Origin of the sequence: Streptomyces sp. NBC_01077, assembly GCF_045162855.1 — a bacterium.
Classification (GTDB): Bacteria; Actinomycetota; Actinomycetes; order Streptomycetales; family Streptomycetaceae; genus Streptomyces.
Genome location: NZ_CP108669.1, coordinates 7,003,904 through 7,061,574 on the forward strand (window position 1 = coordinate 7,003,904; position 57,671 = coordinate 7,061,574).

Consider the following 57,671-nt stretch of genomic DNA (forward strand, 5'->3'; position numbering starts at 1 on the left):
CCGGCGCCCTCGCCACCGACGACCGGGTCCTGGACGCGGCCCTGCGCGGCCTCGGCATCGTCCGTGTCGACGACATCGACGAACTCCTCGACGTGGCCCGGGTCTTCGAGTCCGAGCGGCGCCCCACCGGGAACCGCGTCGCGGTGGTCACCACTTCCGGCGGGTCCGGCATCCTCGCCGCCGACGCCGTCGAGGCCCACGGCCTGGAGCTCAGCGCCCTGGAACCGCGCAGCAAGGAGGCGCTCGCCGAGATCGTCCCCGCCTTCGGTGCCATCGACAACCCCGTCGACATCACCGCCACGGTCCTCAGCGACCCCTCGCTGTTCGACCGCTCCCTCGACGTCCTGATCGCCGACGACACCGTCGACATCATCGTCGCCGCCTTCTGCGTGATGGCCGGGCCCGACGTCGAGAAGGCCGTCAACGCCCTCTCCCGGGCCGCCGAGAAGGGCGGCAAGCCCATCCTCGTCGCCCGCACCGGGGCCGACTTCCTCGCTCCCGACGCGCCGCGCGACCTGCGCGAGGCCGGGCTCCCGGAGTACCCCACGCCGGCCCGCGCCCTGCGCGCCGCCGCAGCCCTGTGGGAGGTCAGCCGCCCCCGGACGCTGCCGGACCCCCCGCGCCCCGGGACCGTGCCCGGACCCGGCGCCGAGGCCACGGAACCGGAGCTGAAGAGGCTCCTCGCCGAGGCCGGGATCGCGGTCCCGAAGGGCCGGATCGCCGAGAACGCCGAGGACGCGGTGCGGGCCGTGAGCGAGGCCGGCGGTACGGCGGTGCTCAAGGCCGTGGTGCCGGGCCTGCTCCACAAGACGGAGGCCGGGGGAGTGGAGATAGGCGTCACCGCCGACACCGCGCACGAGGCGTACGCCCGGCTCGCCGCGCTCGGCGGGCAGGTGCTCGTCGAGGAACTGGTCGGCGAGGGCGTCGAGTTGATCGTGGGCGTCCACACCACCGACCTGGGTCCCGTGCTCACCGCCGGTCTCGGCGGGATCTTCACCGAGGTCCTGGACGACGTCGGCCACCGGCTCCTGCCACTCGCGCCGGGCGAGGGCGCCGAACTCCTCGCCGGGCTGCGCGGCGCGAAGATACTCGCCGGCGCCCGGGGGCGGGCCGCGGTGGACGTCGAGGCCGCCGCCGAACTCCTCCACAAGGTGGGCGAGCTGGTACAGGACTGGCCGGCCGGCTTCGCCCTGGACCTCAACCCGGTCCGTGTCCTGGAGCGAGGCGCCGTGGTCCTGGACGCGGCGCTCGGCTTCGATTCCGCTCTCGGCGCTTCCGGGGAGGCAGGCCGATGAGCGGCGCAGGGACCACGAGCAAGGCGCTCTTCGAGCGGGCCCGCCGGGTCACCCCCGGCGGCGTCAACTCCCCGGTGCGGGCCTTCGGGGCCGTCGGCGGCACCCCGCCCTTCATGGCCTCGGCCCAGGGCCCGTACCTCACCGACACCGACGGCAACGAGTACGTCGACCTGATCTGCTCCTGGGGCCCGATGATCCTCGGCCACCGCCACCCGGCCGTCGTCGAGGCGGTCACCCGGGTCCTGGACCACGGCACCTCCTTCGGAGCGCCGTCAACCGGAGAGGTCGAGCTCGCCGAGGAGATCGTCGGCCGGGTCGCCCCGGTCGAGCAGGTGCGCCTGGTCTCCTCCGGCACCGAGGCGACGATGTCCGCGATCCGCCTCGCCCGGGGCTTCACCGGGCGGAGCAAGATCGTGAAGTTCGCGGGCTGCTACCACGGCCACGTGGACGCCCTCCTCGCCTCGGCCGGCTCCGGCCTCGCCACCTTCGCCCTGCCCGACACACCGGGCGTCACCGGCGCCCAGGCGAGCGACACGATCGTCCTCCCGTACAACGACCTGGCCTCGGTCGAGAAGATCTTCGCGGAGATCGGCGACGAGATCGCCGCCGTCATCACGGAGGCCGCTCCCGGCAACATGGGCGCCGTGCCGCCGCTGCCCGGCTTCAACGCGGGCCTGAAGGAGATCACTTCGCGTCACGGGGCGCTCTTCATCTCCGACGAGGTGATGACCGGCTTCCGGGCCAGCCGCTCCGGCTGGTACGGCCGGGACGGCGTCGCCCCCGACCTGCTGACCTTCGGCAAGGTCATGGGCGGCGGCTTCCCGGCGGCGGCCTTCGGCGGTCGCGCCGACGTCATGGCCCACCTGGCCCCGGCCGGTCCCGTCTACCAGGCGGGCACGCTCTCGGGGAACCCGGTCGCCACCGCCGCCGGCCTCGCCACCCTCCGGCACACCACCCCCGAGGTGTACGAGCGGCTGGACGAGGTCTCGGCCACGCTCGGCCGCGAGGTCTCGGCCGCCCTGACCAAGGAGGGCGTGGCGCACCGGCTCCAGTACTCCGGCACCATGTTCTCGGTCTTCTTCACGGAGGACGAGGTCGTCGACTTCGACGGGGTGCGCGCCACGGAGTCGTACCGCTACACCCCCTTCTTCCACGAGCTGCTTCGCCGCGGTGTCTATCTGCCGCCCTCGCCCTTCGAGGCCTGGTTCATCTCGGCCTCGCACGACGACCGGGCGGTCGGACGAGTGGTCGAGGCGCTGCCGGCAGCGGCGGCGGCAGCGGCCGCCGCGACACCCTGACGTCAGGGCCGTACGCAAGGGTGCGGCCCTGACACCAGGGCCGTGCCCAAGGGAACGGCTCTGACGCCGGAGCAGCACACAAGGGGACGCAGGGGAAAGCCCCCGTGGCAGGACCACGGGGGCTTTCCCCTCTCATTTCCCTACGGGTGAGATTTCCGCACGGATCACGCAGCGAGATCCACCCGCACCTCGACATTCCCCCGGATCGCCTTCGAGTACGGGCAGCGCCCGTGCGCCGCGTCGGCGAGCCGACGGGCCTCGTCGGCGTCGAGACCGGGCAGTTCGACGGTGAGGACGACCGACAGATGGAATCCGCTCTCCTCCTTGTGCAGGGCCACTTCGGCGACGACCGTGTCGTCCGTCAGCGCGACCTTGGACTCGCGTGCGGAGACCCGGAGCGCGCTGTGGAAGCAGGCGGCGTAGCCGGCGGCGAAAAGCTGCTCGGGGTTGGTGGCGGTGCCGGAGCCCCCCACGGCCTTGGGGCTGGAGAGCGGAAGGTCGAGGAGCCCGTCGGAGGAGCGCACGGCGCCGTTGCGCCCGTCTCCGGTGGAGGTGACCTCGGCGGTGTAGACGACGGCCATTCGTCATGCCTTTCGGATTCGGGGAAGGGGGAATTCCCCCAGTCTCGGGCGCCGTCGAATTCCGGGCGCTACGGATCTCCGCAGTCCTTTCCGTCGCCCCCCGGAATAGCGTGGAATCCGTCACAGACCGAGAGATCCAAGGGAGTTGGCCATGGCCGGACCGCTGACCGGAGTGCGTGTACTGGAATTCGCGGGCTCGGCGCCCACCGCGTTCGTCGGGACCGTCCTGTCCGGTCTCGGTGCCGATGTCGTACGGGTCGACCGGGCGCCCGGTACGCCCCCCGGCCCCGAGGACCCGCGCCCGGCCGAGAACCCGCTCTCCCGCGGGCGCCGTTCGGTCGCCCTGGACCTCAAGAGCCCGGAGGGCGTCGAACAGGCCCTGTCGCTCGTGGAGCACGCCGACATCCTGGTCGAGGGCTTCCGCCCCGGCGTCGCCGACCGGCTCGGCATCGGCCCGGAGGCGGCCCACGCCCGTAACCCGCGCCTGGTGTACGGACGGGTCAGCGGCTGGGGCCAGCAGGGCGAGTGGGCCGCCCGCGCCGCCCACGACCTGGCGGTCCTGGCCCTGACCGGCGCCCTGGACACCGACCCGGCCACCGGGGACCCGGTGCTGCCGCCGACCGCGTACCTCTCCAGCTTCGCCGGCGGCGCCAACGCCCATGTGCAGGGGCTGCTCGCCGCGCTCCACGAGCGGGAGCGCTCGGGCCGGGGCCAGGTCGTGGACACCGCACTCGCGGACGGCGCCGCGCTGATCTCGACCCTGATCCACCAGTGGCGGGAGGTCCCCGGCAACCACACCGTCACCGACGCCCCGCATTACTCGCTCTACCGCGCCGCCGACGGCCGCCACCTCGCCGTCGCCGCCATCGAACCCCGGCTCTACCAGAACCTCCTGGAGCAACTGGGCCTCACCGACAGCAGTGCCCTCGTCGACGGCGCCCCTCTCCCCGACCGCGCCGACCCCGCCGCCTGGCCCGCGCTGCGCGACCTGATCGCCGCCCGCTTCGCGACCCGCGACCGGGAGCACTGGGTGAAGATCTTCGACGCGGTGGACGCCGGGGTGGCTCCGGTGCTCACGGCCGCCGAGGCGGCCGGTCACCACCAACTCGCCGCCCGCCGGGCCTTCGTGGCGGTCGGCGACAGCGACACCCGACAGCCCGCCCCGCCCTCCCGCTTCGACCGCACCCCCGCCGAGGCCCCGGGCCGCGCCCCCCTCCCCGGCGAGCACACCGAGGAGGTCCTCTCCGAGTGGCGCGGGTGAGCGTCCGGCCCGGGGGGGTGTCTTGTCGATCAGGCCGGGCTCGCGGCGTACACGAGCTAGGGCTCGTGTGGGCAGGCATGCGCGACGAGAGGAACGCTATTCACGGGAGAATGACGGGAGTACGAGGTAAACCGGTGCGGTTTCCCGTAATGCCACAAAGGGAAATCCCGGTGCCGCGAGTCCGGATCCGCTACGGCTCGGGATCCGCCACGATTCCGGCTTCGCTACGACTCCAGATAGCGGAGCACCGCCAGGATCCGCCGGCTGTAGCCGGTCGTGTGGGACAGCTCCAGTTTGTCGAAGACGGCGTTGAGGTTCTTCTCCACCGAACTCAGCGAGAGGTGCAGCTTCTCCGCGATGGCCGCGTTCGTGTGCCCCTGCGCGAGAGCCTCCAGGACGGTCCGCTCCCGGGGCGTCAGCCGCGCGAGCGGGTCCCCGTGGGTGGTCCGGATGACCAACTGCCGTACGACCTCCGGGTCGATCGCCGCTCCGCCGGCGTGAATCCGCTCAAGCGCGTCGAGGAATTCCTCGACCTGCGCCACCCGGTCTTTCAGGAGGTAGCCGATCCGCTCGGCGTTGGAGGCGAGGAGCTTGGCCGCGTAATGGCGCTCGATGTGCTGCGAGAGGACGAGCACGCTCACCTCGGGCCAGCGCTCCCGGATCTCGACGGCCGCCCGCAGCCCCTCGTCCGTATGGGTCGGGGGCATCCGGATGTCGACGACGACGATGTCCGGCCGTTGCTCCTCGACCTCCTTGAGCAGCGTCACCGCGTCACCCAGTGCCACCAGGACCTCGTGGCCCTCCTCGGCGAGCAGCCTGACCAGGCCCTCTCGCAGCAGGGTCGAGTCCTCGGCCAGGATTACGCGCATGGCAGCTCCGCGGTGATGGTGGTCGGTCCCCCGAGGGGGCTGTGGACGTGCAGCACGCCGTCGAGCGCGGCCACCCGGCTGCGCAGTCCCGTCAGCCCGCTGCCGGTCTCGTTCGCGCCGCCCGTGCCGTCGTCCTCGACGCGTACGGTGAGCCGCGCCCCGTCGAGCGTCACCGCCACCGAGATCGCCGAGGCCGAGGCGTGCTTGGTCGCGTTCGTGACGGACTCGGACACCACGAAGTAGGCCGCCGTCTCGACCGGCCGGGGCAGCGACGCGTCCACCTCGAAACGGGTCCGCAGCGGAATGCCGCACCGCTCGGCGACCCCGCCGATCGCCTCTTCGAGCCCGAGGCTGTCGAGCGCCGACGGGTACACCCGCCAGGCCACCTCGCGCAGTTCGGTCAGCACGCCCCGGGACTCCTCGTGCGCCTGGCGCAGCAGTGCGTCCGCCTGCTCGGGGTCTCGGCCCCGGCGCGCCCGGCCGATCAGCATGGCGAGCGCCACCAGACGCTGCTGGACCCCGTCGTGCAGATCGCGTTCGATGCGCCGCCGCTCGGCGTCCACGGCCTCGACGACCGCGGCCCGGCTGGCGGCGAGTTCGTCGATACGGCGCTGCATCAGCTCCCGCTCGGAAGGCCCGAAGCACTCCCGGGCCGTACGGGCGTCGAGCGCGGCCAGCGAGTACAGGCCCTGGACGTCGAGGAAGAGCAGCACGCTGCCGAGCAGGACCTGGGTGAGCAGCTCGGCCCAGCCGAGCGTGCCCCGGACCACGCCGTACGCCAGGAGTCCGGCCAGGACGCCGCCGAAGACGAGCAGCCCGATCACGACTCCGAAGAGCAGCCCCGTGTAGCTGCGGATCGCGAGGTAGCGCAGGATCCTCCGGTCGGAGGCCTTGTAGTGCTCGGGGAAGAGATCGCCGAAGAAGACGGAGCGGCGGACCCGTTCGACGGTGACGAGGCGCCGGGCGCCGGCCATCAGGATCTCCAGGGCACCGGACCGGGTGCGCGGCCAGAGCAGGAACGGGCCGAGGGTCGTGCCGACGACGAGGAAGAACAGGGCGCCGAGCAGCGCGGTCGCGCAGCCGAGGAGGGTCCCCGGGCCGCGCCGTAGCCAGGACGGGGCGGTCGTACGGGTGAGGCTCCCGCCCTCACCGGCGCGGTCCCCGCTTTCACCGGCGCGGTCCCCGCCGTCCCCGCCTTCCGCACCGGGTTGAGCCGGGGGCCGGTCGGACGCGGTGCCTGAGGCTGAGGCTGACGTTCGGTCGGACGCGGTGCCTGCTGAATCCCCGTGCACGGGGCCCGAGACTAGTGCGCCCGCACAGCCCGGGCAAGATCGTCCGGGCTGTGCGGGGAGCGGTGCCGTACCGGTGCGGCGGGGGCCGGCGGTCACGAGGCGCGCCGGTGCTGGGCCCGGCCGCGACCGCGCAGCCGGACCGCCACATAGGCCACGACGGCGACGACGACGAGCACCAGAACAGCCTTCGACAGGACACCGACATAGGTCTCCACGACATCCCACCGGTCGCCCAGCCAGTAGCCGGCCATCACGAGGATGCTGTTCCAGATGAGGCTGCCGATCGTGGTGAGCATGATGAACAGGGGCATCGGCATCCGCTCGACACCGGCGGGCACCGAGATCAGGCTCCGGAAGATCGGCACCATCCTGCCGAGGAGGACGGCCTTGGTGCCGTGCTTGGCGAACCACTTCTCGGTGCGGACCAGGTCCGAGGCCTTGACCAGGGGCAGCCTCCCCCAGATCGCGTGCATCCGGTCCCGGCCGAAGAGCACCCCGATCCAGTAGAGCGCCACCGCGCCGACCACCGAGCCGAGCGTCGTCCAGAACAGCGCCGAGGCCAGGCTCAGCACTCCCTGACCGGCGGCGAAGCCGGTCAGCGGCAGGATGACCTCGCTGGGCAGCGGCGGGAAGAGGTTCTCCAGGGCGATGGCGAGACCGGCTCCCGGACCGCCCATCGTGTCGACGAGGCCGGCCGCCCAGCCGGCGATGCCGTCCGCGGGCTGCTGGGCGATCGCCATGGTCGTGAGGTTCATGAGGGGACTCCAAGCCGGCCGGGAGGGTGGGGGCGGGCGCCCCGTCCTTCTCCCTCAAAGCTAGAAATCGCTGCTCAGCGCCGGTATGAGGGTTGCCGTCCACTCCGCTGATGTTCCCCGCAGGTCCGACCCTGCGGAAAACCGCAGGGTCGTGGGCACGGGGACCGGCTCCCCGGCGGGCGCCCGGCTCCCCCGCCCGGCCGGAGGCTCTCCACGGACCGCCTACCCTTGGACGCATGACGAGCAGCAGCGACCGGAGCACCGCAGTGAGCGTTGACGGCACCAAGACCTATGAGATCCGCACCTATGGGTGCCAGATGAACGTCCACGACTCCGAGCGGCTCTCCGGTCTGCTGGAAGAGGCGGGTTACGTCAAGGCCCCCAAGGGCTCCGACGGAGACGCCGACGTCGTCGTCTTCAACACCTGCGCGGTCCGCGAGAACGCCGACAACAAGCTGTACGGCAACCTCGGTCGGCTCGCCCCCATGAAGACCACGCGCCCCGGCATGCAGATCGCCGTCGGCGGCTGTCTCGCCCAGAAGGACCGCGACACCATCGTCACCAGGGCCCCCTGGGTCGACGTGGTCTTCGGCACGCACAACATCGGCAAGCTGCCCGTCCTCCTGGAGCGCGCCCGCGTGCAGGAGGAGGCGCAGATCGAGATCGCCGAATCCCTTGAGGCCTTCCCCTCGACGCTGCCGACCCGCCGCGAGTCCGCGTACGCCGCCTGGGTGTCGATCTCCGTCGGCTGCAACAACACCTGCACCTTCTGCATCGTCCCCGCCCTGCGCGGCAAGGAGGAGGACCGCCGCCCCGGCGACATCCTCGCCGAGATCGAGGCGCTGGTCGCCGAGGGCGTCTCCGAGATCACCCTGCTCGGCCAGAACGTGAACGCGTACGGCTCCGACCTCGGCGACCGCGAGGCCTTCTCCAAGCTGCTGCGCGCCTGCGGACAGATCGAGGGCCTGGAGCGGGTCCGCTTCACCTCCCCGCACCCCCGTGACTTCACCGACGACGTGATCGCGGCGATGGCCGAGACGCCGAACGTCATGCCGCAGCTGCACATGCCGCTCCAGTCCGGCTCGGACACGATCCTCCGGGCGATGCGCCGCTCGTACCGGCAGGAGCGTTTCCTCGGCATCATCGAGAAGGTCCGCGCGGCCATCCCGCACGCCGCCATCTCCACCGACATCATCGTGGGCTTCCCCGGCGAGACCGAGGAGGACTTCGAGCAGACCATGCACACCGTCCGCGAGGCCCGCTTCGCGAACGCCTTCACCTTCCAGTACTCCAAGCGCCCCGGGACCCCGGCGGCCGACATGGAGGACCAGATCCCCAAGGAGGTGGTGCAGGAGCGCTACATGCGGCTCGTCGCCCTCCAGGAGGAGATCTCCTGGGAGGAGAACAAGAAGCAGGTCGGCCGCACCATCGACGTCATGGTCGCCGAGGGCGAGGGCCGCAAGGACGGCGCCACGGACCGCCTTTCGGGCCGCGCCCCCGACAACCGGCTCGTCCACTTCAGCAAGCCGGACGAGGACGTCCGTCCCGGCGACGTCGTGACCGTCGAGATCACGTACGCCGCCCCCCACCACCTCCTCGCCGAGGGGCCCGTCGCGTCGGTGCGCCGCACGCGCGCCGGTGACGCCTGGGAGAAGCGCACCACCGCGGCCGCCGCGAAGCCGGCGGGCGTGCTGCTCGGGCTGCCGAAGATCGGGGTCCCGGAGCCGCTCCCGGCAGCCGAGGCCCCGGCCTGCGGAGCCCACTGACACCGTCCGTACCTGTGAGGGCCGAGGGCGCCCGAGCAGAGGCCACCCGGTCACGGCGGGGAGACCCAGGGGGTGTCCGCGGCGGATCATGGCCGGGGGCCGCCCCTGATCCGCCGGACAGGCACTGAACAGAAATTGCCCCGTCACGCCCGGGCGGCCTGGCAGCCGTCGCCCGGTCACGCCCGGGCGACCGGCGTGTCAGGGAACCCGGCTCCGTGGGGCGGGCGCAGTAGGCTGCCGATCATGCTTGTCGCCGCAGCCGTCTGCCCCTGCCCGCCGCTCCTCGTGCCCGAGGTCGCGACCGGCGCCGCCCCCGAGCTGGACGCCGCGCGGGCGGCCTGTACGGATGCCGTCGGGCTGCTCGCCGCGGCGCGCCCCGACCGGCTGTACGTCGTGGGGCCGGCCGACGAGGGCGCCCACGGTGTCTTCCCGGCGGGTGCGACGGGCTCCTTCGCGGGCTTCGGCGTCGACCTCTCCGTACGGCTGGGAGGCTCCGTACCGCGTGGCGATTCCGCTCGTCCCGGCGACTTCGTACCGCCGGGCGAGGGATCGGCCGACGCCCACGGTGGGCCCGCCGACGACCGCCCCCTGCCCACCGCCCTCGCCGTCGGCGCCTGGCTCCTCGACCGGGCCGACTGGGCCGACGCGCCCATCGAGGGCCTGGGCGTCGACCCGGCGGCCACACCGGACGTCTGCGCCGGGATCGGCCGCGGGCTCGCCGACTCCGCCGCACGGGTCGCCCTCCTGGTGATGGGCGACGGCAGCGCCTGCCGGACCGTGAAGGCCCCCGGCTACCTCGACGAGCGGGCCGCCGGCTTCGACGCCGAGGCCGCCCGCGCGCTCGGCGCGGCCGACGCGGCCGCGCTGCTCGCCCTGGAACCGGAGCTCGCGTACGAGCTGAAGGCGGCCGGACGCGCCCCCTGGCAGGTACTCGCGGGCGCCGCCGAGGGCGCGGACCTCGACGGCCGGCTGCTCTTCGAGGACGCCCCGTACGGCGTGGGGTACTTCGTGGCCGCCTGGTCCTGAGCCCCGCGGAAAACGGCGGACGGCCGCGGAGCGAGTTGCTCCGCGGCCGTCCGCCGTGCGGAGGGACTGTCGGGTGACGCCGGACGCGCCGGACGCCGGATGGCGGACGCCGGTACGTCAGGCGGTCGGCGGCGGTGTCGTACCGCCGCTCCCGGGCGTGCCGTCGTCCTTGTGACCGATCCGGTCCAGTGCGCCCTTGGCCTTGTCCGTACCGGAATGGATCTTGTCGCTGTACTTGCCCTTGGTCTTCTCGTCGACCAGCTTCGCGGCCTTGTCGATGCCGTGATCGATCTTGCCCCCGTGCTGCTGCGCGAGGTCGGCGACCTTGTCCTTGGCCGGGGCGAGCTTTGCCTTCAGCGAATCCAGGAGACCCATGGGGCACCTTCCCTCCGCGGACCCCCGAGGAGTCCGTGTTCCGTGTGCTGCCTACTTACGGGCGCTTTCGCCGGCCTCGTTGTCCGCGGCGGCCTCGGCCGACTGCTGCTTCGGGATCTCCACGACCTCCGCGGCGACCGCTCCGGTCGCCACCTCGTCCGCGTCGCCACCGTCCGCGTCCTCCGCGCCGTCCACGCCCGCGACCTCGACCGCGCTGTCGGCCTTCGCCCCTTCGACAACGGATTCGGCCACGGCCTCCGGGGTGTCCGTCCCGGACTCCGTGCCGCCGTCCGCCGCCGGATCGACGGCCCCGGTCTCCTCCGGCGAGGCCGAGGCCGCATCCTTCTTCTTACGGCGAAACACTGCAAAAACGCCCATATTCACTCCATAGCGTACTCGGATGGGAGGGATTCCGTGGCGATCGACGGCCGGAACCTCGCAACAGGCAACGAAGCCGGATGAGGCCCGTCACGTAGCTCATTCGGGGACGGGCCGGGAGGTTTGCGAGACTGGGGCGGTGAGAAGCGCAGCTCCCGCCCCGCGGGTCATCGCCGTTGTCGGCCCCACAGCGGCCGGAAAGTCCGATCTGGGTGTATTCCTGGCCCAGCAGCTCGGGGGCGAGGTCGTCAACGCAGACTCGATGCAGCTCTACCGGGGGATGGACATCGGGACCGCCAAACTGACGCAGGAGGAACGCGGCGGCGTTCCGCACCATCTCCTCGACATCTGGGACGTGACCGAGGCCGCCAGCGTCGCCGAGTACCAACGCCTCGCCCGCGCCGAGATCGACCGGCTGCTCGCCGCCGGCCGCACCCCCGTCCTCGTCGGCGGTTCCGGTCTGTACGTCCGAGGGGCCGTCGACGCCCTCGAGTTCCCCGGCACCGACCCCGCCGTCCGGGCCCGCCTGGAGGCCGAACTCGACGAGCGCGGCTCCGGTGTCCTGCACGCCAGGCTCACCGAAGCGGACCCCGAGGCGGCCCGCGCGATCCTGCCCAGCAACGGGCGCCGGATCGTCCGCGCCCTCGAGGTGATCGAGATCACCGGCAAGCCCTTCACCGCCAACCTGCCGGGTCCCGACTCCGTCTACGACACGGTCCAGATCGGCGTCGACGTGGCCCGCCCCGAGCTGGACGAGCGGATCACCACGCGCGTGGACCGGATGTGGGAGGCCGGCCTCGTCGACGAGGTGCGCACCCTGGAGGCCCGGGGCCTGCGCGAGGGGCGCACCGCGGCCCGCGCCCTCGGCTACCAGCAGGTCCTCGCCGCACTCGCGGGGGAGTGCACCGAGGACGAGGCGCGTGCCGAGACCGTGCGTGCCACCAAGCGCTTCGCCCGCCGCCAGGACTCGTGGTTCCGCCGCGACCCGCGCGTCCACTGGCTCAGTGGGGCCGCCGATGACCGGGGGGAACTCCCGGGGCAGGCGCTGTCGTTGGTCGAACGAGCGGTTACAGCCTGATCACGTGATGGCATCGGGACGCTCTGCCCGTCATTTCGGCGGTCAGGAGCGTGCCATCATCGAGCATCGATCGACCAAGTGGAGTCCGAGTGGGGAGGGCGCGTGGCGATGGAGGCCGGCCCTCGCGACAGAGAACAGCACGAATCGGCGCTCGGTGACCCGACGGGTGACACGCCGGGCCACCCGACCGACGACCTGCCGGTCGGCGCCCCGGGGCTGACCCCGGACGGCCCCGACGACGCGGTGGGCACCGCCGTCGAGGTGGACGCCGACGAGGTCGAGGTCGAGCTGCGTCCCCAGCGCCGGCTGCGGATCTGGCAGCTCGCCCCGATCGTGGGTCTGGCCGCCGTCGGCTCGCTGATGTTCGCGTTCCCGCTCGCCTTCGGTTCGGGGGACGGCGGCGCCGTCCTCGCCATGCTCGGGCTGCTGATCAGCTTCTGCGCGGCGGGCTGGGGCATGATGGCCGCCCGCAAGGTCGGCTACACCTGGCCGGGCCTCCCGCAGCGCGGTTCGGGCGAGCGCCCGAACTGGCGGTACCTCGCCCTCTACGTGACAACGATCGCGGCCCTGGTCGCCCTCGCGGTCTGGCGCGTCGCCCGCCTGCGCTGAGCCGCCCGAGCCGGGCCCTCCGTGCCGGGCCACCTGCGCCGGGCTGTCCGTGCCGGGCCACCTGCGCTGGGCTGTCCGTGCTGGCCCGCCCGCGCCGGGCCCGCCCTTCCTGAGTCACCTGCGCTGGGCCCGTCGTATGTCTCCCGTGCCTTCCGGACCCCACGACCGGCCTGTGGACGACCGGGCGGCCTGTCGGGGCCACCCCGTACAGTTGATCTCGTGACCAGCGCGCAGACCTCACCGCTCCCGCCCCTCCGGTTCCTCAAGGGCCACGGCACCGAGAACGACTTCGTGATCGTCCCCGACGCGGAGAACGCCGTCGACCTGCCCCCGGCCGCCGTCGCGCGCCTCTGCGACCGACGGGCCGGCATCGGTGGCGACGGGCTGCTGCACGTCGTGCGCAGCGCCACCCACCCCGAGGCACGGCACATGGCCGACGAGGCCGAGTGGTTCATGGACTACCGGAACGCCGACGGCTCGGTCGCCGAGATGTGCGGGAACGGGGTCCGGGTCTTCGCCCGCTACCTGGAGCACGCCGGGCACGTCACCGCGGGCGAGGTCGCCGTCGCCACCCGCGGCGGGATCAAGCGCGTCCACCTCGACAAGGACGGCTCCGTCACCGTCTCCATGGGCCGCGCGATCCTTCCCGGGGCCGGCGTCACCGTCACCGTCGAGGGCCGCAGCTGGCCCGCGCGGAACGTGAACATGGGCAATCCGCACGCGGTCGCCTTCGTCGAGGACCTCGACCACGCGGGCAACCTGTTCACCGAGCCGCCGTACGCGCCGGCAGCGGTCTACCCGGACGGTGTGAACATCGAGTTCGTCGCCGACCGAGGCCCCCGCCACGTCGCCATGCGGGTCCACGAGCGCGGTGCCGCCGAGACCCGCTCCTGCGGCACGGGCGCGTGCGCCGTCGCCGTCGCCGCCGCCCGCCGGGACGGCGCCGACCCCGCCGAGAGCGGCACCCCCGTCACGTACACCGTCGACGTGCTCGGCGGGACGCTGGTCATCACCGAGCACCCCGACGGGCAGATCGACATGACGGGACCCGCCGTGATCGTCGCCGAGGGCACCGTCGACCCCGCCTGGCTCGGCTGAGACCCCGGCAACCGCAGGGCGCGGGAATCGAAGGAAGCGACGAAATCGAAACAGTCAACGACTGATTTGTCGCTCGAATGGGTGATCCGATTCACGCTGAGCGAGAGCGTGACTGCGCCACGTGGTGGGGTCGGTAGCATCAAGCACCGGCCCCCCGGGCACGCCTGGCCCGCCCACCGCCGGTCGACGTTGCCGGAGGTGCCCCATGAGCGCAGAGGCCACCGACCCTGTGAGCGCGGCGGAAGCCGCCGTCACCGATGCGACCGCCCGCAGACGCGGACGCGCCCGAATCGACCTGCGCCGGATCGGCCGCGCCGCCCTGCTCGGCGCCACCGCCGGACCGGCGCCCCGTGACCGGCTCCCCGACGCGATCAGCCATGTGGCGGAGGCGCACCGCGCCCACCACCCCGAGGCCGACCTCACGGTGCTGCGCCGGGCGTACGTACTTGCCGAGTCCTCGCACCGCGGCCAGTTCCGCAAGAGCGGCGAAGCGTACATCACCCACCCGCTCGCGGTGACCCTGATCCTCGCCGAACTCGGCGCGGAGACCACCACTCTGACCGCGTCCCTCCTCCACGACACCGTCGAGGACACCGAGGTGACGCTCGACCAGGTGCGCCGGGAGTTCGGTGACGAGGTCGCCTATCTCGTCGACGGCGTCACCAAGGTGGAGAAGATCGACTACGGCGCCGCCGCCGAGCCGGAGACCTTCCGCAAGATGCTCGTCGCCACCGGCAACGACGTCCGGGTGATGTCGATCAAGCTCGCCGACCGGCTCCACAACATGCGCACGCTCGGAGTGATGCGGCCCGAGAAACAGGCAAGGATCGCCAAGGTCACCCGGGACGTCCTCATCCCGCTGGCCGAACGGCTCGGGGTCCAGGCCCTCAAGACCGAGCTGGAGGACCTCGTCTTCGCCATCCTCCACCCCGAGGAGTACGAGACCACCCGCGCTCTCATCGCCGGCCACCCGCACGCGGGCGCCGCGCTCGGCGCCGTCGCCGAACAGGTGTCGACGGTCCTGCGCGAGGCGGACATCGGCGCCGAAGTCCTCGTCCGCCCCCGGCACTTCGTCTCCGTCCACCGCGTCCGCCTCAAGCGCGGCGAACTGCGCGGCTGCGACTTCGGACGGCTCCTCGTCCTGGTCGCCGAGGACGCCGACTGCTACGCGGTCCTCGGCGAGCTCCACACCTGTTTCACCCCGGTGATCTCCGAGTTCAAGGACTTCATCGCGGCCCCCAAGTTCAACCTGTACCAGTCCCTGCACACCGCCATCGCCGCCCCCGACGGCGCCGTGGCCGAGGTCCTCATCCGCACCCACCGGATGCACAAGGTCGCGGAGGCGGGAGTCGTCGCCCTCGGCAACCCGCACGTGGGGCAGGAGACGACAGGGCAGCCGGGCGGCACCGGCCAGCCGGGAGGCCCCGGTCAGTCCGGAGGTGCTGCCCAGCCGGGAGGCAGCGCTGCGGCGGGTGCCACGGACCACCCGGCCGGTGCCCCGGACAGCACCCTGGGCAGCGCCCCGGGCGGAGACACCGGCGCCGACGCCGCTCCCTCGGCGAACACCGACCGGCCGGGAACCACCGCTCCGCAGGATGCCGCCGACGACGGCGAGCGCGTCGACCCCACCCGTCCCGGCTGGCTCTCCCGGCTCCTCGACTGGCAGCAGGCCGCCCCCGACCCGGACACCTTCTGGACCTCGCTCCGCGCCGACCTCGCCGAGGACGACGAGATCACCGTCTTCCGTGCCGACGGCAGCGCCCCCGGCACGATCAGCCTGCCCGCCGGAGCCAGCTGCGTCGACGCCGCCTACGCACAGCACGGCGAGGCCGCCCACGGCTGTCTCGGCGCGCGGGTCAACGGGCGCCTCGCGCCCCTGAGCACCGTCCTCGGCGACGGGGACACCGTCCAGTTGCTGCTCGCCCAGGACACCGTGTCCGGGCCGTCCCCCGAGTGGCTCGACCACGCCCGTACCCCCGCGGCCCGGATCGCGATCACCGGCTGGCTCCAGGCCCATCCCGAGAGCGCCGCGCCCCCCGCCGCCACGACCGGCCCCAGGCCGCCGGTCGACGTCACCGCCGACCACCGCTCCGGCGCGGAGCTCCACGCCGACCTGGAGGGCGAGCCGCGCGCCTCCGTCCGTCCCGCCGGCTGCTGCACCCCCGTACCGCCGGACACGATCACCGGCTTCCGGGTCCGCGGGGGATCGGTCACCGTCCACCGGAACGGCTGCGCGGCCGTCGACACCATGCGCAGACTCGGCCGCGAGCCCGTCGCCGTCCGCTGGGGCGACACGGCCCAGGGCCGGGTCACCCTCGTCGCGGAGTCCTTCGGGCGCCCCGGCCTCCTCGCCGACCTCACCGAGGCCATCGCCGTCGCCGGGGCCGCCGTCGTCTCCGCGACCGTCGAGCCGCCCAGTGAGCAGCGGGTCCGCCACACGTACACCCTCCACCTGCCCGACGTGGCCCGGCTCGCCGCCCTCATGCGGGCCATGCGGGACGTGCCCGGGGTGTACGACGTGAGCCGCGCCCGCCACCGCTCCCGGGAGCCGCGCCGGGCCTGACGGGGCACGGGGTGGCGAGGTGCCGGGAGACGCGCCGGGGCCTGGCGGGGCGCGGGCGTCGTGGTCCGGGGGACGGGAGACGCCCACCCGGCACGGGTGGCGTGCCGCCGGGAGACGCCCACCGGGCGCAGCGTTCGACCCCCGGCCGTGTCCCCCTTCGAGTGGCGGGCGAGCGCGCCGCCCCGGAGAGCGGGCGCGGCACTGGTAGCCGTAGGGCCAGTCCTCCGGAAAGGCCTGGCCCATGCCGCTCGTCCGAACCCCCCTGCCCCGCGCGCGGTGGCTCCGCTCCGCCGTCCTGGTCGCCGCCTCGGCCGGTCTCGTCGCCGCCGCGCTGCCCGCACCGGCGCCGCTCGGCATCGGGGACCCGCTCTTCCCGCACCTCGGCAATCCCGGCTACGACGTCCTCGCGTACGCCGTCGACCTCACCTACCCCGGGGTCAACACCGAGCCGCTGGCCGCCGTCACCCGGATCGACGCGCTCGCCACCGACGACCTGGAGCGGCTCAACCTCGACTTCACCCACGGCACGGTCTCCGCCGTGACCGTCGACGGCCTGGCCGCCGAGTACACCACCAGCGGCGAGGACCTCGTCGTCACCCCCGCCGTGGCGATCGACGAGGGCGAGTCGATCGAGATCACCGTCACCCACACCAGCGACCCCAGCGGTCCCGCCGACACCGGCGGCTGGGTCCGTACCAGCGACGGTCTCGCCATGGCCAACCAGGCCGACGCCGCCCACCGGGTCTTCCCGTCCAACGACCACCCGTCGGACAAGGCGTACTTCACCTTCCGCATCACCGCCCCCAGCGAGCTCACCGCCGTCGCCAACGGCCTGCCCACCGGCCGGGTCACCCGGGGCGCCACCACGACCTGGACGTACCGCTCCAGCCACCCCATGGCCACCGAGCTCGCCCAGGTGTCCATCGGCCGTTCCACCGTCGTGCACCGGGCCGGACCCCACGGCCTGCCCGTACGGGACGTGGTGCGCACCACCGACCGGGAGCTGATGGAGCCCTGGCTCCGCAAGACCCCCGGCCACCTGGAGTGGATGGAGCGGCAGGTCGGCCCGTACCCCTTCGAGACGTACGGGGTGCTCGTCGCGGACGCCACCACGGGCTTCGAGCTGGAGACCCAGACCCTGTCGCTCTTCGAGCGCCGCCTCTTCACGGAACCGGGCTACCCGGAGTGGTACGTCGACTCGGTCATGGTGCACGAGCTGGCGCACCAGTGGTTCGGCGACAGCGTCTCGCCCCGGACCTGGTCCGACCTCTGGCTCAACGAGGGGCACGCCAGCTGGTACGAGGCGCTGTACGCCGAGGAGACCGCGGACAAGTCCCTGGAGCGGCGCATGAAGGCCGCCTACGCCGCCTCCGACGGGTGGAGGGCCGACGGCGGCCCGCCCGCCGCCCCCGAGCCGCCCTCGCCCGGCCACAAGATCAGCCTCTTCCGGCCCGTCGTCTACGACGGCAGCGCCCTCGTCCTCTACGCGCTCCGCCAGGAGATCGGCACCGAGGCCTTCGGGCGCCTGGAGCGGCGCTGGGTCGCCGACCACCGGGACGGCACCGCCACCACCGCCGATTTCATCGCCCTGGCCGGCGAGATCGCCGGACGGGACCTCACCGCCTTCCTCCGCGGCTGGCTGTACGAGGCGAAGACCCCGGCCATGCCCGGGCACCCGGACTGGCGCAGCCGCCCGGCCGAGGCCGCCAGGACCGCCCCGAAACCCGGGTGACGGGCCCCGCCGGGGCGTGTCACCATCGTCAGGTCGGCGACGCGGCCGACGGACCGGGAATCTTCCCGTGCCCTCACGCGTTGTGACGGCATAAGACCCATCGCTCCATCGCAGCCCCGCCTCGGCGCTTCGTCGAGGCGGGAAACCGATCGAAGCAATCGACGTAAGGATCCAATGACCTCCTCTTCTTCCCCTTCCCAGGACGAGCAGCGCTTCGCGGAGACGAGCCGTACCGAGAGCCTTCGGGCCGATGCCCTGATGGAAGAGGACGTCGCCTGGAGCCACGAGATCGACGGAGAGCGGGACGGCGACCAGTTCGACCGCTCCGAGCGCGCGGCACTGCGCCGTGTCGCCGGCCTCTCCACCGAGCTCGAGGACGTCACCGAGGTCGAGTACCGCCAGCTGCGCCTGGAGCGCGTCGTGCTGGTCGGTGTATGGACCTCGGGGACCGTTCAGGACGCGGAGAACTCCCTCGCGGAACTCGCTGCCCTCGCCGAGACGGCGGGCGCCCTCGTGCTCGACGGCGTGATGCAGCGCCGTGACAAGCCGGACCCGGCGACCTTCATCGGCTCCGGCAAGGCGCGCGAACTGCGCGACATCGTGGTCGAGACCGGTGCCGACACCGTCGTCTGCGACGGCGAGCTCAGCCCCGGCCAGCTCATCGCCCTCGAAGACGTCGTCAAGGTCAAGGTGGTCGACCGGACCGCACTGATCCTCGACATCTTCGCCCAGCACGCCAAGTCCCGAGAGGGCAAGGCGCAGGTCGCGCTCGCGCAGATGCAGTACATGCTGCCGCGCCTCCGTGGCTGGGGTCAGTCGCTCTCCCGTCAGATGGGTGGCGGCGGCGGTGGCGGCATGGCCACCCGTGGTCCCGGTGAGACCAAGATCGAGACCGACCGGCGTCGTATCCGCGAGAAGATGGCGAAGATGCGCCGGGAGATCGCGGAGATGAAGACCGGCCGTGACATCAAGCGGCAGGAGCGGCGCCGTAACAAGGTGCCGTCGGTCGCCATCGCCGGGTACACGAACGCCGGCAAGTCCTCCCTGCTCAACCGGCTCACCGGTGCGGGCGTGCTCGTGGAGAACGCACTGTTCGCCACTCTCGACCCGACCGTCCGGCGGGCCGAGACGCCCACCGGCCGGGTCTACACCCTGGCCGACACCGTCGGCTTCGTCCGGCACCTGCCGCACCACCTCGTCGAGGCGTTCCGCTCCACCATGGAGGAGGTCGGCGAGTCCGACCTCATCCTGCACGTGGTGGACGGCTCGCACCCGGCGCCGGAGGAGCAGCTGGCCGCCGTGCGCGAGGTCTTCCGGGACGTCGGCGCGGTGAACGTGCCGGAGATCGTCGTCATCAACAAGGCGGACGCCGCGGACCCGATGGTGCTCCAGCGACTGCTGCGGATGGAGAAGCACTCCATCGTGGTCTCGGCCCGTTCGGGCCAGGGCATGGACGAACTGCTCGCGCTCATCGATTCCGAGCTGCCGCGGCCGCAGGTCGAGCTCGAAGCCCTCGTGCCGTACACGCAGGGCGGTCTTGTCTCGCGGGTGCACGCCGAGGGCGAGGTCGAGTCCGAGGAGCACACCCCGGAGGGCACCCTGCTCAAGGCCCGGGTGCACGAGGAGCTGGCGGCCATGCTCGCTCCGTACGTGCCCGCCGCGCACTGACCCACCGTACGGCGAAGGCGCCGGCCTCCTCCCGTGAGGGAGGGGACCGGCGCCTTCTGTCATGACGGGTGCGTTGTGGCGGGGTGTGTCATGACGCGGTGTGCCGTGACGGGGTGTGTCGTGATGCGGTGTGCCGTGACGGACGGGTCAGCGGGCGAACTTCTTGCTGACCATCTCGTGGGCCGCCTTGGCGCCCCGGCCCAATTGCGGTCCGGCGAGCCAGCCGCTGCTGCCGGCCGGGCCGATCGAGGTGTTCGACACGAGCGCCGTCCTGCCGTTCGGCAGCACCCGGAACCAGCCGCCGCCGGACGAACCCGCGGTCATCGTGCAGCCGATCCGGTACATCACCGGGGTGGCGGGCGCCGTGGTCAGTCGCGTCCCCCGGTCCAGGCACTTGTGCATGATCACGCCGTTGTACGGGGCCGCCTGCGGGTACCCCCAGGCGCCGATCGTCCCGGACTGCGCGGGCGACGGAGCGGAGAAGTCGACCGGGAGCGCCGCGCCGACGGTCTCCTCCAGGGACTTGCTGCCCCGCTGCGGCTGCACGTGCAGGACGGCGTAGTCGTACGGCCAGGCCTGGTTGGTGCCGCCGGACCTGATCCACTCGCCCGAGGTCACGGCCCAGTCGGCCCAGTACTGGCCGTAGGGGTAGATCTCGTGCGCCTGCGCGTTGTTGAGCGCGGAGGGGGACTTGCCCAGGTCGTTGAAGGCCGGGACGAAGGTGATGTTGCGGTACCAGCCGCCCTTCTTGCCCGCGTGGACGCAGTGACCGGCCGTCCAGACCAGGTTGGACTTACCGGGCCGGCGCGGGTCCTTCACGATGGTGCCGGAGCAGACCATGTGGCCCTGGGGCGAGTCGAAGAAGATCTTCCCGACCGGGGCCGCGTAGCGGTGGTACGGGGTCTTCTCGCGCTGCGCCCTCACGGGGCGGGGCGTCGGGTCGGTGCCGCCGCCTCCGGCCTGCGCGGTGATCGTCGGGTCGGGGCTCTTGGCGGACTGCATCCGCGCCGGGTCCCAGAGTCCGTCGATGACCGGGTTGACGAAGTCCTCGGCCTCACGCAGCCAGGTGTTCGTGTCCCAGTTCTTCCATTCGCCGTCCTTCCACTTGTCCAGGTCGACGCCGTGCTTCTTCAGCTTGTCGGCGAGGTCCTTGGTGAGGTCGGCGCCGCCGTCCTCGGTGGCAGGCGCGGAACTGCTCGCCCCGGCCGGCTTGTCGGCGGCCGGGGTCTCGGTGGGGCCGCAGGCCGTGGCGGTCAGCGCGAGCGCGGTGGCCAGGCCGAGTGCGGCGGGTAGAAGTCGTACGGAACGCATGTGGTGATTCCCCCTGAGATGATTCCCGCGTCCGGGACCGGCCTCGTTCTCCGGCGCGTTCCCGCCTTGGCGTTGCCATGGACGCGTCACTTGCGGTGGACAGTATGCCGGTTGGACGGAACGTGGGTGGGCACGGGCGTGACCCGAGTCGTCGCACCCGGGGAGGTGCAGGACCTCCCCGGGCGGACATGGGGGAGGCGGGACCCGTGGGCCCCGCCTCCCCGCCGTGCCTACCGCCCGGCGTACTTCTTGCTGACCTCGTCGAACATGGCCTTGGCCTCGGGGCCGAGGCGCGGACCGGCGAGCCAACCGGCCGTCGACGGGCCGATCGAGGTGTTCGACACCAGCGCCGGCTTGCCGTCACCGCCCTGGGCGACCCAGCCGCCACCGGACGAACCACCGGTCATCGTGCAGCCGATGCGGTACATCGTCGGCTGCTCCGCCTTCAGGGACAGCCGGCCCGGCTTGTCCTCGCACTGGAACATCTTCTGGCCGTCGAACGGCGGCGCCGCCGGGTAGCCGGTCGCCTCCATGCTCGCGATCTTCGGCACCGCCGGCGCGTTGAAGTCCACCGGAAGAGCCGAACCGACGGTCTCCTCCAGCGACTTGCTCGTGCCGCCCTTCTCCGGAGTCACCTGGATGACCGCGAAGTCGTACGGAGCGCCCGCGCCGCCGGTGGAGGCACCCTCGGCGATCCACTGGTCGGAGGTCTTGACCCACTCCGCCCACCACACGCCGTACGGCGCGATCTGCTCCCGCGAGGCCTTCTCCAGGTCGGCGGTCGACAGCGCGGCGTCGTTGTACGAGGGCACGAAGGCGATGTTGCGGTACCAGCCGCCCTTCTTGCCCTTGTGGACGCAGTGGCCGGCCGTCCACACCATGTTCGACTTGCCGGGGTGCGCCGGGTCCTTCACGACCGTGGCCGAGCAGACCATCGAGCCCTCGGGGCCGTCGAAGAAGACCTTCCCGGACTCCGGGGCGTTGCCGTGGTACTTCGCCGTCACGGCCCTCGCCCGCACCGGGACCGGAGTCGGGTCGGTCACGCCCTCGTCACCCGAGATGTCCTCCTCCTCGACCGGCTTGTCGGGGCGCTCGGCGTCCCGCATCCGGTCCGGGTCCCAGAGGTCCTCGATGATCGGGTTGACGAAGTCCTTGGCCTCACGCAGCCACTTGTCGCGGTCCCAGTTCTTCCACTCGCCGTCGCGCCACTTGTCGACGTCGATCCCGTGCTCCTTCAGACGGTCCTTCAGGTCCTCCGGAATCTTGATCTTGTCGGCCGGGTTCTGGGCGGTCGCGGGCGCGCTGGGCTTGTCTCCCGCGTTCTCCTCGCTCGGCCCGCAGGCCGTAACGGTGAGCGTCAGCGCCGCGACGGCGGAAGCCGCCGTCAACAGCGGACGAATCGATCGCATCTCGTGATCCCCCTGGGACTACGTCAACTTGTGCATGGACAGCGGCCGTGCCCGCGTCGCGGACGGCGGCCGACGGCCCCCACTATGCCGGTGCCGGAGGGGACGGTACGCGGCCGGTCGGCGGTTCCGGCCATCGTTCGGCCGTTGCCGTGCCGTGATCCGGGACACGCCAAGTTCTTGCCTCCGGCCCGTGATCCTGGGCAGTTCGCGTCGTTGGTACGTACGGGGGACACAACGGTGGCGTTCAGGGCGGCCCTTGCGGCGGCTTCGCGACGCCCCGATGTGCAACGCAACTGTTACAGCGGGAGGACACCGAGCCGTGGCCGTGACCGAATCAGCTCCGGCCGTCCCACCGGCCGCGCGGGCGCAGACCCGGACGCCCGACGGGCCCGTCGTCGGACCGCCCGACGAGGCCGGCACCGGGACGCACGAACCGACGGTCCGAGGCACCCCGAACCGAGCGGCTCCGAACCGAGGAGCTTCGGGCCGAGGAGCTCCGGACCGAGGGGTCTCCGCACAAGGAGTTCCGGACCGCCGGGCCTCGGACCGACAGGCTTCGGACCGCCGGGCTTCGGACCGAGGCGCTTCGGACCTGGGCTGCGGCGGATACGAGGGCATCCTGCGCCGCCAGTCCCTGCGCGAGTCCGCCGCCCGGACCTACGCCCGCTCCCTGCCGATCGTCCCGGTGCGGGCACGGGGCCTGACCATCGAGGGCGCCGACGGCCGCCGCTACCTGGACTGCCTGTCCGGTGCCGGGACACTCGCCCTCGGCCACAACCACCCCGTGGTCCTCGAAGCCATCAAGAAGGTCCTCGACTCCGGCGCCCCGCTCCATGTCCTCGACCTCGCCACCCCCGTGAAGGACGCCTTCACCTCCGAGCTGTTCGCCACCCTGCCGGGTGAACTCGCCGACGACGCCCGCATCCAGTTCTGCGGACCGGCCGGAACGGACGCCGTGGAGGCCGCCCTCAAACTCGTCCGCACCGCCACCGGCCGCAGCGGGCTCCTCGCCTTCACCGGTGCGTACCACGGCATGACGTCCGGTGCCCTCGACGCCTCGGGCGGAGCGACCGACGTCCGCGTCACCCGGCTGCCCTACCCACAGCAGTACCGCTGCCCCTTCGGCGTCGGCGGCGCCCGCGGCGCCCAACTCGCCGCCCGCTGGACCGAGAACCTCCTCGACGACCCCAAGAGCGGCGTCGCCACCCCCGCCGGAATGATCGTCGAGGCCGTCCAGGGCGAGGGCGGTGTCATCCCCGCGCCCGACGACTGGATGCGCCGGATGCGCCGGATCACCGCCGACCGTTCCATCCCGCTCGTCGTCGACGAGGTGCAGACCGGCGTCGGCCGCACCGGCGCCTTCTGGGCCGTCGAGCACAGCGGTGTCGTGCCCGACGTGATGGTCCTCTCCAAGGCCATCGGCGGCTCCCTTCCCCTCGCCGTCATCGTCTACAGGTCCGAGCTCGACGCCTGGGAACCCGGCGCCCACGCGGGCACCTTCCGCGGCAACCAGCTCGCCATGGCCGCGGGCACGGCCACCCTCGCGTACGTCCGCGAGAACAAACTCGCCGAACGGGCCGACATCCTCGGCGCCCGTATCCTCGGTCAACTCCGGGGCCTCGCCGCCGCCCACCCCTGTGTCGGCGACGTCCGCGGCCGGGGCCTCATGATCGGCGTCGAACTCGTCGACCCCGACGCGGCGGGCCCGGACGACCCCGTACCGCCCGCCGCCCCCGCCCTGGCCCTCGCCGTCCAGCAGGAGTGCCTCGCCCGCGGACTCATCGTCGAACTCGGCGGCCGCCACTCCGCCGTGGTCCGGCTCCTGCCCCCGCTCACCCTCACCGACGAGCAGGCCACCGCCGTCCTGGACCGCTTCGCCGACGCCCTGGCCGCGGCCGAACGGGCCCACACCCCCCAGCTGCCCGCCGCCCGCCGGCCCACGGCCCCCCGGACCGCCCCCGGGCCCTCCCACTGACCCGGCCCGCCCCGGACCCACCCCCCAAGGAAGCCCCCGTGAACGCCACGCCCCCCTCCCCGGCGCCCGAGACCGAGGCCCCCCTCGCCATCCAGCAGCTCGGCTCCCAGGTACTCACCTCCGAGGTCCTCGCCGCACAGCTGCTGACCCCCGAGGCACTCGGCACCGACACCCTCACCGCCGACCTCCTCGGCGACGCACTCACGCCCGAGCGAGCCCCCACCGCAGGCCCCGACTCCGAGGCACTCCGCTCCGAGGCACCCGGCACCCCCGACTCCGGTACGAGCGCCCCCGGCATCGCCACAGCCCGCCCCGCCGACCCCACGGTCCCCCGACAGCACACCGGCCCGTACGCCCCCCGACCGCACCGCCCGGCCACCGCCGCCGACCCGCTGCACGACCGGGGCACGCACGCCCCGGCAACCTCCGCCGACCCCCTGGACGACCCGGACCCGCAGCGCGCCGCCGACGCGGCCACCGTCGAGAACCTCCTCCGCTGCTGGGTCCGCGAGAAGAACCTGCCGACCCCCGGTTCCACCACCCTGCGCATCCCGCTCGACGCCAGTGGCACGGCCCTCCTCGTCCCCGTCCGCTACTGGTCGCCCACCGGCTGGCACCGCTTCGGCGCCCCCGCCCTCGAAGGCCTCCCGGCCACGGCACCCACCGTCGACGCCGTGACCGTGGCCGCCCTGCTCAGCCGGGAGACCGGCCGCCCCGAGGGCACCGAACTCGTCGGCAGGGTCGCCGACTCCGCCCGCCGCACCGCCGACTTCCTCACCGAGCGCCGCAGCCGACCCCAACCGCACCCGGACGCCGACCTCTTCCTCGCCGCCGAACAGTCCCTGCTGCTCGGCCACCCCCTCCATCCCACCCCCAAGAGCCGCGAAGGCCTCTCCGACTCCGAGGCCCGGCTCTACTCACCCGAACTCCACGGCTCCTTCCCCCTCCACTGGCTCGCCGTCGACTCCTCCCTGCTGGCATCCGACTCCGCCTGGACCGAACAGGGCCGTCCCGTCACCGCGGAGCAACTCGCCATCGGCCTCGCCGAAGGGCTCGCGCTCCCCGCCGGAACCGCGCCCCTGCCCGTACACCCCTGGCAGGCCCGGGAGCTTCTGCACCGCCCCGACATCCGTGCCCTCCTCGACGCCGGCCTTCTCCACGACCTCGGCCTCCACGGCAGCCCCTGGCACCCCACCTCCTCCGTCCGTACCGTGCACCGTCCCGGCGCGCGGGCCATGCTCAAGCTCTCCCTCGGCCTGCGCATCACCAACTCGCGCCGTGAGAACCTCCGCAAGGAACTCCACCGCGGCGTCGAGGTCCACCGACTGCTCCGCACCGGCCTCGTCGACGAGTGGCAGGCCGCCCACCCGGGCTTCGACATCGTCCGCGACCCCGCCTGGCTCGCCGTCGACACCCCGGACGGCGTCCCCGTCCCCGGGCTCGACCTCATGATTCGCCACAACCCCTTCGGGCCCGGCGACGACGCCGTCTGCATCGCCTCCCTCACCGCCCCCCGTCCGTGGCCGGGGACCACCGCCATGCGCTCCCGCCTCGCCGACGTCATCGGCCGGCTCGCCGCCCGTACCGGCCGCCCGACCACGGCCGTCGCCGCCGAGTGGTTCCTCCGCTACCTCGACCAGGTCGTCCGCCCCGTCCTCTGGCTCGACGGCCACGCCGGCATCGCCCTGGAGGCCCACCAGCAGAACACCCTGGTGCTCCTCGACCCCGACGGCTGGCCGGTCGGCGGCCGCTACCGCGACAATCAGGGCTACTACTTCCGTGAGTCCCACCGGAGCGAGCTGGAGAGCCGCCTCCCCGGCATCGGCGCCGACAGCGACACCTTCGTCTCCGACCAGGTCACCGACGAGCGCTTCGCCTACTACCTCGGCATCAACAACGTCCTCGGCCTGATCGGCGCCTTCGGCGCCCAGCACCTCGCGGACGAGCGCGTCCTGCTCGCCGCCTTCCGCAGCTTCCTCACGTCCGCCACCAGCCTCGGCTCACCCCTGCCGCACCGCCTTCTGGAAGCCGCGACCCTTCGCAGCAAGGCCAACCTCCTCACCCGCCTGCACGGCCTGGACGAACTCGTCGGACCCGTCGACACCCAGTCCGTCTACGTCACCGTCACCAACCCCCTCCGCACCTGAGCCCGCCTTCTGAGGACCCACGCCCCGACCGCACCGCCGAGAGGAGAGCGACACCGTGTCACCCACCCGCCCACCGGCCGACCCGCCCGGCGACGACACCCTCGATCTGAGGCTCGACGAACTCGTCGCCCTCCTCGAAGGCGGTCACGCCGACGCCGAACTCCTCGACGGCGACCTGCTTGACTCCGTCGCCTCCTGGGACCCGGCCGACACGCCCGTCGGCACCTTCCAGCTCGTCCCCGTGCGACTCGAACGGGACCTACCGCTCCTCACCCGGTGGATGAACGACCCCGCCGTCGCCGCCTTCTGGGAACTGGCCGGACCCGAGACCGTGACCGCCGAGCACCTCCGCGCCCAACTCGAGGGCGACGGCCGCAGCGTCCCCTGCCTCGGCGTGCTCGACGCCACGCCCATGAGCTACTTCGAGATCTACCGCGCCGACCTCGACCCGCTCGCCCGGCACTACCCGGCACGCCCCCACGACACCGGTGTCCATCTGCTGATCGGAGGCGTCACCGACCGGGGCCGCGGCGTCGGCAGCACACTTCTCCGCGCCGTCGCCGATCTCGTCCTCGACCACCGTCCCCGCTGTACCCGCGTCGTCGCCGAACCCGACATCCGTAACACCCCCTCCGTCTCGGCCTTCCTCAGTGGCGGCTTCCGTTATGCGGTGGAAGTCGACCTCCCTGACAAGCGAGCGGCGCTCATGATGCGTGACCGCGCCCTCCGTCACGTTCTGTGAACAACCCTCTGTCTTCTATACACCGCTCGACCCACAGCGGTTCCCACTCCGAGGAGTCCTCGTGTCGATGTCCCCTGCACCCCACGACTCCGCACAGCCCACAGCCTCCGCCCCGACTGCCGTCCCTTGTCCCGCGGCCGAACCGGCGTCGGCACCCGAACTGCTCGCGCCCCCCGAGCTGAACGCCGCCGCCTGGACCAGGTCCTCCTCCCGCCTCCTTGCCAAAGCCCTCGCCGAGTTCGCCTACGAGGAGATCGTCGAACCGGCCCGCGTCGAACCGGGTCGTGTCGAATCCGCCCCCGCCGACCTCGCCGCAGCGGGCGAGGCCCCGCCCGCCCCCGCCCCCGCCGCCGAACCGGACCTCCACGCACTGACGCTCGACGACGGCACCACCCTCACCTTCCGTGCCCGCCGAGGCGCCTACGGCAGCTGGTACGTCGCCGCCGACTCGATCACCCACGAGGGCCGGCCCATGACCGACGCCCTCGACTTCCTGGTCCGCGCCCGCCGTCTCCTCCAGCTCGACGGTGCCACCCTCGGCCACCTCATCCGAGAACTCTCCGCCACCCTCGCCGCCGACGCCCGCCTCGACCACACCGCCCTCACCGCCGCCCAACTCGCCGACCTCTCCTACGCGGAGCTCGAAGGGCACCAGACCGGCCACCCCTGGCTCGTCCTCAACAAGGGCCGCATCGGCTTCTCCGCCACCGACGCCGCCCGTTGGGCGCCCGAGGCCCGCCGGGCGACCCGGCTGCCATGGATCGCCGTCAGCAATCGCCTCGCCGCCTACCGGGGCGTGTCCGGCCTCGACACCCCCGACCGCCTCTACGCCCAGGAGCTCGACCCCGAGGTCCACGCCGCCTTCCGTGCCGAACTGACCGCCCGCGGCCACGAACCCGACGGCTATCTCCTGCTGCCCGTCCACCCCTGGCAATGGGACGAGATCCTGCTCCCGCTCTACGCCCCGGCCGTCGCCGCCGGGACCGTCGTCCCGCTCTCCGCGGACGGCGACCTCCGGTTGCCGCAGCAGTCGGTCCGTACCTTCCTCAACGCCAGCCGCCCCGACCGGCATACCGTCAAGCTTCCGCTGTCGGTGCTCAACACCCTTGTCTGGCGGGGCCTGCCCACCGAACGCACCCTCGCCGCGCCCGCCGTCACCTCCTGGGTCCACGGCCTGCGTGACGCCGACCCGTTCCTGCGGGACGAGTGCGGGGTGATCCTCCTCGGCGAGGTCGCCTCCGTCGCCGTCGAGCACCCCCTCTACGACCGGCTGCCCGAAGTCCCGTACCAGTACAAGGAACTCCTCGGCGCGATCTGGCGCGAACCGCTGCGGCTGCCCCCGGGCGAGCGGGCCCGTACCCTCGCCTCACTGCTCCAGACGGACCCCGCCGGGCGGGCGTTCGTCGCCGAACTCGTCGAGCGCTCCGGACTCGCCCCCGCCGTCTGGCTCCAGCACCTCTTCGCCGCGCTGCTGCCCCCGCTGCTGCACTTCCTCTACCGGTACGGCACGGTCTTCTCCCCGCACGGTGAGAACGCCATCGTCGTCTACGACGGAGGGGACGTCCCCGTACGCCTGGCGATCAAGGACTTCGTCGACGACGTGAACATCAGCGCCCAGCCGCTTCCCGAGCACGACACCCTGCCGGACGACGTGCGTGCCGTGCTCCTGACCGAGGAGCCCGAATTCCTCGTCCAGTTCATCCATTCGGGGCTCTTCGTCGGTGTCTTCCGCTATCTGGCACCGCTCTGCGAGGAACAACTCGACGTGCCGGAAAAGGACTTCTGGTCCCTCGTCCGCGCGGAGATCCTCCGCCACCAGGCGCGCTTCCCGGAGCTGAAGGAACGGTTCGAGCTGTTCGACCTCCTCACCCCGCGGATCGAGCGGCTCTGCCTCAATCGCAACCGTCTGCACCTGGACGGCTACCGGGACCGCCCCGAGCGTCCCCACGCGGCCGTCCACGGGACCGTTCCCAACCCGCTCGCGTGACGCGCGCGCGTGCCCTGGCTGTCAGTGGCGCCCCGTAGGGTGGAGGGGCTATGACGAAGCCATCCCTCCCCGACCTCCTCCACGCCGCCGTCTCCGCCGTCGGCGGCACGGAGCGGCCCGGCCAGGTCACCATGGCCGAGGCCGTGGCCGAGGCCATCGACGACAATTCCCACCTCCTCGTCCAGGCCGGTACCGGCACGGGCAAGTCGCTCGGCTATCTGGTGCCGGCGCTGGCCCAGGGGGAGCGGGTGGTGGTGGCCACGGCCACCCTGGCGCTGCAGCGTCAGCTCGTCGAGCGCGACCTTCCGCGGACGGTCGACGCGCTGCATCCGCAGCTGCGCCGCCGTCCCCAGTTCGCCATGCTCAAGGGCCGGTCGAACTACCTCTGTCTGCACCGGCTCCACGAAGGTGTCCCGCAGGACGAGGAGGAAGGGCTCTTCGACCCCTTCGAGGCGGCCGCGCCCAGCAGCAAGCTGGGCCAGGACCTGATGCGGCTCCGGGACTGGTCGGACGAGACGGAGACCGGGGACCGGGACGACCTGACCCCTGGCGTATCCGACAAGGCCTGGGCACAGGTCTCGGTCTCCTCCCGGGAGTGTCTCGGCGCCGCCAAGTGCGCGTACGGGGCGGAGTGCTTCGCCGAGGCGGCCCGCGAGCGGGCCAAGCTCGCCGACGTCGTCGTCACCAACCACGCCCTGCTCGCCATCGACGCCATCGAGGGTGCCCCGGTGCTCCCGCAGCACGAGGTGCTGATCGTCGACGAGGCCCACGAGCTGGTCTCCCGGGTCACCGGGGTCGCCACCGGAGAGCTCACCCCCGGCCAGGTCAACCGGGCCGTGCGTCGGTCCGCGAAGCTCGTCGACGAGAAGGTCGCCGACCAGCTGCAGACCGCCGCCGAGGGCTTCGAGCGGGTCATGGAGCTGGCCCTGCCGGGACGCCTGGAGGAGATCCCGGAAGACCTCGCGTACGCACTGATGGCGCTGCGGGACGCCGCCCGTGCGGTGATCACCGCCCTGGGCTCCACCCGGGACCGGTCCGTGCAGGACGAGGACGCGGTGCGCAAGCAGGCCATGGCCTCCGTGGAGACCGTCCACGGCGTGGCGGAGCGGATCACCCAGGGCTCGGAGTGGGACGTCGTCTGGTACGAGCGGCACGACCGTTTCGGGGCTTCGGTGCGGGTCGCGCCGCTCTCGGTCTCGGGCCTGCTGCGGGAGAAGCTGTTCACGGAGCGGTCGGTGGTCCTGGCCTCGGCCACGCTCAAGCTGGGCGGCGACTTCAACGGCGTCGGGGCCTCGCTCGGGCTGGCTCCCGAGGGCACCCAGGGCGACGACCTTCCCGTGTGGAAGGGGATCGATGTCGGCTCCCCGTTCGACTACCCCAAGCAGGGCATCCTCTACGTCGCCAAGCACCTCTCCCGGCCCGCGCGGGACGGCGACCGGGGGGACATGCTCGATGAGCTGACCGAGCTGATGCAGTCGGCTGGCGGGCGGACCCTCGGCCTGTTCTCGTCGATGCGTGCGGCGCAGCAGGCGGCGGAGGAGCTGCGGACCCGGGTCCCTGAGCTGCCGATCCTGCTCCAGGGCGAGGACACACTGGGTGAGCTGATCAAGAACTTCGCGGCAGACCCGAAGACCTGCCTCTTCGGCACGCTGTCGCTCTGGCAGGGAGTGGACGTCCCGGGAGCCAGCTGCCAGCTGGTCGTCATGGACAAGATCCCGTTCCCGCGCCCGGACGATCCGCTGATGAGCGCCCGGCAGAAGGCCGTCGAGGAGGCCGGGGGCAACGGCTTCATGGCGGTCGCGGCGACCCATGCGGCCCTGCTGATGGCGCAGGGCGCCGGCCGTCTGGTGCGGGCCACGGGCGACCGGGGTGTCGTGGCGGTCCTCGACCCCCGACTGGCGACGGCCCGGTACGGCAGCTATCTGAAGGCCTCGCTGCCCGACTTCTGGTACACGACCGACCGCAATCAGGTGCGGAAGTCGCTGGCGGCCATCGATGCCGCGTCGAAGGCGGCGGGCGCCTGAGGCTCACCGTGTCCGGAGGAGCCACGGGTGCTCCGAAGCTCCTCCGGACACGGCAGGGCCCCGGGACCGGCGCAGTGGGTCCCGGGGCCCGGTCAGAGCCGGCGAGGTGTGTCAGACCCGCCGCAGTACCGCCACCACCTTGCCGAGGATGGTGGCCTCGTCGCCGGGGATCGGCTGGTACGCCGCATTGTGCGGGAGCAGCCAGACGTGACCGTCTTCGCGCTTGAAGCGCTTGACCGTGGCCTCGCCGTCCAGCATGGCCGCGACGATGTCGCCGTTCTCCGCGACGGGCTGCCGCCGGACGGTGACCCAGTCGCCGTCACAGATGGCGGCCTCGATCATCGAGTCGCCGACGACCTTGAGGACGAACAGCTCGCCGTCCCCGACCAGCTGCCGCGGGAGGGGGAAGACGTCCTCGACGGACTCCTCGGCGAGGATCGGGCCACCGGCCGCGATCCGGCCGACCAGGGGGACGTACGACGCGGCGGGCTTGCCCGTGGTGTCGGTCGGCTGGGTGCTCGGCTGGTCGGAGCCGCGCACCTCGTAGGCCCGGGGGCGGTGCGGGTCACGGCGGAGGAAGCCCTTGCGCTCCAGCGCCATGAGCTGGTGTGCCACCGAGGACGTGCTGGACAGGCCGACCGCCTGTCCGATCTCGCGCATCGACGGCGGGTAGCCGCGCCGCTGGACCGAGTCACGGATGACCTCGATGACCCTGCGCTGCCGGTCGGTGAGACCGGAGCTGTCGGCTCGGATGCCTGGAGGTCGCCCGGGGAGGGCCCGGGCAGGTCGCCCGGGGTCCTCGCCGTTCATGCTTGTGTCATTCATGGCGTGCACCGGCTCGAGTCGGCCCTGGGAGCGGTCCTGGGCGGTGATGGTGGCACTGTCTGCGGTGGTGGTCACGTCGTCGGCCCCTCTCGAATGGTCTCCCTGGCTGGCACAACGGTAGTGGCTTTCGAAAGGTTGCGCCAAACACACGTTCGAGTGAAAATTCGCAGATTGCCTTACGCCTGTTCAGGTGCGGGTGTATGAGCACACTCACGCGCCGTCCCAATTCGGTCGTTACGGTAGCCTTCGCCGCTGGGTCGCGCGCCTCCGGTGCACCCTCCCAGTGTCGCACCCGCAGGGGCGGAATCGCGGGAGCGGGTGCGTCGCGACACGCGGAGGGCCCGGAATCGCCGCGAACCCAAGATCTAGTGGTTGGATGGCACCGGCCACCCAGGGGTAGTGGTCCCCGGTCTGCCGGGGGTGCCCACATCGCCTATGCTGGTGGTCGCTTCGCAGGGCCTTGAGGGTCCGGTGAGGTTCACCAGTCGTGCCATGAGGGAGGGTCGGAACCAATGCACTGCCCCTTCTGCAGGCACCCCGACAGTCGTGTCGTCGACAGTCGCACCACGGACGACGGGACGTCGATCCGGCGCCGTCGCCAGTGCCCCGACTGCTCCCGTCGTTTCACGACGGTGGAGACGTGCTCGCTCATGGTGGTGAAGCGGTCCGGTGTCACCGAGCCCTTCAGCCGTACCAAGGTCATCTCCGGCGTACGCAAGGCGTGCCAGGGGCGACCGGTCACCGAGGACGCCCTCGCCAAGCTCGGCCAGCGGGTCGAGGAGGCGGTGCGCGCCACCGGCAGCGCCGAACTGACCACCCACGACGTGGGTCTGGCCATTCTCGGCCCGTTGCAGGAGCTCGACCTCGTCGCGTACCTGCGCTTCGCGTCCGTGTACAAGGCTTTCGACAGCCTCGAAGACTTCGAGGCCGCCATCGCGGAACTCCGCGTGCGGCCTCCCGCTGAGAACCGCGGGACCGGTGCGACCCCTGAGGTCCCCGTTCCCGCCACCGCCGCCGACTGACCGGCGGTCCGGGCCCTTGCGCCCGGCGGCCGGCCGCCGAGCGGCCTGGCAGACGTGCCCCGAGCGACCCCTGAGGCGCTCGTGGCAGCAGTACAGAACGACGTACAGAAGACGGTGCCCTGGGACTATCTGGGCGCCAAAGTGTGTTTTGCCCGTATATGGGAGGCGGCATGACAGAGACGGCGAGCGGTCCGGCACGTGGTTCTCGTTCCAAGGGAACGAAGGCGGCGACCAAGGGCCTGCGTATCGAGCGCATCCACACCACCCCCGGCGTGCATCCGTACGACGAGGTGGCCTGGGAGCGCCGTGACGTCGTCATGACCAACTGGCGCGACGGCTCGATCAACTTCGAGCAGCGTGGCGTCGAGTTCCCCGACTTCTGGTCGGTGAACGCGGTCAACATCGTCACCAGCAAGTACTTCCGCGGGGCCGTCGGCACCCCGCAGCGCGAGACCGGTCTCAAGCAGCTCATCGACCGGATCGTGAAGACGTACACGAAGGCCGGCGAGGAGTACGGCTACTTCTCCTCGCCCGCCGACGCCGAGATCTTCGAGCACGAGCTGGCCTACGCCCTCCTGCACCAGATCTTCAGCTTCAACTCGCCGGTCTGGTTCAACGTCGGCACGCCCCAGCCCCAGCAGGTCTCCGCCTGCTTCATCCTGTCCGTCGACGACTCCATGGAGTCCATCCTCGACTGGTACAAGGAAGAGGGCATGATCTTCAAGGGCGGCTCCGGCGCCGGCCTGAACCTCTCCCGGATCCGCTCCTCCAAGGAGCTCCTCTCCTCCGGCGGCAACGCCTCCGGCCCGGTCTCGTTCATGCGGGGCGCCGACGCCTCCGCCGGAACGATCAAGTCGGGCGGCGCGACCCGTCGCGCGGCCAAGATGGTCATCCTCGACGTCGACCACCCCGACATCGAGGACTTCATCGAGACCAAGGTCAAGGAGGAGGAGAAGATCCGCGCCCTCCGTGACGCGGGCTTCGACATGGACCTGGGCGGCGACGACATCACGTCCGTCCAGTACCAGAACGCCAACAACTCGGTCCGTGTGAACGACACGTTCATGAAGGCCGTCGAGTCCGGCGGGAAGTTCGGCCTCACCTCCCGGATGACCGGCGAGGTCATCGAGGAGGTCGACGCCAAGTCGCTCTTCCGCAAGATGGCCGAGGCCGCGTGGGCCTGCGCCGACCCGGGCATCCAGTACGACGACACGATCAACCACTGGCACACCTGCCCCGAGTCCGGCCGTATCAACGGCTCGAACCCGTGCAGCGAGTACATGCACCTGGACAACACGTCCTGCAACCTCGCCTCGCTGAACCTGATGAAGTTCCTCAAGGACGACGGCAAGGGCAAGCAGTCCTTCGAGGTCGAGCGCTTCGCCAAGGTCGTCGAGCTCGTCATCACCGCGATGGACATCTCCATCTGCTTCGCCGACTTCCCCACCGAGAAGATCGGCGAGAACACCCGCGCCTACCGCCAGCTCGGCATCGGCTACGCCAACCTCGGCGCCCTGCTGATGGCGACCGGCCACGCGTACGACTCCGACGGCGGCCGCGCGCTCGCCGGTGCCATCACCTCCCTGATGACCGGCACCTCGTACAAGCGCTCCGCCGAGCTCGCCGCGGTCGTCGGCGCGTACGACGGCTACGCCCGCAACGCCGAGCCGCACCAGCGCGTCATGCAGCAGCACGCCGACGAGAACACCAAGGCCGTTCGCATGGACGACCTCGACTCGCCGATCTGGGCCGCCGCCACGGAGGCCTGGCAGGACGTGATCCGCCTCGGCGCCAAGAACGGCTTCCGCAACGCGCAGGCCTCGGTCATCGCCCCGACCGGCACCATCGGTCTCGCGATGTCCTGCGACACCACCGGTCTCGAGCCCGACCTCGCCCTGGTCAAGTTCAAGAAGCTCGTCGGCGGCGGCTCGATGCAGATCGTCAACGGCACCGTCCCGCAGGCCCTGCGCCGCCTGGGCTACCAGGAGGAGCAGATCGAGGCGGTCGTCGCCCACATCGCCGAGAACGGCAATGTGATCGACGCCCCCGGTCTGAAGGCCGAGCACTACGAGGTCTTCGACTGCGCCATGGGCGAGCGCTCCATCTCCGCGATGGGCCACGTCCGCATGATGGCCGCCATCCAGCCGTGGATCTCGGGCGCCCTCTCCAAGACCGTGAACCTGCCGGAGACGGCCACGGTCGAGGACGTCGAGGAGGTCTACTTCGAGGCCTGGAAGATGGGCGTCAAGGCGCTCGCCATCTACCGCGACAACTGCAAGGTCGGCCAGCCCCTCTCCGCGAAGAAGAAGGAAGAGGAGAAGGTCGAGGTCACCGCGAAGACCGAGGCGACGATCCGCGAGGCCGTCGAGAAGGTCGTCGAGTACCGTCCGGTCCGCAAGCGCCTGCCCAAGGGCCGCCCGGGGATCACCACCTCCTTCACCGTCGGTGGCGCCGAGGGTTACATGACCGCCAACTCCTACCCGGACGACGGTCTCGGCGAGGTCTTCCTCAAGATGTCCAAGCAGGGTTCGACGCTCGCCGGCATGATGGACGCCTTCTCCATCGCCGTCTCCGTCGGTCTGCAGTACGGCGTCCCGCTGGAGACGTACGTCTCGAAGTTCACCAACATGCGCTTCGAGCCGGCCGGTATGACGGACGACCCGGACGTGCGGATGGCGCAGTCGATCGTCGACTACATCTTCCGCCGCCTGGCGCTGGACTTCCTGCCCTTCGAGACCCGCTCCGCGCTCGGCATCCACTCGGCCGAGGAGCGTCAGCGCCACCTGGACACCGGCTCGTACGAGCAGTCCGTCGAGGACGAGATCGACGTCGAGGCGCTGGCCCAGTCCGCGCCCCGCACCCAGGAGCTGAAGGCCGTCGCGGCCCCGGCCCCGAAGATCGAGGTCCCGGCGCCGCAGCAGGCGCACACCTCGGCGGAGCTCGTCGAGATGCAGCTCGGCATCAGCGCCGACGCCCCGCTCTGCTTCTCCTGCGGTACGAAGATGCAGCGCGCCGGCTCCTGCTACATCTGCGAGGGCTGCGGCTCGACCAGCGGCTGCAGCTGACATCGAGTAGTTGCTCAGTGAAGGGGACCGGCCCTGCGCCGGTCCCCTTCACCGCGTCCGGGCCCGGGCGTCCGGGCCTTCAGGGGCGTGCGGCACCCAGCACGGTGCCGAACACCTGGGGGTCGGCGTCGAAGCCGTGGCTGATCGGGCGGTACGTCCAGCCGTCGGCGCCGTCTCTCGTGAACTCCACGACCGTCGCCGAGAGAGCGTCCGGCACGTCCGCGAAGTCGTGGACCAGCAGGTCCGTGTAGCCCTCGCGCACCCGTACACCCGCGTTCGCTATGTCGCCGAAGGACCGCCGCCCGCCGCCCTGCTGTATCGCGACACCCACCACCACGCGCGCGTACTGCGGTGCCAGCCGGTTCAGCTCCAGGGTCATGGCCTCGTCGTAACCGAATCCCTGGCCCGTACGGCTGTCCCGGTGGAGCGTGATCGTGCCGTCGGGGGACCGACTGCCGAAGTGCACCAGCTGGACCGGCGCTCCGTGCGGGTCGTCCGCCGCGAAGACGCCGGCGACGATGTCCAGGTCGTGGGCCGGCGCGCCGATCGGGGCAGGGTCCCACCTGAGCGTCACCTCGACCCGTCCCACCCCTTTGTTGAGTCCGCTCATGGTGCTTCCCCTCTCCGCGTACGCCCCCGCGCACGCCTCGCGTCGTACCGCTGACCCGCTCAAAAGCCCGTGGTCGTGGGCCGGTTGCTCATGGTGTCATGGGGCTGTGACAGAGGACCCGGGGGTTGAGGGGGCGAGTGGTTTGTGGAGCGGTGAGGAGCTGGATCTCGACGCATATCTGGCTCGAATCGGATATGCCGTCGAGCGGGACGGGAAACTCGCCCCCGATCTGGGGACATTGAAGGCCCTTCACCGCGCGCATGTCCGGGCCGTTCCGTTCGAGAACCTCGACGTCGCGCTCGGGAGACCGGTGCCACTGGACCTGAAGAGCCTTCAGGGCAAGCTCGTCGAGAGACGTCGCGGTGGCTACTGCTACGAGCAGAACTCGCTGTTCGCGGCGGTACTCGAGCGGATCGGCTTCACGGTCGCCGGGCGGGGAGCCCGCAACCGTTCGCGCGGCGCCACGCTGCCGCCCGTCACGCACGCGCTTCTTGTCGTCACGATCGAGGGCGAACAGTGGCTCGCCGACGTCGGGTTCGGCTGGCAGGGGCCGCTGGAACCGGTGCCCCTGCGGGACGGGGCGCGTGTCGAGCAGAGCGGCTGGACGTTCGGGATCGGTGTCGAGGGCGAGGGCATCCATGTGCTGCGTTCCCTGCGGCCGGAAGGCTGGAGCGACCTGTACGCGTTCTCCCCGCAGACCCTCTATCCCGGCGACTTCACCGTCATGAACCACTACAGCTCCAGCCATCCGCAGTCGCGTTTTCTCGGCCAGGTCGTGGCCCAGCGGCCCGGGCCGGACGTGCGAAGAGCGCTGGTGCGCGACACGCTGTCGACGGTGCGGACGGACGGCGTCACCGAGGAACGCGTCGTGACCGCGGGTGAGTTGATCGCGACGCTCGCATCCGAATTCGGGATCGAACTGGACGACGAGGAGCGCGCGGGTCTGGAGCGAATGCACCCGGTGGGAGTCTGACGAGGTCTGCCGGGGCGGTCGTCGGCCCCGTACGATGGCGCGGTGCTGGTCAAGTGGATTCGCTGCACCGTGATGGACCGTCGAGGGTTCGAGCGGGGGCAGCGGAAATGGGCGGGGCTGCTCGGTGAGCCGGGATTCCGGGGCCAGGGTGGCGGGTGGAGCCGGGCTCGGCCGGACGTCGCCCACATTTTCGCGTTCTGGGAGAGCCGTGCCTTCTACGACTCCTTCATGGCGCGCTCGCACGATCGTCTGGCGGCCGCCCAGATGGGCACGTACAAGAACATCCAGGTCAAGCTGTTCGACCACCGCTTCGACGTGAAGACGGGGTTCGAACCGCGGTTCTCCGATGCCGATGTGGCGCGGGTGGCGCACTGCCGTGTCCACGAGGACCGTGCCGAGCACTTCGCGCTCATGCAGGAGAAGGTGTGGAACCCGGCGATGGCCGGGTCCCCGGGCATGCTGCGGGGCCTGTTCGGCGAGGCGCCGGGAAGCGAGTTCCTGGTGCTGTCGATGTGGCAGTCCGCCGCGGAGCACGGCAAGTACCGGGCGGAGCGGATCGAGCGGCTCGGACTGCGGGCCAGGACCGCGGCCGATGTGGCGGCACTGGCCGGTGACGTGGTGCAGCTCGAGTCGTCCTGGACGGTCTGAGGAGGCCCGGGCCGCCCTGGAGGGGTTGGGCGTAGGTCCCTGCCGGCCGTTTCGAACGGCCGGAGGAGGCCTGCGCCGGGCCGAGAAGGCCTGGAGGGTGTCTTGCTGATCGGGCCGGCTCGCGGCAAGACCACCCCCTAGGCCGGGGCGAACGCCCCCGCCTCGACCCCGGCAAGCACCGCGCGTGCCGCCTGGTCCGCGAGTGCGCCGTCGATCGGTTCGCGGGTGACGAAGAGGCGCAGGAACAGGGGCGCCGAGACTGCCCGGACGACCGCCCCCGCGTCGGTGTCCCGCGGCGCTTCGCCGCGGGCGACGGCCCTGGTGACGACGACCTCGCAGCGACGGAAGCGCTCGGTGCAGAAGCTGTGCAGGGCCGTGGCGGCCCGTGGGGACTGGAACGCGGCGCCGACGAACGCGATCGGGGCCGCGCCGGCGGCGGGATCGCCGAAGGCGTCGACGACCTCACGCGCGAGTGCGCGCAGATCTCCGGAGAGGCTCCCGGTGTCCGGCGGCGTCCAGGCGTCCTCGCTCGCCAGGTCGAGCGCGTCGGCGAGGAGCCCTTCGACACTGCCCCAACGCCGGTAGAGCGTCGTCTTGTGGACCCCCGAGTGCTCGGCCACGTACTCCACGGTCAGGGCGGGGTAGCCGTGCTCGGACAGGCCGGTCAGGACGGCGTCGCGGACCGCCGCCCGGGTGCGGGCGGTGCGGCCGCCGGGACGCGTGCTGCCGGGTGGAGGGGCCGGGCGGTCCTCGATCGAGTCATTCAATTGCTACTCCCGTTGCGTTAGGGGGTTCGAGTGTGCCACACTCGCCTTAATGCGATCCAGGTTGCATTTGACGGTCTACTCATGGAGACGCCCTTGCCCACTCAGATCTCGCTGCACGACGTCGTCGTGACCCGTGGTGAACGACTGCTTCTCGACCAGGTCTCGCTCTCCGTGCGCCCCGGGGAACGGATCGGGATCGTGGGGGAGAACGGTGCGGGGAAGTCGACTCTGCTGCGCCTCCTCGCCGGGGCGGACCGGCCCGACGAGGGCAGGGTCGTCACCGTCGCCGACGGTGGTGTGCGGATGCTCGCGCAGACCCCCGAGCTACCTCCCGGTGCCACCGTCGGTGACGCGATCGACGCCGCGCTCGCCGAGCTCCGCGCCATGGAGCGGCGGCTGCGCGCACTCGAAACCGAACTCGAAGCCGGACTCGACCCGGCGGATGGGACGGTGCTCGACGTGTACGGCGAGCTCCTCACCGCCTACGAACTCCGGGGCGGGTACGAGGCGGACGCCCGGGTCGACAAGGCTCTTTACGGACTCGGCCTTGCCGGTACCGGTCGTGAGCGGATACTCGGCAGCCTCTCCGGTGGCGAGCTGGCCCGGCTCGGCATCGCCTGCGCGGTCGCGGCCGGCCCCGAGGTGCTCCTGCTCGACGAACCCACCAACCACCTCGACGCGCAGGCGCTCGACTGGCTGGAGGGAGCCCTCCTCGCCCATCGCGGCACGGTCGTGGCCGTCTCCCACGACCGGACCTTCCTGGAGCGGGTCGCCACCGCGATCGTCGAGGCGGACGCAGACCGCCGTGCGCTCGTGCGGTACGGCGACGGATACGCCGGCTACCGCGCGGCACGGGTGGCCGCACGGCGGCGCTGGGAGGAGTCCTACGAGGAGTGGTGCGAGGAGACGGCACGGCTGGAGGCGTACGCCTCGACCACGGCTCACGGCGTCGCACCCGGGAGGGAGATGAAGGACAACAACAAGATGGCCTTCGACCGGGCGGCGGGCCGCGTCCAGGCCTCCGTCTCCGGGCGCGTCCGCAACGCCCGGGAGCGGCTGAGACGACTGCGCGAGGAGCCTGTGCCGCAGCCGCCTCCACCCCTCTCCTTCACCGCCCGGCCCCTGGCGGGCGGTGCGGAGGGAGCGCTCGTCACCCTGACCGGAGTGCGGGTCGCGGACCGTCTCGCCGTGGACACGCTCACCGTCGGGGCGGGGGAGCGGCTCCTCGTCCACGGTGGCAACGGTGCGGGGAAGTCCACCCTGCTGCGGGTCATGGCAGGGGTGGTCAGCCCCGACGCCGGCGACGTCCGCCGCGCCGGACGCGTCGGATACCTGTCCCAGGACGTCACTGTCCGGCGCCCGGAGGAACGGCTGCTGACCTGTTTCGGACGTGGGCTCGCCCTCGCCGAGGACGAGCGGGCCGAACTGCTCCTGTCGTACGGACTGTTCCGCCCGGCCGACCTGAGCGTGCCGGTCGGAGGTCTCTCCGCGGGCCAGCTCCGCCGGCTGGCGCTCGCCCGACTGCTGTCCCGGCCCGCCGACCTCCTTCTTCTCGACGAGCCGGGCAACCACCTGGCCCTGGGGCTCGTGGAGGAGCTGGAGGAGGCCCTGGAGCAGTGGACGGGAGCCCTCGTGGTGGTCTCCCACGACCGTGCCCTGCGCACCCGCTTCACCGGGCACATACGCCGGATGGACTCCGGGCGCCTCCTCGGCTGAGCCTGCCCGGGAGCGGCGATCTAGGGTCGGGGTATGGCACGACCGCGGCGCATCGTTCTCGTACGGCACGGAGAGTCCGAGGGCAATGTCGATGACACGGTGTACGAACGGGAGCCCGATCACGCCCTGCGTCTCACGGAGACCGGATGGCGGCAGGCGGAGGAGACGGGGGAGCGGCTTCGGGAACTCTTCGGGGACGAGGCGGTCAGCGTCTACGTCTCGCCGTACCGCCGCACCCACGAGACCCTCCGCGCCTTCCGGCTGCCCCCGGAGCAGGTCCGGGTACGGGAGGAGCCGCGCCTGCGGGAGCAGGACTGGGGCAACTGGCAGGAGCGGGAGGACGTACGTCTGCAGAAGGCCTACCGGGACGCGTACGGGCACTTCTTCTACCGCTTCGCCCAGGGGGAGTCGGGGGCGGACGTCTACGACCGGGTCGGGGCGTTCCTGGAGAGCCTCTACCGCAGTTTCGAGGCGCCCGACCATCCGCCCAACGTCCTCATCGTCACCCACGGACTGACCATGCGCCTGTTCTGCATGCGCTGGTTCCACTGGACGGTCGCGGATTTCGAGTCCCTGTCGAATCCCGGCAACGCCGAGACCCGCACGCTCCTGCTCGACGAGGACGGCCGATACCGTCTGGACAGGCCGTTCGAACGCTGGCGTACCCCGGAACCGTACGGCCATACCGGATAGAGTGGCAGACCGATGACCGCTGACTCCTCATTCGACGGGCGCTTCGACCGCGCCCTGGCCAGCCTGCGCGGGCTGTCCGTGGGAGACGCCCTGGGCTCCCAGTTCTTCGTACCCGCCAACTACCCCCTGCTGAAGCGGCGCGAGCTGCCCGACGGCCCCTGGCAGTGGACCGACGACACCGAGATGGCCTGCTCCGTCCTGGCCGTCCTCGCCCGCCACGAACGGATCGACCAGGACGCCCTGGCGATGTCCTTCGCTCAGCACCACGACTTCGACCGGGGCTACGGCCCGGCGGTCAACCGCATGCTCCGGCTCATCAGGGAGGGCGGCGACTGGCGGGAGCTGGCCGCCGCGCTCTTCCAGGGGCAGGGCTCGTGGGGCAACGGCGCCGCGATGCGGATCGCGCCGCTCGGTGCCTGGTACGCGGAAGACCCGGAGCAGGCGACGCACCAGGCCGAGATCTCCGCGTACACGACCCACCAGCACCGGGAGGCCGTGGTGGGCGCCATGGCCGTCGCCGCCGCGGCCGCCCTGGCCGCAGACCCGGCGGGACCGCCCACGCCGGAAGCACTGCTCGACGGGGTCATCGCCCTTGTGCCGCGCAGCGCGGTCGGGGCGGGGTTGCGCCGAGCCCGCGACATGCTCGATTACGGCGACGCGGGCACCGTCGCCGCCGTCCTCGGCAGCGGCCGGCGGACGAGCGCACACGACACGGTTCCGTTCGCCCTGTGGTCGGCGGCCCGTGGCCTCGGTGATTTCGAGCGGGTGTTCTGGACGACCGCGCAGGTCGGCGGGGATGTCGACACGACCTGTGCCATCGCCGGAGGCGTGGTGGCCGCCGCGGTGACCGGGGCGCCGCCGGCGGAGTGGCTGCGACAGACCGAGGACCTTCCGGAGTGGGTTCCGGTCGCGACGGCCTGAAACGGCACGATGGCCCTAGGGGGGTGTCTTGTCGATCAGGCCGGGCTCGCGGCGTGATCGACAAGACACCCCCTAGTAGTGCTTTGTTAGGTGGTCTTGTCGTGGTGGGTGGGTGGTAGTTCGCTGGCTGTATGAGGGCTGGGGAGCTTGCCGCGGTGCGGGGCCGGTTGGAGGGTTTCGCGGCGGAGGTGTTCGCGCCGTTGGTGCGTCGGGACCAGAGAGCGAAGGGCGCGTTATATCTGCGGGGGCTGCTGCTGGACGGCCGCAGGAAGTCGATGCAGCCGATGGCTGAACGGCTCGGTGTCGATCACCAGCAGTTGCAGCAGTTCATCACGACCTCGACGTGGCAGGTCAGGGACGTGCGCGCCCGGCTGGCGTGGCGGGCGGTGGCCGTCGTGCAGCCGCAGGTGTGGGTGGTGGACGACACCGGCTTCCCCAAGGAAGGCCGTTCCTCGGCCGGGGTGGCCCGGCAGTACTCGGGCACCCTGGGCAAGGTCGGCAACTGCCAGATCGGCGTCAGTGTCCACGCCGCCTCCGAGGAGGCTTCGTGCCCGTTGTCCTGGCGCCTGTTCCTGCCCGCCGCCTGGGACGGTCCCGACGCCCAGGCCCGCAGGCGGGCCTGCCGGATCCCCGACGACGAGCGCCACCGTCCCAAGTGGCAGCTCGCCCTGGACATGCTCGACGAACTCGCCGGCTCCGGGCTGCGGCCCGCCGTCCTGGTCGCCGATACCGGCTACGGCGCGAACGCCGACTTCCGCCACGGCCTGGACGAACGCGGCCTGGCCTGGGTGCTGCAGGCCAAGGGCGAGATGACCGCCCACGGCCGGGACGCGGTGCCGCACCAGCCCGAGTACGGCGGGCTCGGCCCCAGGCCGCTGCCCCGCTACCGCACCCGGCCCGTGTCATTGCGCGAGCACATACTGGCCGCAGGTCGCGGCCGCGGTCGGACCGTGACCTGGCGCAAGGGATCGAAGGCGGCGATGAGCTCGCACTTCGTTTCCTGCGCGTCCGGCTCGCGGGCCGTCGCCCGAAACCGGCCGCCGACGGCACGATCGGGCTGTCCTGGCTGATCGCCCGGTGGCCCGAGGGCGAGCGCGAACCGGTGCAGTACTGGATCTCGAACCTGCCACCCGATATCCCCGCCAGGGATCTGGTCCGGCTGGCAAAAGCCCGGTGGCGGATCGAGCACGACTACCGCGAGCTGAAAACAGCCCTGGGCCTGGACCACTTCGAGGGCCGTTCGTTCGCCGGCTGGCACCGGCACGTCACCCTCGTCACCGCCGCCCACCTGTTCCTGACCGAACAGCGGAGACACCCAAAAGCCCCTGCCAGGGCCTGACCCTCTACCAGGCCCTGGACCTCCTCCAACAGCTCATCGCCACCTGGACCGGCACCTGCCCCACCTGCCGACAGACCGTCCCATGGCAGCCCTACGACACCACCTAACAAAGCACTACTAGAGCCCCGTTCGGGGTTCAAGGGCCATCGGTGTCTTGTCAGGCCACCGGCCCGGCGGCCTCCGCACGGCCGCTGAGCGCTTCCAGGTCGCTCTTGCGGACCCGGATCACCAGGACGGCCGTGACCAGCGCGATCAGCACCATCGCGACGGCGGCCGTGAACGCCGAGGAGATGCCCGAGGTCAGCACCTCGTGACCCCAGGGCGGGGGCAGCTCCTTCGTCTTCATGGCCTCGGCCTGCTGCTCCGGTGTCGAGTTCGCGAGGAAGTCGGGCATCTGCTTGTCGCCTTCCTCGCGGCTCGCCGTTCCGAAGACCGTGACCAGGATGGACAGGCCGAGCGAACCGCCGACCTGCTGCGTGGCGTTGAGCAGGCCCGACGCGGCTCCCGCCTCGTGCTGGGCCACTCCGGAGACGGCCGTGAGCGTGAGCGTCACGAAGTTGAGGCCCATGCCGAAGCCGAACAGGACCATCGGGCCGAGGACGCCGCTCGCGTAGCTGCTGTCCGAGCTGATGAACGTCAGCCAGAACAGACCCGCACCGGTGAACGCCGAACCGCTCACCATGAACGGCTTGGGGCCGAGTACCGGCAGCAGCCGCTGCGCGAGTCCCGCGCCGGTGGCGATCGCGACCGTCACGGGAAGGAAGGCGAGCCCGGACTGGATCGGGCTGTACCCCAGGACGTCCTGGACCCAGAGCACGATGAAGAAGAACATGCCGAACATGGCCGCCGCCAGGCTGAGCATGATGACGTACGTGCCCGAGCGATTGCGGTCCGCGAACATCCGGAGCGGCGTGATCGGTTCCTTTGCGCGCGATTCCACGAGCGCGAAGGCGACGAGCAGGATGACCGCCGAGACGAAGGAGCCGATGGTCAGTGCGTCCTCCCAGCCCTTCTCGGACGCCCGGATGAACCCGTAGACCAGCGCGGCCATGCCGAGTGTCGAGGTCGCGGCGCCCGCGATGTCGAACCGGCCGGGGTGACGCTCGGACTCCGCGATGTAGCGCGGGGTCAGGAAGGCGATCAGCAGACCGATCGGGACGTTCACGAAGAGGACCCAGCGCCAGTCCAGCCACTCCGTGAGCACGCCGCCGGCGAGCAGACCGATCGCGCCGCCACCGGCGGAGACGGCGGCGAACACGCCGAACGCCCGGTTGCGTTCCGGCCCTTCGGGGAAAGTCGTCGTGATCAGCGCGAGCGACGTGGGCGAGGCGATGGCGCCGCCGACACCCTGCAGGGCGCGCGCGGCGAGCAGGTGCCAGGGCTCCTGGGCGAAGCCTCCGAGCAGCGAGGCGAAGGTGAAGAGCAGGATGCCGGCCATGAACACCCGGCGGCGCCCCAGGATGTCCCCGGCCCGTCCACCGAGGAGCAGCAGGCCACCGAAGGTGAGCGTGTAGGCGCTGAGCACCCACGACAGATCGGTGGTCGAGAAGGAGAGCGCGTCCTGGATGTGTGGCAGGGCGATGTTCACGATGGTGGCGTCGAGGACGACCATCAGTTGGCAGGCGGCGATGACGGTCAAGGCGATACCCGGCCGACCTCCGGCGCGAGCGGGTCCGTCCTTGGTCTGTGTGTCCACCGGAGAAGTTGTCACTATGGATCCCCCACGGAAGAATTAGTGAACGCACCCGTTCACTGTCCATCACGGTAGTGAGTCCCCCTCAGTGAACGCAACCGTTCACTGAGCACTGCCGACGACCTGACATCGCTTCAACGGAGAGATCCTGATGGTTACTTCACGCTCCGCGGCCGCCGCCCGGCCGGAAGGGGTGGTACTGCGACGCCGAGGTCCCGTGCTCGAACGGGCCATCCTGGAGGCCGCGCTCGAGCAGCTGGGCAGCGTCGGCTGGAACGGCCTGACGATGGAAGGTGTCGCGGTCGGCGCGCAGACGGGCAAAGCCGCGGTGTACCGGCGATGGCCTTCGAAGGAAGACCTCGTCGCGGACGCCCTCCAGGCCGGACTGCCGACCCTCGACGAGGCCCCGGACCTCGGGAGTGTCCGCGAGGAGCTGTACGAGCTGTGCCGCCGTGTCCGGGACGTCATGTACTCCAAGCCCGGCTTCGCCCTCCGCGCTGTACTTCACGAATGCGACGCCGAGGCAGCCGAGCGGTTCCACGGCCTGATCGTCACAGGGGTGGTCGAACCCTCGGCCCGACTCTTCCGGGATGTGCTGCGCCGCGGAATCGCACGGGGCGAGGTGCGTGCGGACGCGAACGACGACCTGGTGATCGACGTCATTCCCGCGATGATGATGTACCGGTCGAAGGTGTGCGCCAGCGAATGGCCGGACGGTGACATCGCCGATCTGATCGACCGGATCATGGTGCCGCTGCTGCGCGTCTGACGTGGCCGGGACGGCCTTCGAAGGGTGCCGCGCACGGGCCCGGGGACGCGGTCCGCAGGGCCCCTCGGGCCCCCGGAGGGAAACCGGGTATCGCACCCGGCACCAAGCGGCGTAACCTGTCAGGCGCCATGCCGTACGAACAACCCACCCACACCGTCGAGCGATCGCTCCGAGCCACCACCGGCGCCAAGATCGTTGCCGGAGTCGACGAGGTCGGACGCGGGGCGTGGGCCGGCCCCGTCACCGTGTGCGCCGCCGTCACCGGACTGCGCCGGGCGCCCGAGGGGCTCACCGACTCCAAACTGCTCACCCCCAAGCGCCGTACCGCGCTCGCCGCGGAGCTGGAGCGCTGGGTCACGGCGTACGCACTCGGCGACGCCTCTCCGCAGGAGATAGACGAGCTCGGCATGACCGCCGCGCTGCGACTCGCGGCCGTCCGGGCCCTCGAAGGCCTGCCCGTACGGCCCGACGCGGTGATTCTCGACGGAAAGCACGACTACCTCGGCAGCCCCTGGCAGGTCCGTACGGTGATCAAGGGCGACCAGTCCTGCATCGCCGTGGCTGCCGCCTCCGTCATCGCCAAGGTCCGACGCGACGCCGTCATGGCGGAGCTGGGGATCGGAGCCGGGGAGTACGCGGCGTACGCCTTCGGCGCCAACGCGGGCTACCCTTCGCCGGTCCACAAAGCGGCGCTCGAAGAGCTGGGGCCCACCCCTCACCACCGTCTCTCCTGGTCGTACCTGGACGCGATGCCCAGGTGGCGCCACCTCAAAAAGGTCCGCCTCTCCGCCGAGGCGGTCGCGCTGGAAAGCGGGGGCCAACTCGGCTTCGACTTCTGAACTTCCGGTCGCGGGACCCCAAGGGCCTCCCACGCGGCCGGGGTGCACATGTGTGCCCACCCGCCGGTGCCTCGCGCAGCGGCGTTTGATAGACATCCATTCATGCCTCTCATCCCCGAGGAGCCTCAGATTCACGAGAGCGCCCAGGGTCCCCGCGCCACCGCGTCGACCCCCCGTCCCGTACCCGGCCCGCGTTCCGCGGCCTCACCGCGTCCCGGACGCCCCGTTCCCGGCCCCGCCAGGCCCGCGGCGCCGGCGCAGCGCCCGCACCCCGGTGCCGGACCGTCTCCGGCGAACACTCCGGAGAATCGTTCCGATCAGCGATCCGCGCCGCAGCTCCAGCTGATCCCGGCCCCCGCCGACGGCGCACTCGACGCCGCCGAAGAGGCCCTGGACCTGCTCCTGGAGAGCGGACGGGCGCCGGGTGAGGTCCTGGTGCTCACCACCGGAGACCCGCACCCGTGGGCCACGCACGAGCTGTCCTTCGGCGAGGTGTCCTACTGGGCCCAGCAGGACACCGGTGACGACGTGTTCTTCGCGCACGCCGCCGCCGTGGAGCGGGCGACCGCCCGCCCCGTGGTGATCGTCGCCGTCAACGGCGGAGACGACGAGGCGACCGCCAAGGCCCTGCCGTCGGCGATGGCCCGCGCCGGCGCGCTGCTCGTCGTCTGCGGTGACCCGCAGCGCGTCACGACGCTCCTCGGAGCGGGCGCCGGAGTCTGACCGACCAGCCCCTCCGCCGGACCGTACCCGGCCCGGCGGGGGCCGGCTCGTCCACGCGATCAGCGCGCGGCGGCCCGGCGCAGGGGCTCGGTGGCTCCGCTCGCGGTCCTCGGCGACAGCCGGTCCAGCTCGCCCGGCCCCTCGCCGAGCGGCAGCGGAAGCGAATCGGAACTCGGACGGCGGCCGCCGCGGCCTTCTCCGAGCACCTGCCAGCCCCCTCGGGTCAGCGTGATGTACGCGCCGCAGCGGAGCCCGTGCAAGGTGCAGGCGTCCCGGAGCCCCCACATCCAGGCTCCGTCCTCCTCGGTCCATCGCTCGTCGCCCTCGCGGGAGTACAGCAGAACCGCGGTGCGTACGGGTGAGCGCCTGCGGAGGTCGTGCGGAATGACCCGCCGCAGATGCGCGAGCAGTGCGTTGCGGAACTCCCAGCCGTCCGCCGGGGACGGGCGCCGGACGAACGAGGCGCTGGCGGCGAGCCGTTCCTCGTGGTCCAGGATCGCGAGGACCGCCGTCGACGGCGTGGGCGTGTGACGCGAGTGCAGCCCGCTGACGACCTCACGTGGATTGCGCAGCAGGGGGATCCCCGCCGCGGCCCACTCGGCCGGTTCGAGTATCCGAGCGAGGCGGTTGGCGGACTCGGACGACGATCTGAGCGAGGCGGCTGTGGGCGGAGCGAATCCGAGGGTCACGGTCCTCCCTTCGGATACGCGCCCGCGCGGCGGGCAAGGTCGGGTGAGGCGCACCACGGCACAGCCCATCCGGACCGCGGACAGGGCGTGCGAGGCGGTTTCCCAATTCTTGCTGGCCCGTGGGCGAGCGGCAACGAGCAATTGAGGCCGCTGACGGGATTGCGTCGGTATGCCTCTCATATCCCTGCCCAGTTGCCTATTGTTCACTCCCCGTTTCCCCTCCTGTTTCACCCCTGGACGGCAAGCACCAGCGGGAACACCCCTTCCGCTCCGGCCCGCCGCAGCAGTCGGGCCGCCACCGCCAAGGTCCAACCGCTGTCGGACAGATCGTCGACGAGGAGCACCGGCCCCCCGGCCGCGGCCAGTCGACCACCCAACTCGGCGGAGACCGTCAGGGTGCGCTGCAACCCCACCACCCGCTGGGCACTGTTGGTCCGGGACAACCGCAGATCCTCCGCCTCCGGCGCGTACTCCACCGCACCGAGCAGGGGCATCCTGCCGATCTCGGCGATCCGCTGTCCGAGTGAACCCACCAGCCGCGGCCTGCGATGGGAGGCGACCGTGACCACGCCGGCCGGCCGCGAAGGCGCGTCCGGCGCCCCGGAGGCCCAGCCTCCGGGCCCCTTGGCCCAGTCGGCGAGCACATGCACCACCGCCTGCACGACATCGTCCGGAACCGGACCGTCCGTGGCGCTGTCGGCCAGCAGCGGACGCAGCCGGTTGCCCCAGCCGATGTCCGAGAGCCGCCCCAGGGCCCGGCCGCCGAAGGCCAGCTCGCCGGGCGGGATACGACCCTTCAGATCGACCCCGACCGCGGCGAGTCCGGTCGGCCACATCTTCCGGGGCTCGACCTCCACGCCCGGCCGGCCCAGCTCGCCCTTGGCCGCGTCCAGCGCCGCGTCGGACACCTTCGGATCGAACCGGTTCCCCGCGCAGTTGTCGCAGCGACCACACGGCGCGGCCTCCTCGTCGTCCAGCTGACGGCGCAGGAACTCCATTCGGCACCCCGTCGACGCCGCGTAGTCGCGCATCGCCTGCTGCTCGGCCGCTCGCTGCCGCGCCACCCAGGCGTACCGCTCCGTGTCGTACACCCAGGGCCGGTCCGTGCTCTCCCAGCCACCCTTCACACGCCGCACGGCGCCGTCCACGTCGAGGACCTTGAGCATCGTCTCCAGGCGGGTCCTGCGCAGTTCCACCAAGGGCTCGAGCGCGGGCAGCGACAAGGGCCTGCCCGCCTGCGCGAGCACGTCGATCGTGCGGCGCACCTGCTCCTCGGGCGGGAAGGCGACCGAGGCGAAGTAGCGCCAGATCGCCTCGTCCTCCTGCCCGGGCAGCAGCAGCACCTCGGCGTGCTCCACCCCTCGCCCGGCCCGGCCGACCTGCTGGTAGTACGCGATCGGGGAGGAGGGCGACCCGAGATGCACCACGAACCCCAGGTCGGGCTTGTCGAAGCCCATGCCGAGGGCCGAGGTCGCCACGAGGGCCTTGACCCGGTTGGCCTGGAGATCGTCCTCGGCCTGCTGCCGATCGGCGTTCTCCGTCCGGCCCGTGTACGAGGAGACAGTGTGCCCGCACTGGCGCAGGTAGGCCGTGACCTCGTCGGCCGCGGCGACCGTCAGCGTGTAGATGATTCCGGAACCGGGCAGCTCGCCGAGGTGATCGGCCAGCCAGGCCAGCCGATGGGCCGCGTCCGGCAGCCTGACCACGCCGAGGCTCAGGCTCTCCCGGTCCAGCGGCCCGCGCAGCACCAGGGCGTCCGTGCCGGCGCCCGTACCGAGCTGCTCGGCCACGTCCGCCGTCACCCGGGCATTCGCCGTGGCGGTCGTGGCGAGCACGGGAACCCCGGACGGCAGGTCGGCCAGCATCGTGCGCAACCGGCGGTAGTCGGGCCGGAAGTCGTGTCCCCAGTCCGAGATGCAGTGCGCCTCGTCGACCACGAGCAGCCCGGTGGCGGCCGCGAGCCGGGGGAGCACCTGGTCGCGGAAGTCGGGATTGTTGAGCCGTTCGGGGCTCACCAGGAGTACGTCCACCTCGCCGGCGGCCACCTCTTCCTGGACCGTGTCCCACTCTTCCGTGTTCGACGAGTTGATCGTCCGGGCGCGGATGCCCGCCCGAGCGGCCGCCTCCACCTGGTTGCGCATCAGCGCGAGCAGGGGCGAAACGATCACGGTCGGGCCGCTGCCGCGCTCGCGGAGCAGCGAGGTCGCCACGAAGTACACGGCCGACTTGCCCCAGCCGGTCCGCTGCACCACCAGGGCCCGGCGCCGGTCGGCGACCAGGGCCTCGATGGCCCGCCACTGGTCCTCGCGCAGTCTCGCCTTGCCTGTCGGGTCCGAGACGAGACGGGCGAGCACGGCATCGGCGGCGGTCCGGAGCGCGGCGCGGTCTTCCAGGGGATCTGCGTGGGTCATGCCTCCATGCAACCCGATGCCTCGGACATCGCGCGAATGAGCGCCGAACCTGTGGACAACTCGACAGGCCGACGGAAGCCCCGTTCCGGTAGTTATCCACAGGGGTTTCGGATTTCGGGAGATCACGAGACCGTCCTGACCATGAACGCGAATCACCACGAATCCAGCGGACTCTCCCGTACCCAGCAGATCACCCTGCGCGGCCCGGCGGAGCTGGCCGACGCCCTTCCGTTCGTGCTGGGCTTCCACCCCACCGACTCCGTCGTCCTGGTCGCTCTCCACGGCGAGCACGGCCGCTTCGGCGGCCGGGTCAGGCTCGGCATTCCGCGCTCGCCCCGAGAATGGGCGTCCACGGCCGACCACCTCGCCGAATGCCTCGTCGAGGGAGGGACCAGGAGCGGCACCCGGCCCGACGGCATCGTCGTCTTCCTCTGCCAGGACCCTGCGGCCGGCGAGACGGGCCGCAGGGTCATGGAACGACTGCGTCCCTTCGCCCAGCGACTGCGTACCGCCTGCGGCGCCCTCGACATCCCGGTCTACGAGGCCCTCTGCATCTCGGACGGTCTCTACTTCTCCTACTGCTGCCCCGACGCACGGTGCTGCGCGCCGGACGGCACGCCGCTCGCGCTCAGCGGTACGTCGGTGATGGCGGCGGCAGCGGCGTACGCCGGAGTCCAGGTGCGGGGCTCCCTGCGGGACATGGAAGGCAGGTTCAAGCCGTCCGGTGGCCCCGGTGAGGAACGTCAGCGCGCGGCACTCGACGCGAGCGCCGCCTCGATCGTCCCCCGGATCCTCGAGGACGCGGAGGGCAAAGGGCGGGAGGAGGTGCGCGAGACGACACTGCGACTCGCCCGAGAGGTCCTCCGTCGGTTCGCCAACCCGAAGGGGGAGGCGAGCCCGAGCGGCCACACCAGCAGCCCGACCGGCCCGAAGAGCGCGAGGGTGAGTCTCGCCGGAACCGCCGAGTGCGACGCGGCCGACGACGCCCTGGTCGAGGCGGGTGAGGCGGCCACGCTGATCCTCGGTCTCCAGGACCGGGTCACCCGGGACCGCGCCGCCGAATGGATGGAGGGCTGGGAGGGCACCGCGGCCCTGCGCCTCTGGCGCGTACTGGCCCGGCGCTGCGTCACCCCGTACCAGGAGCACGCCGCCGCGCCGCTCACCCTCGCGGGCTGGGTGGCCTGGTCCACCGGTGACGAGCCGATCGCCCGGGTCGCCCTCGGACTCGCGCTCGACGCCGACCCCGAGTACGTCTTCGCCCGGCTGCTGCATCAGGCGTGCAACGAAGGGCTCGACCCCGAGTCGCTGCGCTCCTGCCTGCGGACCGAGCGGGACGGCCGGATCGCCTCGGACGAGCCCGCTCCCGGGACCTCCCGACGGGTCCGGACGCGCATCGCCCGCCCGCAGAGCACCCGGCAGACCCTCCGGAAGCCCGGTCGCCAGACCGGCGAAGGCGAGCGCCGTTCGTCGGCCGGAGTCCGACCCGGCGGGCCCGCGACGCGGAAGCCGGGGAGCGGGGCGCCGAGGCACGGCGGGCAGCGCGGCACCAGGAGCGGCCGATGACGACCGTGACCCGGCCGCCCGTCGGCGCGTTCAGCTCTCTGGCGGAGTCGTCCGAACCGTCCCGCCGACACGTCGCCGGCCGTCCGGTTCGCACAGAGAGCACCCCGTACCCGCCATGGCCTTCAGCCCTGTCCCGGCCCCCGGCCGCCCCACCGGACCCCCGATCGGTCTCTCGCCCGGACGCCCGTCCGGGCGGCAACCCGGCACCAGCACCGGAACCGCTACCGGCACCGGCAGCACCGGAACCGGTCCCGGCATCGCGCCGCCGCGCCCGGCGCGTCCCGCGGAGCTTCCCTCGGTGCACGGCGCGCTCCTCTGCGTCGCCCTGCCCGCCTTCGCCGTCTGCGCCGAGCACGGCCAGCTCACCGGCGAGGGACCCGAGGGCGTGTACGTGGCGGGGCGACGGCTCCTGGCCCGCTGCGTCCTGCGGGTGGCGGGGCGCGAGCCCGTCGCCCTCCAAGGCCGCATGGCGACCGCCGACCGGGCGGTGTTCCTCGGCGTCCTCCGCGTCCCCGGAGACATGGGACCCGATCCCGGCCTCACCGTCGAGCGCACGCGGAGCGCCGACGGCAGCGAGCGGATCACCCTGCGCAGCGCCGTCGCCCGCCCCCTCCGGATCCCCGTGGAAGTCGCTCTGGGCTCGGATCTCGCGGACCTGGGCACGGTGGCGGCCGGTCGGCCCGGACCCGAGCTCACCGCGAGCGTCCACGGCACCGGCCTGCGCTGGACCGCCGACGACGGTCGATCCGTCGCCGTCGCGGCGGACCCGCCGCCGATGGACGCGCTGGCGGCGGCGGGGGTCCTGCGCTGGGAAGCCGAGCTGGCGCCCGGGGGCACGTTCACGGTCCGGTTGCGGGTGCGCGACGGCTCGCCCGCCCGCCCCACCGGCTCTTCGGGTGCCGCCGCCGGACGGCCCGGTGGTCACGTCCTCGCCGAGGCCCTCGCCGAGGGTGACGACCCGCGCCCGGGGGAGCTGTTGCGCGCGTCCGTCGAGGACCTGCGGGCCCTGCTCCAACGCGACCCGGCTCACCCGGCGGACGTCCACCTCGCGGCAGGCGTCCCCTGGCGCTGCGGACCGGTCACCGCCGAGGCGCTCTGGGCGGCCCGGATGGTCCTGCCCCTCGGTACCCGGCTCGCGGTTACCACCCTGCGCGCCCTCGGTCGCTCCCAACTCTCCGGCGGCGGAACCGAGTCCGGCCGCATCCCCGGACCCCTCAGGGACGCCGGTCCGCATCTCCCGCCCCGCTGCACGGGCATCGAGGCCACCCTCGCCTTTCCGGTCGTGCTCGCCGAGGCCCGCCGCTGGGGGCTGCCTGCGGCGGACCTGGAGGAGCTGCTTCCCGCGGCGGAACGCTGCCTCGACTGGCTGCGCCGGAGGGTCGGCGCGAGCGGCCTCGTACCGGACCCGGGGCCCGCCGGGCCCTGGCGGGCCGAGACGCAGGCACACGCGCATCGCGCGGCGCTGCTCGGAGCGGACCTGCTCGACGCCTGTGGGAGGCCCGGGGGAGACCCGCTGCGCGACACGGCAGGGACACTGCGCGAGCGCTTCCGGCAGGAGTTCTGGCTCGACGACCGGGCCGGGGGCCGCCCCGCCGTCGCCCGCGGACCGGACGGCCGGATCTGGCCCCAACTGGGTGGCTGGGCCGCGCATCTGCTCGACACCGGGCTGCTGGGCGGCGGCCGCGTTGCCCAGGGCCTGCTCGACAGGACGGAGACCGAGCAGGTGGCGAGGCTGCTCGGCAACCCGGCCCTGGACTCCGGCTGGGGGCTGCGCAGCCTGGGCGCCAAGGAGCCGGGACACAACCCGTTCGGCCATCGGGCGGGTGCGGTGCGGGTCCACGAGACGGCGGTCGCCGTGGCCGGACTCGCCGCCGTCGGCCACGAGAAGGAGGCCGCCGCCCTGCTGCGCGGGCTGCTCGACGCGTCGGAGGCGTTCACGTACCGGCTGCCCGAGATGTATTCGGGGGAGCATCGGACGGCGGGCGGGCGCCCGGTGCCGCACCCCGCCGCGTGCCGGCCGGCGGCCGTCGCGGCCTCCGGAGCCGTGCACGCGCTGCTCGCCCTCGCCGGAATCCGGCCGGACGCGCCGGGCCGGTCCGTGTCGACGTATCCACTGCGGTCGGCTCCGCTCGGAGCGATCCGGTTCTCGGGGCTCGTGGTCGCGGGTGAGCCGTTCGCCGTGCGGGTCGGCAGGCTCGGTCTCGGTATGGTCGAGGAGGCCGCCGAGGGCCTTCAGCTGGGGGTGTGACGGGATGCCGGGCACAGACACGAGGGAAGCCTCGCGACAGGGCGAGGAAGTCCTTGCAGATGACCCCGAGGGGCGTGTTTATCGTCAGGAAGACGACTATGATCGCGGCATGCCTCCCTACGACCCGTCGGCCTTTCCGCCCTTCGCCGTCACCGTCGATCTGGTCGTGCTCACCGTGCGCCGCCATGCGCTCTGCACCCTGGTCGTACGACGGGGAGAAATGCCGTACCAGGGGCGTTGGGCGCTGCCCGGCGGCTTCGTGCGCGAGGACGAGGACCTCGGCGCGGCCGCCGCGCGTGAGCTGGTCGAGGAGACGGGCCTCTGCGCCCACGATCCGGCCGCCCCGCAGCCCGTACCGAGCAACGGTGCTCACCTGGAGCAGCTGGCGACGTACGGGGCGCCGGACCGCGACCCCCGCATGCGGGTGGTCAGCGTCGCGCATCTGGCGCTCGCCCCCGACCTTCCCGCGCCGCGGGCCGGCGGCGACGCGAACAGCGCCCGCTGGGCCCCTGTCGAGGAACTGCTCGGCGAGGATGCCCTCGCCGGGACCGCGGAGGTCGTCGGAGCGGCCGGGGACACCCTGGGCGAGGAGGAGGAAGGGGGCCCGGCGGCGCTCGCCTTCGACCACGCCCGGATCCTCGCCGACGGGGTGGAGCGCGCCCGCTCCAAGATCGAGTACTCGTCCCTGGCCACGGCCTTCTGCCCGCCGGAGTTCACGGTCGGAGAGCTGCGGCGCGTCTACGAGGCCGTCTGGGGCGTGGCCCTGGACCCGCGCAACTTCCACCGGAAGGTGACCGGCACGCCCGGCTTCCTCGTTCCGGCCGGTGGCACCACGACCCGTCAGGGCGGGCGCCCGGCCCAGCTCTTCAGGGCAGGTGGGGCCACTCTCCTCAACCCGCCGATGCTGCGTCCCGAGGTCTGACGGACCGGTGTTTCCGGCGCCCCTGAGCGCCAACCTTGCGCTGAAAGTCCGAAATGTAGCGTTATCTTGCTGCGATAGCGCCGCCCTGCCGCGGAGCGATGTCACCTACCGCGAGAGAAGCGATGCTCCAGGCAATCGGACTGACCAGCATTCCCCGCCGCGATCGCCCGCCCGCCGTGGACGATCTGACCTTCGAGGCCCGGCCGGGTGCCGTGACCGCTCTCCTCGGCTCCGCGGGCTCCGGCAAGACCACCGCGCTCCGGCTCATGCTCGAACTCGAGCCGGGCCGTGGCATCACCTACTTCCGTGGCCGGCCGCTGCGCCGCATCGCCCACCCTCCGCGCGAGGTCGGCGTGCTCCTCGGCGACGTCCCCGGGCACCCCTCCCGCACGCTCCGGGGCCAGCTGCGGATGCTCTGCGCCGCCACGGGGGTTCCCGCCTCGCGGGCCGTGGAGCTCACCCGGGCCGTCGGCCTCGACGGTCTGGAGCGCCGGCGGATCGGCACCCTGCCGATCGGGGCCGATCGCCGACTCGGCCTCGCCTCGGCCCTGTTGGGTGCCCCTCACACCCTGCTGCTCGACGAGCCGGGCGCCGGCCTCTCCGTACCCGAGAGCACCTGGCTGTACGAGCTCCTGCGGGCGCACGCGGACGGCGGGGGAACCGTGCTCTACACCACGGACGATCCGAAGGACGCGGCCCGGAACGCCGACCGGGTCGTCACGCTCGACGCCGGCCGGCTCGTCGCCGACCAGGACGTCGCCGAGTTCGCGCGCACCCGGCTGCGCCCCCGGGTCGCCGTCCGCACTCCCCAGCCCGCGCGGCTGGCCGCGGTCGTGACCCAGGAGGCCAGAGCCGCCCGCCGCCCGGTCGAGGTCGTCGCCGAGGAGGGCAATCGCCTGTCCGTCTACGGGAGCGACTGCGCGGCGGTGGGCGACACGGCGTTCCGTCACGGTGTACCGATCCACCGGCTTGCCGCCGAGACCGGAGACGCCGGGCCCGTTCCCCGTACCCCGGAGGGAGGCGTCCGCCCGGTGTCCGGCTCCGAGCGTGAGGCCGCCGCGCCCCGCGACTCCTCCGCCGACGAGCCGGGTGGCGCCCGGAGGCCTGCCCGGTCGCCCCTGCGACCGCTGCGGTACGAGATCCATCGGCTCCTGGGTGTGCCGTCCACCCCACTCGTCGTGGCGGCCGCCCTGCTCGGCTCCGTGATCCTCGCCGTGCTCCTCGGGCGGGGCGGGCACGCCGCCCTGCCCGCCGTCCTGGCCGGCTGGCCCGCGATCTCCCCGCTGCCGCCCGCGGCCCTCGGGGCGGGACTGCTCGGCGCCTTCTCCTTCGGCGAGGAGTACCGCTACCCGGCGCTCACCGCGGGCCGGGGAGCCGTGCCCCGCAGGCCGGGCCTGCTGCTGGCGAAGCTCACCGTGGCGGCGGCCGTCGCCATGCTGCTCGGGGCGGCCGTCGCGGTGGTGGATCTTGAGGTCCTGCGGTTCGTCTACGGCGGAGAGTTGATCTCCGTGCCGAGGAACTGGCCGACGCTCTGCGTGAGTTGGCTGGGGCTGATCGTGGGCTGTGCCTGGGCCGGGGTGCTCGGTGCCGGGGTGTTCCGGGCGGCGGCGGCCGGGGTGGCGGCGGTCCTCGCGGTACCGGTCGCCTTCGTCCCGCTGCTGCAGAAGGTACTGACCGGACCCTCGGTGCGGTCGGCCGCCGGACTCCCGGCGCGGCTCCGCGAGTTCGCCGGTCCGCAGTGGTCCCCGGCGGTGGACCGCTGGCTGGCGGGGGGGCTGCGGGTGCTCGGGCAGCCCGCGGGGGTGGCTCTCTCGCTGACGTTGACCGGGTTGCTCTGCGCCTATGTGTTCACCGGCCTTCGCCGTAAGGCACGTTGGTGATCACTTGCGGATCAAAAGGTTCCGGTTCGAGATCAACTCCCTTGGAATCCGCCAGATATGTCCGATTAATCGTCAATTGTGTAGGGGGTGCCGATCACCCTTTCGTGTGCTTTTCA

Annotated in this window: 44 protein-coding genes and 1 pseudogene (1 of these 45 cut by a window edge); 31 read left to right on the top strand and 14 right to left on the bottom strand. The window is 72.1% G+C overall.

Features of this window, described 5'->3' with window-relative positions; genetic code table 11:
• On the top strand, window positions 1-1,295 hold the 3' portion of the coding sequence (locus OG462_RS31805) for an acetate--CoA ligase family protein (RefSeq protein WP_406062867.1). Its footprint begins 772 nt before the window's first position; 1,295 of the gene's 2,067 nt are visible here — the last part of the coding sequence; its start codon lies beyond the left edge, outside the window; its stop codon occupies window positions 1,293-1,295.
• Window positions 1,292-2,593, top strand: a complete 1,302-nt coding sequence (gene hemL, locus OG462_RS31810) for a glutamate-1-semialdehyde 2,1-aminomutase (protein ID WP_406062868.1) — start codon at window positions 1,292-1,294, stop codon at window positions 2,591-2,593. Before OG462_RS31805 ends, hemL begins: the two co-directional genes overlap by 4 nt.
• A gap of 164 nt (window positions 2,594-2,757) precedes the next feature.
• On the opposite strand, the gene OG462_RS31815 is transcribed toward hemL, so the two are convergent.
• Window positions 2,758-3,174: an organic hydroperoxide resistance protein gene (locus OG462_RS31815; protein WP_406062870.1), complete on the bottom strand. Its 417-nt coding sequence runs from the start codon at window positions 3,172-3,174 to the stop codon at window positions 2,758-2,760.
• A 151-nt stretch (window positions 3,175-3,325) separates the two neighbouring features.
• On the opposite strand from OG462_RS31815, the gene OG462_RS31820 reads away from it, so the two are divergent.
• Window positions 3,326-4,435, top strand: a complete 1,110-nt coding sequence (locus OG462_RS31820; RefSeq protein ID WP_406062873.1) for a CaiB/BaiF CoA transferase family protein — start codon at window positions 3,326-3,328, stop codon at window positions 4,433-4,435.
• 224 nt (window positions 4,436-4,659) lie between these two features.
• On the opposite strand, the gene OG462_RS31825 is transcribed toward OG462_RS31820, so the two are convergent.
• The 3 genes from OG462_RS31825 to OG462_RS31835 all read right to left on the bottom strand — a co-directional run bounded on the left by OG462_RS31825 (window position 4,660) and on the right by OG462_RS31835 (window position 7,351).
• Window positions 4,660-5,304 (bottom strand): response regulator, encoded by a 645-nt coding sequence (locus OG462_RS31825; RefSeq protein ID WP_406062875.1) that lies wholly within the window; start codon window positions 5,302-5,304, stop codon window positions 4,660-4,662.
• Entirely contained in the window at window positions 5,295-6,596 is a 1,302-nt protein-coding gene (locus OG462_RS31830) for a sensor histidine kinase (RefSeq protein WP_406062877.1), read from the bottom strand. Before OG462_RS31830 ends, OG462_RS31825 begins: the two co-directional genes overlap by 10 nt.
• Before the next feature lie 92 nt (window positions 6,597-6,688).
• Window positions 6,689-7,351 (bottom strand): DedA family protein, encoded by a 663-nt coding sequence (locus tag OG462_RS31835; protein ID WP_406062879.1) that lies wholly within the window; start codon window positions 7,349-7,351, stop codon window positions 6,689-6,691.
• Window positions 7,352-7,587: 236 nt separating this feature from the next.
• Here OG462_RS31835 and miaB point away from each other — a divergent pair, with 236 nt between their 5' ends.
• Window positions 7,588-9,117, top strand: coding sequence for a tRNA (N6-isopentenyl adenosine(37)-C2)-methylthiotransferase MiaB (gene miaB / locus OG462_RS31840; protein ID WP_406062881.1), 1,530 nt, complete (start codon window positions 7,588-7,590; stop codon window positions 9,115-9,117).
• A 243-nt stretch (window positions 9,118-9,360) separates the two neighbouring features.
• A complete protein-coding gene (locus OG462_RS31845) occupies window positions 9,361-10,143 on the top strand; it encodes a class III extradiol dioxygenase subunit B-like domain-containing protein (protein ID WP_406062882.1) in 783 nt (260 codons plus the stop codon).
• A gap of 117 nt (window positions 10,144-10,260) precedes the next feature.
• Here the strand turns inward: OG462_RS31845 and OG462_RS31850 are convergent, their stop codons facing one another.
• Window positions 10,261-10,518: an antitoxin gene (locus tag OG462_RS31850; protein ID WP_406062884.1), complete on the bottom strand. Its 258-nt coding sequence runs from the start codon at window positions 10,516-10,518 to the stop codon at window positions 10,261-10,263.
• A 51-nt stretch (window positions 10,519-10,569) separates the two neighbouring features.
• On the bottom strand, window positions 10,570-10,896 hold the full coding sequence (locus OG462_RS31855; RefSeq protein WP_406062886.1) for a hypothetical protein: 327 nt from the start codon (window positions 10,894-10,896) through the stop codon (window positions 10,570-10,572).
• A 139-nt stretch (window positions 10,897-11,035) separates the two neighbouring features.
• Here OG462_RS31855 and miaA point away from each other — a divergent pair, with 139 nt between their 5' ends.
• The 6 genes from miaA to hflX all read left to right on the top strand — a co-directional run bounded on the left by miaA (window position 11,036) and on the right by hflX (window position 19,644).
• A complete protein-coding gene (gene miaA / locus OG462_RS31860; protein WP_406062888.1) occupies window positions 11,036-11,974 on the top strand; it encodes a tRNA (adenosine(37)-N6)-dimethylallyltransferase MiaA in 939 nt (312 codons plus the stop codon).
• Between the two features lie 108 nt (window positions 11,975-12,082).
• Entirely contained in the window at window positions 12,083-12,583 is a 501-nt protein-coding gene (locus OG462_RS31865) for a hypothetical protein (protein ID WP_383581117.1), read from the top strand.
• Window positions 12,584-12,802: 219 nt separating this feature from the next.
• Entirely contained in the window at window positions 12,803-13,681 is an 879-nt protein-coding gene (dapF, locus tag OG462_RS31870) for a diaminopimelate epimerase (RefSeq protein WP_406062890.1), read from the top strand.
• Between the two features lie 205 nt (window positions 13,682-13,886).
• Window positions 13,887-16,244 (top strand): RelA/SpoT family protein, encoded by a 2,358-nt coding sequence (locus OG462_RS31875; RefSeq protein ID WP_406062892.1) that lies wholly within the window; start codon window positions 13,887-13,889, stop codon window positions 16,242-16,244.
• A gap of 241 nt (window positions 16,245-16,485) precedes the next feature.
• On the top strand, window positions 16,486-17,976 hold the full coding sequence (locus OG462_RS31880; protein ID WP_406062894.1) for a M1 family metallopeptidase: 1,491 nt from the start codon (window positions 16,486-16,488) through the stop codon (window positions 17,974-17,976).
• 174 nt (window positions 17,977-18,150) lie between these two features.
• The gene (hflX, locus tag OG462_RS31885) at window positions 18,151-19,644 is read left to right on the top strand and encodes a GTPase HflX (protein WP_406062896.1); all 1,494 of its coding nucleotides are present in this window, start codon (window positions 18,151-18,153) and stop codon (window positions 19,642-19,644) included.
• Between the two features lie 147 nt (window positions 19,645-19,791).
• Here the strand turns inward: hflX and OG462_RS31890 are convergent, their stop codons facing one another.
• On the bottom strand, window positions 19,792-20,955 hold the full coding sequence (locus OG462_RS31890) for a trypsin-like serine peptidase (protein ID WP_406062898.1): 1,164 nt from the start codon (window positions 20,953-20,955) through the stop codon (window positions 19,792-19,794).
• A gap of 230 nt (window positions 20,956-21,185) precedes the next feature.
• A complete protein-coding gene (locus tag OG462_RS31895) occupies window positions 21,186-22,364 on the bottom strand; it encodes a trypsin-like serine peptidase (protein WP_406062900.1) in 1,179 nt (392 codons plus the stop codon).
• A gap of 592 nt (window positions 22,365-22,956) precedes the next feature.
• On the opposite strand from OG462_RS31895, the gene OG462_RS31900 reads away from it, so the two are divergent.
• From OG462_RS31900 to OG462_RS31920, 5 genes are all read left to right on the top strand, one after another.
• On the top strand, window positions 22,957-24,339 hold the full coding sequence (locus OG462_RS31900; RefSeq protein WP_406066808.1) for a diaminobutyrate--2-oxoglutarate transaminase family protein: 1,383 nt from the start codon (window positions 22,957-22,959) through the stop codon (window positions 24,337-24,339).
• A gap of 38 nt (window positions 24,340-24,377) precedes the next feature.
• A complete protein-coding gene (locus OG462_RS31905) occupies window positions 24,378-26,486 on the top strand; it encodes an IucA/IucC family protein (protein ID WP_406062902.1) in 2,109 nt (702 codons plus the stop codon).
• Window positions 26,487-26,541: 55 nt separating this feature from the next.
• Window positions 26,542-27,228, top strand: coding sequence for a GNAT family N-acetyltransferase (locus OG462_RS31910; RefSeq protein ID WP_406062904.1), 687 nt, complete (start codon window positions 26,542-26,544; stop codon window positions 27,226-27,228).
• A 67-nt stretch (window positions 27,229-27,295) separates the two neighbouring features.
• A complete protein-coding gene (locus OG462_RS31915; protein ID WP_406062906.1) occupies window positions 27,296-29,215 on the top strand; it encodes an IucA/IucC family protein in 1,920 nt (639 codons plus the stop codon).
• A 50-nt stretch (window positions 29,216-29,265) separates the two neighbouring features.
• The gene (locus OG462_RS31920; protein WP_406062908.1) at window positions 29,266-31,239 is read left to right on the top strand and encodes an ATP-dependent DNA helicase; all 1,974 of its coding nucleotides are present in this window, start codon (window positions 29,266-29,268) and stop codon (window positions 31,237-31,239) included.
• Window positions 31,240-31,350: 111 nt separating this feature from the next.
• On the opposite strand, the gene lexA is transcribed toward OG462_RS31920, so the two are convergent.
• Window positions 31,351-32,139 (bottom strand): transcriptional repressor LexA, encoded by a 789-nt coding sequence (lexA, locus tag OG462_RS31925; protein WP_030325322.1) that lies wholly within the window; start codon window positions 32,137-32,139, stop codon window positions 31,351-31,353.
• Window positions 32,140-32,576: 437 nt separating this feature from the next.
• Between lexA and nrdR the strand changes: the two genes are divergently transcribed.
• Window positions 32,577-33,086, top strand: coding sequence for a transcriptional regulator NrdR (gene nrdR / locus OG462_RS31930; RefSeq protein ID WP_030325324.1), 510 nt, complete (start codon window positions 32,577-32,579; stop codon window positions 33,084-33,086).
• 170 nt (window positions 33,087-33,256) lie between these two features.
• A complete protein-coding gene (locus OG462_RS31935; protein ID WP_406062910.1) occupies window positions 33,257-36,151 on the top strand; it encodes a vitamin B12-dependent ribonucleotide reductase in 2,895 nt (964 codons plus the stop codon).
• A gap of 79 nt (window positions 36,152-36,230) precedes the next feature.
• Here OG462_RS31935 and OG462_RS31940 read toward each other — a convergent pair whose 3' ends face one another.
• A complete protein-coding gene (locus OG462_RS31940) occupies window positions 36,231-36,761 on the bottom strand; it encodes a TerD family protein (protein ID WP_406062912.1) in 531 nt (176 codons plus the stop codon).
• Between the two features lie 106 nt (window positions 36,762-36,867).
• Between OG462_RS31940 and OG462_RS31945 the strand changes: the two genes are divergently transcribed.
• Complete coding sequence (locus tag OG462_RS31945; RefSeq protein ID WP_406062914.1) at window positions 36,868-37,734, top strand: arylamine N-acetyltransferase; 867 nt, start codon at window positions 36,868-36,870, stop codon at window positions 37,732-37,734.
• 42 nt (window positions 37,735-37,776) lie between these two features.
• Complete coding sequence (locus tag OG462_RS31950) at window positions 37,777-38,382, top strand: YdbC family protein (protein WP_406062916.1); 606 nt, start codon at window positions 37,777-37,779, stop codon at window positions 38,380-38,382.
• A 137-nt stretch (window positions 38,383-38,519) separates the two neighbouring features.
• On the opposite strand, the gene OG462_RS31955 is transcribed toward OG462_RS31950, so the two are convergent.
• Window positions 38,520-39,149, bottom strand: coding sequence for a TetR/AcrR family transcriptional regulator (locus OG462_RS31955; protein ID WP_406062918.1), 630 nt, complete (start codon window positions 39,147-39,149; stop codon window positions 38,520-38,522).
• Between the two features lie 93 nt (window positions 39,150-39,242).
• On the opposite strand from OG462_RS31955, the gene OG462_RS31960 reads away from it, so the two are divergent.
• The 4 genes and pseudogenes from OG462_RS31960 (at window position 39,243) to OG462_RS31975 (ending at window position 43,818) form a co-directional block, all read left to right on the top strand.
• Window positions 39,243-40,865 (top strand): ABC-F family ATP-binding cassette domain-containing protein, encoded by a 1,623-nt coding sequence (locus OG462_RS31960; protein WP_406062920.1) that lies wholly within the window; start codon window positions 39,243-39,245, stop codon window positions 40,863-40,865.
• 33 nt (window positions 40,866-40,898) lie between these two features.
• Window positions 40,899-41,558: a histidine phosphatase family protein gene (locus OG462_RS31965; protein WP_406062922.1), complete on the top strand. Its 660-nt coding sequence runs from the start codon at window positions 40,899-40,901 to the stop codon at window positions 41,556-41,558.
• A 12-nt stretch (window positions 41,559-41,570) separates the two neighbouring features.
• Entirely contained in the window at window positions 41,571-42,479 is a 909-nt protein-coding gene (locus OG462_RS31970) for an ADP-ribosylglycohydrolase family protein (protein WP_406062924.1), read from the top strand.
• A gap of 131 nt (window positions 42,480-42,610) precedes the next feature.
• Window positions 42,611-43,818: pseudogene (locus OG462_RS31975) on the top strand (IS701 family transposase).
• 157 nt (window positions 43,819-43,975) lie between these two features.
• On the opposite strand, the gene OG462_RS31980 reads toward OG462_RS31975, so the two are convergent.
• A complete protein-coding gene (locus OG462_RS31980; RefSeq protein WP_406062926.1) occupies window positions 43,976-45,529 on the bottom strand; it encodes an MFS transporter in 1,554 nt (517 codons plus the stop codon).
• Window positions 45,530-45,662: 133 nt separating this feature from the next.
• Between OG462_RS31980 and OG462_RS31985 the strand changes: the two genes are divergently transcribed.
• The 3 genes from OG462_RS31985 to OG462_RS31995 all read left to right on the top strand — a co-directional run bounded on the left by OG462_RS31985 (window position 45,663) and on the right by OG462_RS31995 (window position 47,842).
• Entirely contained in the window at window positions 45,663-46,280 is a 618-nt protein-coding gene (locus OG462_RS31985; protein WP_406062928.1) for a TetR/AcrR family transcriptional regulator, read from the top strand.
• Window positions 46,281-46,408: 128 nt separating this feature from the next.
• Complete coding sequence (locus tag OG462_RS31990) at window positions 46,409-47,119, top strand: ribonuclease HII (RefSeq protein ID WP_406062930.1); 711 nt, start codon at window positions 46,409-46,411, stop codon at window positions 47,117-47,119.
• A gap of 102 nt (window positions 47,120-47,221) precedes the next feature.
• Entirely contained in the window at window positions 47,222-47,842 is a 621-nt protein-coding gene (locus tag OG462_RS31995) for a hypothetical protein (RefSeq protein ID WP_406062931.1), read from the top strand.
• Between the two features lie 59 nt (window positions 47,843-47,901).
• Here the strand turns inward: OG462_RS31995 and OG462_RS32000 are convergent, their stop codons facing one another.
• Together OG462_RS32000 and OG462_RS32005 are read right to left on the bottom strand one after the other, a co-directional pair.
• Window positions 47,902-48,531: a hypothetical protein gene (locus tag OG462_RS32000; RefSeq protein ID WP_406062933.1), complete on the bottom strand. Its 630-nt coding sequence runs from the start codon at window positions 48,529-48,531 to the stop codon at window positions 47,902-47,904.
• Window positions 48,532-48,758: 227 nt separating this feature from the next.
• Window positions 48,759-50,942 (bottom strand): RecQ family ATP-dependent DNA helicase, encoded by a 2,184-nt coding sequence (locus tag OG462_RS32005; protein WP_406062935.1) that lies wholly within the window; start codon window positions 50,940-50,942, stop codon window positions 48,759-48,761.
• Window positions 50,943-51,083: 141 nt separating this feature from the next.
• Between OG462_RS32005 and OG462_RS32010 the strand changes: the two genes are divergently transcribed.
• The 4 genes from OG462_RS32010 to OG462_RS32025 all read left to right on the top strand — a co-directional run bounded on the left by OG462_RS32010 (window position 51,084) and on the right by OG462_RS32025 (window position 57,555).
• A complete protein-coding gene (locus OG462_RS32010) occupies window positions 51,084-52,505 on the top strand; it encodes a DUF4192 domain-containing protein (protein WP_406062937.1) in 1,422 nt (473 codons plus the stop codon).
• Window positions 52,506-52,620: 115 nt separating this feature from the next.
• On the top strand, window positions 52,621-54,753 hold the full coding sequence (locus OG462_RS32015) for a glycogen debranching N-terminal domain-containing protein (RefSeq protein ID WP_406062939.1): 2,133 nt from the start codon (window positions 52,621-52,623) through the stop codon (window positions 54,751-54,753).
• A gap of 109 nt (window positions 54,754-54,862) precedes the next feature.
• Complete coding sequence (locus OG462_RS32020) at window positions 54,863-55,675, top strand: NUDIX domain-containing protein (RefSeq protein WP_406062941.1); 813 nt, start codon at window positions 54,863-54,865, stop codon at window positions 55,673-55,675.
• A 122-nt stretch (window positions 55,676-55,797) separates the two neighbouring features.
• On the top strand, window positions 55,798-57,555 hold the full coding sequence (locus tag OG462_RS32025; protein ID WP_406062943.1) for an ATP-binding cassette domain-containing protein: 1,758 nt from the start codon (window positions 55,798-55,800) through the stop codon (window positions 57,553-57,555).
• Window positions 57,556-57,671 lie beyond the last annotated feature (116 nt).

What these genes read in the sequence shown, in the direction of transcription:
- hemL (WP_406062868.1), top strand. Translation starts at nt 1,292, where the DNA reads ATGAGCGGCGCAGGGACCACGAGCAAGGCGCTCTTCGAGCGGGCCCGC.
- OG462_RS31815 (WP_406062870.1), bottom strand. Translation starts at nt 3,174, where the DNA reads ATGGCCGTCGTCTACACCGCCGAGGTCACCTCCACCGGAGACGGGCGC.
- OG462_RS31820 (WP_406062873.1), top strand. Translation starts at nt 3,326, where the DNA reads ATGGCCGGACCGCTGACCGGAGTGCGTGTACTGGAATTCGCGGGCTCG.
- OG462_RS31825 (WP_406062875.1), bottom strand. Translation starts at nt 5,304, where the DNA reads ATGCGCGTAATCCTGGCCGAGGACTCGACCCTGCTGCGAGAGGGCCTG.
- OG462_RS31835 (WP_406062879.1), bottom strand. Translation starts at nt 7,351, where the DNA reads ATGAACCTCACGACCATGGCGATCGCCCAGCAGCCCGCGGACGGCATC.
- miaB (WP_406062881.1), top strand. Translation starts at nt 7,588, where the DNA reads ATGACGAGCAGCAGCGACCGGAGCACCGCAGTGAGCGTTGACGGCACC.
- OG462_RS31845 (WP_406062882.1), top strand. Translation starts at nt 9,361, where the DNA reads ATGCTTGTCGCCGCAGCCGTCTGCCCCTGCCCGCCGCTCCTCGTGCCC.
- OG462_RS31850 (WP_406062884.1), bottom strand. Translation starts at nt 10,518, where the DNA reads ATGGGTCTCCTGGATTCGCTGAAGGCAAAGCTCGCCCCGGCCAAGGAC.
- OG462_RS31855 (WP_406062886.1), bottom strand. Translation starts at nt 10,896, where the DNA reads ATGGGCGTTTTTGCAGTGTTTCGCCGTAAGAAGAAGGATGCGGCCTCG.
- OG462_RS31865 (WP_383581117.1), top strand. Translation starts at nt 12,083, where the DNA reads ATGGAGGCCGGCCCTCGCGACAGAGAACAGCACGAATCGGCGCTCGGT.
- OG462_RS31875 (WP_406062892.1), top strand. Translation starts at nt 13,887, where the DNA reads ATGAGCGCAGAGGCCACCGACCCTGTGAGCGCGGCGGAAGCCGCCGTC.
- OG462_RS31880 (WP_406062894.1), top strand. Translation starts at nt 16,486, where the DNA reads ATGCCGCTCGTCCGAACCCCCCTGCCCCGCGCGCGGTGGCTCCGCTCC.
- hflX (WP_406062896.1), top strand. Translation starts at nt 18,151, where the DNA reads ATGACCTCCTCTTCTTCCCCTTCCCAGGACGAGCAGCGCTTCGCGGAG.
- OG462_RS31890 (WP_406062898.1), bottom strand. Translation starts at nt 20,955, where the DNA reads ATGCGTTCCGTACGACTTCTACCCGCCGCACTCGGCCTGGCCACCGCG.
- OG462_RS31895 (WP_406062900.1), bottom strand. Translation starts at nt 22,364, where the DNA reads ATGCGATCGATTCGTCCGCTGTTGACGGCGGCTTCCGCCGTCGCGGCG.
- OG462_RS31915 (WP_406062906.1), top strand. Translation starts at nt 27,296, where the DNA reads ATGTCCCCTGCACCCCACGACTCCGCACAGCCCACAGCCTCCGCCCCG.
- OG462_RS31920 (WP_406062908.1), top strand. Translation starts at nt 29,266, where the DNA reads ATGACGAAGCCATCCCTCCCCGACCTCCTCCACGCCGCCGTCTCCGCC.
- nrdR (WP_030325324.1), top strand. Translation starts at nt 32,577, where the DNA reads ATGCACTGCCCCTTCTGCAGGCACCCCGACAGTCGTGTCGTCGACAGT.
- OG462_RS31935 (WP_406062910.1), top strand. Translation starts at nt 33,257, where the DNA reads ATGACAGAGACGGCGAGCGGTCCGGCACGTGGTTCTCGTTCCAAGGGA.
- OG462_RS31940 (WP_406062912.1), bottom strand. Translation starts at nt 36,761, where the DNA reads ATGAGCGGACTCAACAAAGGGGTGGGACGGGTCGAGGTGACGCTCAGG.
- OG462_RS31965 (WP_406062922.1), top strand. Translation starts at nt 40,899, where the DNA reads ATGGCACGACCGCGGCGCATCGTTCTCGTACGGCACGGAGAGTCCGAG.
- OG462_RS31970 (WP_406062924.1), top strand. Translation starts at nt 41,571, where the DNA reads ATGACCGCTGACTCCTCATTCGACGGGCGCTTCGACCGCGCCCTGGCC.
- OG462_RS31985 (WP_406062928.1), top strand. Translation starts at nt 45,663, where the DNA reads ATGGTTACTTCACGCTCCGCGGCCGCCGCCCGGCCGGAAGGGGTGGTA.
- OG462_RS31990 (WP_406062930.1), top strand. Translation starts at nt 46,409, where the DNA reads ATGCCGTACGAACAACCCACCCACACCGTCGAGCGATCGCTCCGAGCC.
- OG462_RS31995 (WP_406062931.1), top strand. Translation starts at nt 47,222, where the DNA reads ATGCCTCTCATCCCCGAGGAGCCTCAGATTCACGAGAGCGCCCAGGGT.
- OG462_RS32005 (WP_406062935.1), bottom strand. Translation starts at nt 50,942, where the DNA reads ATGACCCACGCAGATCCCCTGGAAGACCGCGCCGCGCTCCGGACCGCC.
- OG462_RS32010 (WP_406062937.1), top strand. Translation starts at nt 51,084, where the DNA reads ATGAACGCGAATCACCACGAATCCAGCGGACTCTCCCGTACCCAGCAG.
- OG462_RS32015 (WP_406062939.1), top strand. Translation starts at nt 52,621, where the DNA reads ATGGCCTTCAGCCCTGTCCCGGCCCCCGGCCGCCCCACCGGACCCCCG.
- OG462_RS32020 (WP_406062941.1), top strand. Translation starts at nt 54,863, where the DNA reads ATGCCTCCCTACGACCCGTCGGCCTTTCCGCCCTTCGCCGTCACCGTC.
- OG462_RS32025 (WP_406062943.1), top strand. Translation starts at nt 55,798, where the DNA reads ATGCTCCAGGCAATCGGACTGACCAGCATTCCCCGCCGCGATCGCCCG.